48 protein-coding genes are annotated in these 44507 nt (G+C 71.0%); 17 read left to right on the forward strand and 31 right to left on the reverse strand.

Going from position 1 to position 44507, the window contains the following annotated elements:
• Window positions 1-193: 193 nt before the first annotated feature.
• Window positions 194-685 carry a hypothetical protein gene (locus tag ACIPXC_RS11350; protein WP_401615807.1) on the reverse strand — a complete coding sequence of 164 codons (492 nt, stop codon included), beginning with the start codon at window positions 683-685 and terminating at the stop codon, window positions 194-196.
• A gap of 112 nt (window positions 686-797) precedes the next feature.
• Between ACIPXC_RS11350 and ACIPXC_RS11355 the strand changes: the two genes are divergently transcribed.
• The 3 genes from ACIPXC_RS11355 (at window position 798) to ACIPXC_RS11365 (ending at window position 2747) form a co-directional block, all read left to right on the forward strand.
• Window positions 798-1133: a YnfA family protein gene (locus ACIPXC_RS11355; RefSeq protein ID WP_401615809.1), complete on the forward strand. Its 336-nt coding sequence runs from the start codon at window positions 798-800 to the stop codon at window positions 1131-1133.
• A gap of 62 nt (window positions 1134-1195) precedes the next feature.
• Window positions 1196-1960 carry an SDR family NAD(P)-dependent oxidoreductase gene (locus ACIPXC_RS11360; RefSeq protein ID WP_401615811.1) on the forward strand — a complete coding sequence of 255 codons (765 nt, stop codon included), beginning with the start codon at window positions 1196-1198 and terminating at the stop codon, window positions 1958-1960.
• A gap of 202 nt (window positions 1961-2162) precedes the next feature.
• Complete coding sequence (locus ACIPXC_RS11365; protein ID WP_401615812.1) at window positions 2163-2747, forward strand: Uma2 family endonuclease; 585 nt, start codon at window positions 2163-2165, stop codon at window positions 2745-2747.
• Window positions 2748-2819: 72 nt separating this feature from the next.
• Here the strand turns inward: ACIPXC_RS11365 and ACIPXC_RS11370 are convergent, their stop codons facing one another.
• Window positions 2820-4013, reverse strand: coding sequence for an RtcB family protein (locus ACIPXC_RS11370; RefSeq protein ID WP_401615814.1), 1194 nt, complete (start codon window positions 4011-4013; stop codon window positions 2820-2822).
• A 190-nt stretch (window positions 4014-4203) separates the two neighbouring features.
• On the opposite strand from ACIPXC_RS11370, the gene ACIPXC_RS11375 reads away from it, so the two are divergent.
• The 3 genes from ACIPXC_RS11375 (at window position 4204) to ACIPXC_RS11385 (ending at window position 7530) form a co-directional block, all read left to right on the forward strand.
• The gene (locus ACIPXC_RS11375) at window positions 4204-5106 is read left to right on the forward strand and encodes a DUF3558 domain-containing protein (RefSeq protein ID WP_401615816.1); all 903 of its coding nucleotides are present in this window, start codon (window positions 4204-4206) and stop codon (window positions 5104-5106) included.
• Window positions 5107-5218: 112 nt separating this feature from the next.
• A complete protein-coding gene (locus ACIPXC_RS11380) occupies window positions 5219-5980 on the forward strand; it encodes a DUF3558 family protein (RefSeq protein WP_401615818.1) in 762 nt (253 codons plus the stop codon).
• Window positions 5981-6141: 161 nt separating this feature from the next.
• Entirely contained in the window at window positions 6142-7530 is a 1389-nt protein-coding gene (locus ACIPXC_RS11385) for a DUF2637 domain-containing protein (RefSeq protein WP_401615820.1), read from the forward strand.
• A 106-nt stretch (window positions 7531-7636) separates the two neighbouring features.
• On the opposite strand, the gene lysS is transcribed toward ACIPXC_RS11385, so the two are convergent.
• A complete protein-coding gene (lysS, locus tag ACIPXC_RS11390; protein ID WP_401615821.1) occupies window positions 7637-9376 on the reverse strand; it encodes a lysine--tRNA ligase in 1740 nt (579 codons plus the stop codon).
• A 298-nt stretch (window positions 9377-9674) separates the two neighbouring features.
• On the opposite strand from lysS, the gene argS reads away from it, so the two are divergent.
• Window positions 9675-11453 (forward strand): arginine--tRNA ligase, encoded by a 1779-nt coding sequence (gene argS / locus ACIPXC_RS11395; RefSeq protein ID WP_401615823.1) that lies wholly within the window; start codon window positions 9675-9677, stop codon window positions 11451-11453.
• 51 nt (window positions 11454-11504) lie between these two features.
• Here the strand turns inward: argS and ACIPXC_RS11400 are convergent, their stop codons facing one another.
• Window positions 11505-11909, reverse strand: a complete 405-nt coding sequence (locus tag ACIPXC_RS11400; RefSeq protein ID WP_401615825.1) for a PIN domain nuclease — start codon at window positions 11907-11909, stop codon at window positions 11505-11507.
• On the reverse strand, window positions 11906-12148 hold the full coding sequence (locus ACIPXC_RS11405) for a type II toxin-antitoxin system VapB family antitoxin (protein WP_401615827.1): 243 nt from the start codon (window positions 12146-12148) through the stop codon (window positions 11906-11908). Before ACIPXC_RS11405 ends, ACIPXC_RS11400 begins: the two co-directional genes overlap by 4 nt.
• A 178-nt stretch (window positions 12149-12326) precedes the next feature.
• Between ACIPXC_RS11405 and ACIPXC_RS11410 the strand changes: the two genes are divergently transcribed.
• Entirely contained in the window at window positions 12327-13124 is a 798-nt protein-coding gene (locus ACIPXC_RS11410) for a VOC family protein (protein ID WP_401615892.1), read from the forward strand.
• A gap of 245 nt (window positions 13125-13369) precedes the next feature.
• Window positions 13370-15133: a stealth family protein gene (locus tag ACIPXC_RS11415; protein WP_401615829.1), complete on the forward strand. Its 1764-nt coding sequence runs from the start codon at window positions 13370-13372 to the stop codon at window positions 15131-15133.
• 246 nt (window positions 15134-15379) lie between these two features.
• Here the strand turns inward: ACIPXC_RS11415 and ACIPXC_RS11420 are convergent, their stop codons facing one another.
• The gene (locus ACIPXC_RS11420) at window positions 15380-16159 is read right to left on the reverse strand and encodes a TetR/AcrR family transcriptional regulator (RefSeq protein ID WP_401615830.1); all 780 of its coding nucleotides are present in this window, start codon (window positions 16157-16159) and stop codon (window positions 15380-15382) included.
• A 108-nt stretch (window positions 16160-16267) separates the two neighbouring features.
• On the opposite strand from ACIPXC_RS11420, the gene ACIPXC_RS11425 reads away from it, so the two are divergent.
• Together ACIPXC_RS11425 and ACIPXC_RS11430 are read left to right on the forward strand one after the other, a co-directional pair.
• The gene (locus tag ACIPXC_RS11425; protein ID WP_401615832.1) at window positions 16268-17203 is read left to right on the forward strand and encodes an ATP-binding cassette domain-containing protein; all 936 of its coding nucleotides are present in this window, start codon (window positions 16268-16270) and stop codon (window positions 17201-17203) included.
• A complete protein-coding gene (locus ACIPXC_RS11430) occupies window positions 17200-17955 on the forward strand; it encodes an ABC transporter permease (RefSeq protein ID WP_401615834.1) in 756 nt (251 codons plus the stop codon). The genes ACIPXC_RS11425 and ACIPXC_RS11430 overlap by 4 nt, the downstream gene beginning before the upstream one ends.
• A 47-nt stretch (window positions 17956-18002) precedes the next feature.
• Here the strand turns inward: ACIPXC_RS11430 and ACIPXC_RS11435 are convergent, their stop codons facing one another.
• The 9 genes from ACIPXC_RS11435 to ACIPXC_RS11475 form a co-directional block, all read right to left on the reverse strand.
• On the reverse strand, window positions 18003-18275 hold the full coding sequence (locus ACIPXC_RS11435) for a DUF1876 domain-containing protein (RefSeq protein WP_030851867.1): 273 nt from the start codon (window positions 18273-18275) through the stop codon (window positions 18003-18005).
• 177 nt (window positions 18276-18452) lie between these two features.
• The gene (locus tag ACIPXC_RS11440) at window positions 18453-19109 is read right to left on the reverse strand and encodes a contact-dependent growth inhibition system immunity protein (protein WP_401615836.1); all 657 of its coding nucleotides are present in this window, start codon (window positions 19107-19109) and stop codon (window positions 18453-18455) included.
• Between the two features lie 12 nt (window positions 19110-19121).
• On the reverse strand, window positions 19122-19421 hold the full coding sequence (locus ACIPXC_RS11445; protein ID WP_030851862.1) for an RNase A-like domain-containing protein: 300 nt from the start codon (window positions 19419-19421) through the stop codon (window positions 19122-19124).
• Window positions 19422-19433: 12 nt separating this feature from the next.
• Window positions 19434-20003, reverse strand: coding sequence for a hypothetical protein (locus ACIPXC_RS11450; protein ID WP_401615838.1), 570 nt, complete (start codon window positions 20001-20003; stop codon window positions 19434-19436).
• Complete coding sequence (locus tag ACIPXC_RS11455) at window positions 20003-21826, reverse strand: RNase A-like domain-containing protein (RefSeq protein WP_401615840.1); 1824 nt, start codon at window positions 21824-21826, stop codon at window positions 20003-20005. The genes ACIPXC_RS11450 and ACIPXC_RS11455 overlap by 1 nt, the downstream gene beginning before the upstream one ends.
• Window positions 21826-22131: a WXG100 family type VII secretion target gene (locus tag ACIPXC_RS11460; protein ID WP_037918679.1), complete on the reverse strand. Its 306-nt coding sequence runs from the start codon at window positions 22129-22131 to the stop codon at window positions 21826-21828. The genes ACIPXC_RS11455 and ACIPXC_RS11460 overlap by 1 nt, the downstream gene beginning before the upstream one ends.
• 23 nt (window positions 22132-22154) lie before the next feature.
• Window positions 22155-22544, reverse strand: a complete 390-nt coding sequence (locus ACIPXC_RS11465; protein WP_401615842.1) for a WXG100 family type VII secretion target — start codon at window positions 22542-22544, stop codon at window positions 22155-22157.
• A gap of 369 nt (window positions 22545-22913) precedes the next feature.
• Window positions 22914-23489, reverse strand: coding sequence for a hypothetical protein (locus tag ACIPXC_RS11470; protein ID WP_401615844.1), 576 nt, complete (start codon window positions 23487-23489; stop codon window positions 22914-22916).
• A gap of 16 nt (window positions 23490-23505) precedes the next feature.
• Window positions 23506-24111 (reverse strand): hypothetical protein, encoded by a 606-nt coding sequence (locus ACIPXC_RS11475; protein ID WP_401615846.1) that lies wholly within the window; start codon window positions 24109-24111, stop codon window positions 23506-23508.
• A gap of 44 nt (window positions 24112-24155) precedes the next feature.
• Between ACIPXC_RS11475 and ACIPXC_RS11480 the strand changes: the two genes are divergently transcribed.
• Window positions 24156-24653 carry a hypothetical protein gene (locus ACIPXC_RS11480; protein ID WP_401615847.1) on the forward strand — a complete coding sequence of 166 codons (498 nt, stop codon included), beginning with the start codon at window positions 24156-24158 and terminating at the stop codon, window positions 24651-24653.
• Here the strand turns inward: ACIPXC_RS11480 and hemB are convergent.
• Both hemB and ACIPXC_RS11490 read right to left on the reverse strand, forming a co-directional pair.
• Entirely contained in the window at window positions 24611-25609 is a 999-nt protein-coding gene (hemB, locus tag ACIPXC_RS11485) for a porphobilinogen synthase (protein WP_401615848.1), read from the reverse strand. The two genes, ACIPXC_RS11480 and hemB, sit on opposite strands and share 43 nt — an antisense overlap.
• Before the next feature lie 43 nt (window positions 25610-25652).
• Complete coding sequence (locus ACIPXC_RS11490; protein ID WP_401615850.1) at window positions 25653-26210, reverse strand: ATP-binding protein; 558 nt, start codon at window positions 26208-26210, stop codon at window positions 25653-25655.
• 25 nt (window positions 26211-26235) lie between these two features.
• Between ACIPXC_RS11490 and ACIPXC_RS11495 the strand changes: the two genes are divergently transcribed.
• Window positions 26236-27060: a helix-turn-helix transcriptional regulator gene (locus ACIPXC_RS11495; RefSeq protein ID WP_401615852.1), complete on the forward strand. Its 825-nt coding sequence runs from the start codon at window positions 26236-26238 to the stop codon at window positions 27058-27060.
• On the forward strand, window positions 27057-27254 hold the full coding sequence (locus ACIPXC_RS11500; protein WP_401615853.1) for a DUF397 domain-containing protein: 198 nt from the start codon (window positions 27057-27059) through the stop codon (window positions 27252-27254). Before ACIPXC_RS11495 ends, ACIPXC_RS11500 begins: the two co-directional genes overlap by 4 nt.
• Here ACIPXC_RS11500 and ACIPXC_RS11505 read toward each other — a convergent pair.
• The 6 genes from ACIPXC_RS11505 to ACIPXC_RS11530 all read right to left on the reverse strand — a co-directional run bounded on the left by ACIPXC_RS11505 (window position 27251) and on the right by ACIPXC_RS11530 (window position 33774).
• A complete protein-coding gene (locus ACIPXC_RS11505; RefSeq protein ID WP_401615855.1) occupies window positions 27251-27805 on the reverse strand; it encodes a DUF3592 domain-containing protein in 555 nt (184 codons plus the stop codon). The two genes, ACIPXC_RS11500 and ACIPXC_RS11505, sit on opposite strands and share 4 nt — an antisense overlap.
• Window positions 27806-28054: 249 nt before the next feature.
• On the reverse strand, window positions 28055-29722 hold the full coding sequence (locus tag ACIPXC_RS11510) for a uroporphyrinogen-III synthase (RefSeq protein ID WP_401615857.1): 1668 nt from the start codon (window positions 29720-29722) through the stop codon (window positions 28055-28057).
• Window positions 29719-30687: a hydroxymethylbilane synthase gene (gene hemC, locus ACIPXC_RS11515; protein WP_401615858.1), complete on the reverse strand. Its 969-nt coding sequence runs from the start codon at window positions 30685-30687 to the stop codon at window positions 29719-29721. Before hemC ends, ACIPXC_RS11510 begins: the two co-directional genes overlap by 4 nt.
• Window positions 30684-32417 (reverse strand): glutamyl-tRNA reductase, encoded by a 1734-nt coding sequence (locus tag ACIPXC_RS11520; protein WP_401615860.1) that lies wholly within the window; start codon window positions 32415-32417, stop codon window positions 30684-30686. The genes hemC and ACIPXC_RS11520 overlap by 4 nt, the downstream gene beginning before the upstream one ends.
• Window positions 32414-33223, reverse strand: coding sequence for a redox-sensing transcriptional repressor Rex (locus ACIPXC_RS11525; protein WP_401615862.1), 810 nt, complete (start codon window positions 33221-33223; stop codon window positions 32414-32416). Before ACIPXC_RS11525 ends, ACIPXC_RS11520 begins: the two co-directional genes overlap by 4 nt.
• Window positions 33224-33495: 272 nt before the next feature.
• Window positions 33496-33774, reverse strand: coding sequence for a glutaredoxin family protein (locus tag ACIPXC_RS11530; protein WP_401615864.1), 279 nt, complete (start codon window positions 33772-33774; stop codon window positions 33496-33498).
• Window positions 33775-33927: 153 nt separating this feature from the next.
• Here ACIPXC_RS11530 and ACIPXC_RS11535 point away from each other — a divergent pair, with 153 nt between their 5' ends.
• The 3 genes from ACIPXC_RS11535 to ACIPXC_RS11545 all read left to right on the forward strand — a co-directional run bounded on the left by ACIPXC_RS11535 (window position 33928) and on the right by ACIPXC_RS11545 (window position 37534).
• A complete protein-coding gene (locus ACIPXC_RS11535; RefSeq protein ID WP_401615866.1) occupies window positions 33928-34902 on the forward strand; it encodes an HAD family hydrolase in 975 nt (324 codons plus the stop codon).
• 371 nt (window positions 34903-35273) lie between these two features.
• Window positions 35274-36092 carry an ECF subfamily RNA polymerase sigma factor, BldN family gene (locus ACIPXC_RS11540; protein WP_030833467.1) on the forward strand — a complete coding sequence of 273 codons (819 nt, stop codon included), beginning with the start codon at window positions 35274-35276 and terminating at the stop codon, window positions 36090-36092.
• 236 nt (window positions 36093-36328) lie between these two features.
• A complete protein-coding gene (locus ACIPXC_RS11545; RefSeq protein ID WP_401615868.1) occupies window positions 36329-37534 on the forward strand; it encodes a DUF5667 domain-containing protein in 1206 nt (401 codons plus the stop codon).
• A 60-nt stretch (window positions 37535-37594) separates the two neighbouring features.
• Here ACIPXC_RS11545 and ACIPXC_RS11550 read toward each other — a convergent pair whose 3' ends face one another.
• The 8 genes from ACIPXC_RS11550 to ACIPXC_RS11585 all read right to left on the reverse strand — a co-directional run bounded on the left by ACIPXC_RS11550 (window position 37595) and on the right by ACIPXC_RS11585 (window position 44305).
• Window positions 37595-38584, reverse strand: coding sequence for a lysophospholipid acyltransferase family protein (locus ACIPXC_RS11550; RefSeq protein ID WP_401615870.1), 990 nt, complete (start codon window positions 38582-38584; stop codon window positions 37595-37597).
• On the reverse strand, window positions 38584-39660 hold the full coding sequence (locus ACIPXC_RS11555) for an NAD-dependent epimerase/dehydratase family protein (RefSeq protein WP_401615872.1): 1077 nt from the start codon (window positions 39658-39660) through the stop codon (window positions 38584-38586). The genes ACIPXC_RS11550 and ACIPXC_RS11555 overlap by 1 nt, the downstream gene beginning before the upstream one ends.
• 95 nt (window positions 39661-39755) lie before the next feature.
• Window positions 39756-39854, reverse strand: coding sequence for a 30S ribosomal protein bS22 (locus tag ACIPXC_RS11560; RefSeq protein WP_003948845.1), 99 nt, complete (start codon window positions 39852-39854; stop codon window positions 39756-39758).
• Window positions 39855-39996: 142 nt separating this feature from the next.
• A complete protein-coding gene (locus ACIPXC_RS11565) occupies window positions 39997-40206 on the reverse strand; it encodes a helix-turn-helix domain-containing protein (protein WP_008738568.1) in 210 nt (69 codons plus the stop codon).
• Window positions 40207-40320: 114 nt separating this feature from the next.
• Window positions 40321-41151 (reverse strand): phosphatase, encoded by an 831-nt coding sequence (locus ACIPXC_RS11570; protein WP_401615874.1) that lies wholly within the window; start codon window positions 41149-41151, stop codon window positions 40321-40323.
• Between the two features lie 95 nt (window positions 41152-41246).
• A complete protein-coding gene (locus ACIPXC_RS11575) occupies window positions 41247-42395 on the reverse strand; it encodes an acetoin utilization protein AcuC (RefSeq protein WP_401615894.1) in 1149 nt (382 codons plus the stop codon).
• Window positions 42367-43608 (reverse strand): MFS transporter, encoded by a 1242-nt coding sequence (locus tag ACIPXC_RS11580; protein ID WP_401615875.1) that lies wholly within the window; start codon window positions 43606-43608, stop codon window positions 42367-42369. The genes ACIPXC_RS11575 and ACIPXC_RS11580 overlap by 29 nt, the downstream gene beginning before the upstream one ends.
• A 43-nt stretch (window positions 43609-43651) precedes the next feature.
• Window positions 43652-44305, reverse strand: a complete 654-nt coding sequence (locus ACIPXC_RS11585) for an HAD family hydrolase (protein WP_401615876.1) — start codon at window positions 44303-44305, stop codon at window positions 43652-43654.
• Between the last annotated feature and the right edge of the window lie 202 nt (window positions 44306-44507).

The following is a 44507-nucleotide window of genomic DNA, read 5'->3' on the forward strand; positions in this document are numbered from 1 at the left end:
CGGGCCGAAACCCGGGCTCGGGCCGAAACCCGGGCTCGGGCCGAAACCCGGGCTCGGGCCGAAACCCGGGCTCGGGCCGAAACCCGGGCTCGGGCCGGAATCCAGGCCCTGGCCGGGCTCCGGGCAGACAGCCCGGACCCGGCCACGGCCCGACCCCGACCCCGACCCCGGCCACGGCCCGGTCAGGGACCGGCTAGAAGGCGTAGGCGTCCCCGGTGTCCAGGGCCAGCACCGCGTGATCGTCGTTCGCGTGGTTCCGGTCCGTCGCACCGCCGTTCCACCACGTGTCCACCCGCACCACCACCTCCGGCACCCGCTCCCGCAGCTCCAGCGCCAGCCCCAGGTGCCGGCCCCGCCCGCGCAGCGGCAACGGCCCCGTCTCACACACCACCTCGCGCAGCCCCGCCCGCGCACAGCCCTCCGGCAGCCGCTGCCGGTCCGCCAGGTCCGCCGACAGCCGCACCCGCAGCGTCGCGTTCGGCAGCGCGGCCGGCCCGTCGTTCTCCGGGACCAGCCAGACCCTCAACTGCGACCCCGACAGGGCCACCCGGCCGTGGTACGAGACGTCTGCCTCCGGCCCGGCCCACCCCGCACCCCATGCCTGAGCCGGCCCGGGCACACCCGCCCCGAACGCCAGCAACCCCGCCACCACCACACTCCGTACGGCGACACGGCGCACCGCCACCACCTCCTCCTCGCGTCTCGCGCGGAGGCTAGCCCCCACCGGCCCCGGCAAGTCGGACCATCACACGAATGAGGGCGCGCCCACCCCCATCCGCCCTGCGTACCTTTGAGCCATGCTGATCGCCCGCTCCGTCGCCCTCTTCGCCCTCGCCGCCCTCCTGGAGATCGGCGGCGCCTGGCTCGTCTGGCAGGGCGTACGCGAACACAAGGGCTGGGCCTGGATCGGCGCCGGCGTGATCGCCCTCGGCCTCTACGGCTTCGTCGCCACCCTCCAGCCCCAGGGCGACTTCGCCCGGGTCCTCGCCGCCTACGGCGGGGTCTTCGTCGCCGGCTCCCTCGCCTGGGGCGCCGTCGCCGACGGCTACCGCCCGGACCGCTGGGACGTCGTCGGCGCCCTCGTCTGCCTCGCCGGAATGGCCGTGATCATGTATGCCCCGCGCGGCCGCTGAGCCGCCCGGCCGCGCCTATGCTGGCGGGTAATCGCCCGTACGAACGACCGAGGAGCCCGCACATGAGCACGGCCGCCACCCGAACCGCCGTAGTCACCGGTGCGAGCAGCGGCATCGGCGCGGCCACCGCCCGCATGCTCGCCGCCGCCGGCTACCACGTCGTCCTCACCGCCCGCCGCAAGGACCGCATCGAAGCCCTCGCCGCGGAGCTCACCGAGGCCGGCCACTCCGCGACCGCCCACGCCCTCGACGTGACCGACCGCGGCGCCGTCGACGCCCTCGCCGCCTCCCTCGACCGCTGCGACGTCCTCGTCAACAACGCCGGCGGTGCCATCGGCGCCGAGCCCGTCGCCACCGGCGACCCCGCCGACTGGCGCACCATGTACGAGGTCAACGTCATCGGCACGCTCCACGTCACCCAGGCCCTGCTGCCCGCCCTCACCGCCTCCGGTGACGGCACGGTGGTGGTCCTCTCCTCCACCGCCGGCCACGCCACGTACGAGGGCGGCGCCGGCTACGTCGCCGCCAAGAACGGCGCCCGCGTCCTCGCCGAGACCCTCCGCCTGGAGATCGTCGGCCAACCCGTACGCGTCATCGAGATCGCCCCCGGCATGGTCCGGACGGAGGAGTTCGCGACAACCCGCTTCCGCGGTGACACGGAGAAGGCGGCCAAGGTCTACGCGGGCGTCGCCGAGCCCCTGACCGCCGACGACGTGGCCGACACCATCACCTGGGCCGTCACCCGCCCCAGCCACGTCAACATCGACCTCCTGGTCGTCCGCCCCCGCGCCCAGGCCTCGAACACCAAGGTCCACCGCGAGCTCTAGGCGCCTGCGGCCCTCCTCAGGCGCGACCGCACGGCCGCCGGCCTCGACCAGACCGGCGGCCCGCGCGCGGTCCGGTCAACCCTCCCGCACCAGACCGGAGTTGTCCTCTCGGCTCCGCCGAGGCCCGTACGGGTGAATGCGCGCGGTACGTCGGCGGGCGCGGCTACGATCCGAAAGCGTGGGCCCCCAGAGGGAGGAAGCTATGGCCGTGATGCAGCACGAGACCACGATCGCGCAAGCCGCCGATCGACTCTCCAAGGAGCTTCCCGGACACCGAGTGGAAATCCTCCAGGGGAGGCTCACCGTGACACCACCCGCCGACGGAGCGCACTCGGAGACGCTCACGTGGCTCATCGAGGAGTTCGCGGCAGCCGGAGCCAGAAAGGCCGGACTGAAGTACCTCCAGACCATCGGCATCGCGCTGCCGACCGGGCCGGACGACTTCGCCATCCCCGACTTCGCCCTGGTCGAGGCGGACTACAAACGCACCCGGACCGCCTACAACTGCTACTCCCCCGACGCCTTCCGCCTGATCGTCGAGGTCACCTCCTCGAACTGGTCGGACGACATCGGCATCAAGGTCGAGAGCTACGCCAGGGCCGGAGTTCCCGTCTACGTCATCGCCGACCGCCACCACGACGAGGTCGTCCTCCACACGGACCCCCGCAACGGCGCCTACCGCCTCCGCAAGGCCTTCAAGCGGGGTGCCTCCGTCCCGCTCCCCGAATCCCTCGGGGTCTCCGTGGAGCTCTCGGTGGACTTCCTCCTCGACGGCGACGAGGGCTGAACCACGCGGAGGGGCCCGGACCGGTCTGCACCGGTCCGGGCCCCTCCGCTCCCCCGACATTCGCGCCGGGCCTCAGCCCTTGACGCAGATGACCTGCTTGAGCTTGGCCACGACCTGGACGAGGTCGGTCTGCTGGTCGATGACCTGCTCGATCGACTTGTACGCGCCCGGGATCTCGTCCACGACGCCCGCGTCCTTGCGGCACTCGACGCCCTTCGTCTGCTCCGCCAGATCGCGCGCCGAGAACTGCTTCTTCGCCGCGGTCCGGCTCATCTTCCGGCCCGCGCCGTGCGAGGCCGAATTGAAGGACTTCTCGTTGCCGAGCCCCTTCACTATGTACGAGCCCGTGCCCATCGAGCCGGGGATGATCCCGTAGTCACCGCTGCCTGCGCGGATCGCGCCCTTGCGGGTGACCAGCAGGTCCATGCCGTCGTACCGCTCCTCCGCCACGTAGTTGTGGTGGCAGCTGATCTCGCGGTCGAAGGAGACCTTCGCCTTCCGGAACTCCTTCCGGACGACCTCCTTGAAGAGACTCATCATCGCCGCACGGTTGTACTTGGCGTACTCCTGAGCCCAGAAGAGGTCGTTGCGGTACGCCTCCATCTCGGGCGTCGCCGCAAGGAAGACCGCCAGGTCACGGTCGACCAGGTTCTGGTTGTGCGCGAGGCCCCGGGCCACGCCGATGTGGTGCGCCGCGAGCTCGTTGCCGATGTTCCGGGAGCCGGAATGCAGCATCAACCAGACCGAGCCTGACTCATCGAGACAGAACTCGATGAAGTGATTTCCGGATCCGAGCGTTCCGATCTGCTTCGTGGCACGTTCCTGACGGAATTTGACCGCGTCGGTGAGGTGGTCGAACCGCTTCCACAGGTCCTCGTACCCCTCCGCCGAGAAGCCGTAGAGCCGCGACGGGTCCACCGCCTCCTTGTGGAGGCCCATCCCCACCGGAATCGCCTGCTCGATCTTCGAGCGGAGCCTGGAGAGGTCGCCCGGGAGGTCGTTCGCCGTCAGGGAGGTCCTCACCGCGGACATGCCGCAGCCGATGTCCACGCCCACCGCCGCCGGGCAGACCGCGTCCTTCATGGCGATCACCGAGCCGACCGTGGCCCCCTTGCCGTAGTGGACGTCCGGCATGACGGCCAGGCCCTTGATCCACGGCAGGGTGGCGACGTTGTGGAGCTGCTGCATCGCGCCGGCCTCGACCGACGCCGGGTCGGTCCACATCCTGATCGGGACCTGGGCCCCCGGTACCTCTACGAACGACATAAGGAATCAATCCCCCGAAACCAACAGAAAGGTGAGAATGCGCAAAAGCCTCGCTTTTGATCCCAAATACGACAGGGGACCGGCGCCAGCACCAGCGTGTGCGATAGACATTGTGTCCAGCCGCACGCAAGTCGCGGCAACGCATTTTCCTGACCGGCGGGGGTCCGCGGGTCGAAGGGAGCCAGTGGACGTGCAGCGCACAGCGGTACGGCGAGTCCTGCCCGGCATCGCGATGCTCACCGCGCTCGCGGCCGGCGCGGCCGGCCTGACCGGATGCACCGGCGGGAGCACCGGGGGCAGCACCAGCGACGCGAAGGCGGGCGGCAGTTCCGCCGCGCCCGCACAGCCGGGCAAGTACCGCAGCCTGCCCTCACCCTGCAGGGCGGCCGCCGACAGCAAGAAGCTGAAGGCCATGCTCCCCGCGCCGGACAGCCTCACCCCCGAACAGCGCGACCAGTTGTACGCGGGCACCGCCGACACCTCGTACGACGGCGACCGGCACGTCGGCTGCCGCTGGACCGCGCAGACCCCGGAGGAGACCCGGCTGCTGTCGGTCGGCTTCGAGCGCGTCGTCTCCTACGACCGGGCCGCCGCCAGCGACGACGACAAGGCGAAGCAGGTCTACGTACGCCTGCTCACCGACGCGCACCTGCCCTTCCCGGGCCCGGCCACGCCCCCCAGCCCGGGCGCCACCAACCCCGCCAACCCCGCCCCCGGGAACCCCGTCCCCTCCACGCCCCCGACCGCCGCACCGCCCGCGAACGGCACACCGCCGACCGGAGCACCCGAGGCCGGAGCACCGGCCGCGGGGACAGCCGCCCCCGGCGCGAGTCCGTCCACCCAGCCCGAACTCGGATCCCGCATCCTGGAAGGGCTCGGCAACGAGGCGTTCCTGGACGACAAGCTGAGCCCGGCCGGAGCGACGGCCGCACAGTCGCGCACCGTCCGGATCGTCTTCCGTACCTCCAATGTCATCGTCAACGTCGAGTACAGCGTGCAGCCGACCCTGCCCGGCACCGTCCCGCCGAGCGGTGAAACCCAGGAAAAGGCAGTGCAGTTGGCGCAGGCTCTCGCCGAGCGGTTCAACGAGTGAGCCGGGTGCGCCACGCCCGGGCGTGACGGCGCGCACAGCAGTCGACCACCCGATCGGGCTACCGTTGACCGGGCCCCGCGTCCGAAGAAGACCCCGAAGCACTGAAGGAACCATGCACCGATCAGCCTCGCGCCTCACCCGCGTTCTCGCCTGCGCAGCCGTCCCGGTGATCCTCACCGTGGCCGGGTGTTCCTCCGACTCGGACAAGGAGTCGGCCCCCAAGGGCGACACGAAGTCCGGTTCGTCCGCTTCCGCGAAGCCCGGCGAGAAGAAGCCCAAGCCGGAGCTGGAGAAGGCGGCCTTCGCCACCCTCCCGGACCCCTGCAAGGCGATCCAGACGGGCACGATAGACACCCTCGTCCCGGAGGCGAAGGACAAGAACGGCACGGCGACCAAGTCGAACGACCTGGCCACCCGCGCCAGCTGCTCCTGGAACGGCCTGGACGAGGACGGCTTGAAGGGCTCGCAGTACCGCTGGCTCTCCCTCTCCTTCTTCCGCACCGACTCGCACGCCTCGCTCGGCAGCGCCAACAAGCGGGCCGAGGAGCAGTACGGCAAGCAGGTCGAGGGGGCGAAGGCCACCGAGGGCGCGCAGAACGTGAAGGCCGAGGCCGTGGAGGGCCTGGGCGACCAGGGCACGTCGATCGTCTACTCGGTCAAGAAGGACGTCGACTTCTTCAACACGACGATCGTGGCGCGCACCCAGAACGTGGTGATCACGCTCGACTACAACGGTGCCGCCTACGAGGGCGCCGGCGCCCCGGACCAGGCGAAGCTGCTGCAGGACGCGCTCACCGCGGCGAAGGAGGCCGTGGGCTCGGTGGCGGGTGCCGGCAAGCCGGCGGAGGAGCCGCAGTCCCCCCAGCCGCAGTAGCGGCGGCGGCAGGTCGGGGCCTCCTGGAACGCTGACTTCCAGTCACCCGTACGCTGTGCCTGCCGCAGCTTGTAAGGGCTCGGTAAGCGCTCGCCGCGCAGCGCGCTCGGCACTCGTCGCTCAGCGCTCGGTTTGTGCTCGACAAGGGGAGGGGATCGCGGGTGGCCGCGATGCAGCTGACTCGTACGCACCGAATACTCATCGGTGTCGTGGTCGCCGGAGCCGTCGTCATCGCGGGCATCGGCTTCGCGGGCTCGTACGCCGCCGTGCGCGAGCTGGCGGAGAAGAAGGGCTTCGGCAGCTTCTCCCTGGTGTTCCCGATAGGCATCGACGCCGGTATCTGTGTCCTCCTGGCACTGGACCTGCTGCTGACCTGGCTGCGGATCCCCTTCCCCCTGCTGCGTCAGACGGCGTGGCTGCTGACGGCGGCGACGATCGCGTTCAACGGCGCCGCGTCGTGGCCGGATCCGCTCGGTGTGGGCATGCACGCCGTGATCCCGATCCTGTTCGTGGTGACGGTGGAGGCCGCCCGGCACGCGGTGGGCCGGATCGCGGACATCACGGCGGACCGGCACATGGAGGGCGTGCGCATCACCCGGTGGCTGCTGTCGCCGCTGCCCACGTTCAAGCTGTGGCGCCGGATGAAGCTGTGGGAGCTGCGCTCCTACGAGCAGGCGATCGGCATGGAACAGGACCGGCTGATCTACCAGGCGCGGCTGCAGGCGCGGTACGGGCGTTTCTGGCGGCAGAAGGCGCCGGTGGAGGCTCTGATGCCGCTGAAGCTGGCCCGGATCGGTGTCCCGCTGTCGCAGACGGCGCCGGACGCGCTGGCGGCGACCGGGATCGACCCGGCGGTACTGCCGCCGCTGGAGCAGCAGGTCGCGGCTCCGGCTCCGGCCCTGGAGGCCCCGGCGACGGGCGGCCAGGAGTGGGACGGGCAGGGTGCGCAGGGTGCGCAGGCCCAGCAGCTCCCGCAGCCGCAGCAGCTTCAGCAGGCCCAACAGGCCGCGCAGGCCCAGCAGGCCGCGCAAGCTCAGCAGGTCGCCCAGGGCCAGCAGGTCGCGCAGGCGGCGGCCGCCCACATCCCGCCGGCGTTCGCGGTGGACCCGACGGCGATGCCCGCGGCCCACAACAGCGCCTGGTTCGCCGGGCCGAAGGCGCCGCAGGCCGCCTACGAGGGCGGCTACAACCCGCAGTACGTCGAGGGGCTGGAGCCGACTCCGGTCCTGCCCCCGATGGGCCCGGACGAGCAGCAGGCGCAGCAGCTCCCGGTTCCCGAGCCGCGTCACGAGGCGGCTGTGGACGGGTACCTTCCGGAGCAGGTGCCGGAGGCGGAGTCCCCGGACGAGGTCGAGTTCACGCAGATCGCGTACAAGGTGTTCTGTGCGCTGGCCGAGGAGACGCAGGACTATCCGAGCGCCGAGGCCCTCGACATAGTGCTGGCGGACCGTTATGGCGTGACGCACCCGCGCAGTGGTTCGCTCCTGCGGCGGATGATCCCGTCGTTCCGGCAGCAGCACCACAAGGACCGGGAGGCCGAGCCTGCGTAGCGGGCGGGCAGGTACGTGTACATGTACGTGTACGTGATGCGGAAGGGCACGCACCCCGAGGGGTGCGTGCCCTTCCGTGTGCCCGGGCACAGCCCGTGGCGGGATCTCAGGCGGCGAGCAGCTTGCGCACGCGCTCCGCACCCACCGCCAGCAGCAGCGTGGGCAGCCGCGGCCCGGTCTCCCGGGTCACGAGGAGCCGGTAGAGCAGGGCGAAGAAGGTGCGCTGCGCGACCTTGAGCTCGGGGGTGGGCTTGGCGTCGGGCTCCAGGCCGGCCATGACCTTCGGGACGCCGTAGACGAGGGTGGTGAGTCCGTCGAGCGACCAGTGCGAGTCGAGGCCTTCCAGGAGCAGGCGCAGGGACTCGCGGCCCTCGTCGTCCAGGGAGGACAGGAGCTCGGTGTCGGCGTCCTCGCGTACGAGGGTGCGCTGGTCGGCCGGGACCTGGGTGGTGATCCAGTTCTCGGCGCGGTCCAGGCGCGGCCGTACCTCGTCGAGGGAGGTGAGCGGCTTGTCCGGCTCCAGGTCGGAGAGGATGCGCAGGGTCTGCTCGTCGTGTCCGGCGGTGATGTCGACGACCGACGCGAGGGTGCGGTAGGGCATCGGGCGCGGGGTGCGCGGCAGCTCGTGGGAGGCGACGCGTACGGCGCGGGCGTGGGCGGCGGCGTCGGCGGGCAGCACGCTGCCGTCCGCGACCTTGCCCTCCAGCTTGTCCCACTCGTCGTAGAGGCGCTGGATCTCCTGGTCGAAGGCGATCTTGAAGGACTGGTTGGGCCTGCGGCGGGCGTAGAGCCAGCGCAGGAGCTGCGGCTCCATGATCTGCAGGGCGTCGCCGGGGGTGAAGACCCCGCCCTTGCTGGAGGACATCTTGGCCATGCCGCTGATGCCGACGAACGCGTACATCGGGCCGATGGGCTGCTCGCCGCCGAAGATGTGGACGATCTGGCCGCCGACCTGGAAGGAGGAGCCGGGCGAGGAGTGGTCGACGCCGGAGGGCTCGAAGATCACGCCCTCGAACGCCCAGCGCATCGGCCAGTCGACCTTCCAGACGAGCTTGCCGCGGTTGAACTCGCTGAGCTTGACCGTCTCGGTGAACTCGTCCTCGGTGCAGACGTAGGTCATCTCGGTGGTGTCGTCGTCGTACGAGGTGACCTTGGTGAAGTCCTTGCCGCACTGGCCGCAGTACGGCTTGTACGGGAAGTAGCCGCCCTCGCCGGCGCTGCCGTCGTCCTCGGCGGCGGCGCCGGAGCCCTCGGCGGCCTCCAGCTCGGCCGCGTCGACCTGCTTCTGCTGGGGCTTCTTGCCGCCGGGCTTGGCCTTGGTGCGGTACTGGGCGAGGACGGCGTCGATGTCGCCGCGGTGCTTCATCGCGTGCAGGATCTGCTCGCGGTAGACACCGGTGGTGTACTGCTCGGTCTGGCTGATCGGGTCGTACTCGACGCCGAGCTCGGCCAGGGACTCGGCCATGGCGGCCTTGAAGTGCTCGGCCCAGTTCGGGTAGGCGGAGCCCTCGGGGGCGGGGACGGCGGTCAGCGGGCGCCCGATGTGCTGGGCGTGCGACTCCTCGGTGACGCCGGGGATGCCCTTGGGGACCTTGCGGAAGCGGTCGTAGTCGTCCCAGGAGATGAGGTGACGGACCTCGTGGCCGCGGCGGCGGATCTCGTCGGCCACCAGGTGCGGGGTCATGACCTCGCGGAGGTTGCCCAGGTGGACCGGGCCGGAGGGGGACAGTCCGGACGCGACGACGACCGCTTTGCCCGGGGCTCGGCGCTCCGCCTCGGCGATGACCTCGTCCGCGAAACGGGAGACCCAGTCGGTCTCGGTGCTGCTCTGCGCGCTCTGAGCCACGACACGTCCTTCTATCTCGAATGCTGGCTTCGGCCATTCTCCCAGACGGAACGGGCCGATCCGGGGTTGCTTCCGCCCAGTGATATCCCGAGAAACGGATGGCGGCCGCGTGGGATACTCGGCACTTGTCGGAAGACCCAAGTCCGACGGAGCACGACCTCCAGCACCACCCTGCACCACCTGGCACGACCTCCAGCACCACCCTGCACCACCTGGCACGACCCCCAGCACCACCCTGCACCACCCGGCACCACCCCAGCACCACCCCCGGTACAGAACCTCACAGGAACGGCAGCTCATGGCCTCGGTCCCTTCGCTCGCTTCGTCCGTCAACCAGCGCGTCGCCGACGCCCTCGCCTCCGCGCTGCCGGAGGCCGGTGGCGCCGACCCGCTGCTGCGACGTAGCGACCGGGCCGACTTCCAGGCCAACGGCATCCTGGCGCTCGCGAAGAAGGCCAAGGCCAACCCGCGCGAGCTGGCCACGACCGTGGTCGAGGGCATCCCGACCGGTGACCTGATCAAGGAGATCGAGGTCTCGGGCCCCGGCTTCCTGAACATCACCGTCGCGGACACGGCGATCATCTCGACGCTGGCGGCGCGCGCGGCGGACGACCGGCTCGGCGTCCCGCTGAACGCGTCCGCCGGCACGACGGTGATCGACTACGCGCAGCCGAACGTCGCCAAGGAGATGCACGTCGGGCACCTGCGGTCCGCCGTGATCGGTGCGGCGATGGTGGAGATCCTGGAGTTCACGGGCGAGAAGGTGGTCCGGCGCCACCACATCGGCGACTGGGGCACCCAGTTCGGCATGCTCATCCAGTACCTGCTGGAGCACCCGCACGAGCTGGACCACAAGTCCGGCGACGGCGACGAGCAGGCCTCCGGCGAGGAGGCCATGTCCAACCTCAACCGCCTCTACAAGGCCTCGCGCGCCCTCTTCGACTCCGACGCGGAGTTCAAGACGCGGGCCCGGGCGCGGGTGGTGGACCTGCAGGCGGGCGAGCCGGAGACGCTGGCCCTGTGGCAGCGGTTCGTGGACGAGTCGAAGATCTACTTCTACTCCGTCTTCAACAAGCTGGACATGGACATCCAGGACCCGGACGTGGTCGGCGAGTCCGGTTACAACGACATGCTGGTCGAGACGTGCAAGCTGCTGGAGGAGTCGGGCGTCGCGGTCCGCTCCAACGGTGCGCTGTGCGTGTTCTTCGAGGACATCAAGGGCCCGGACGGCAACCCGACGCCGCTGATCGTGCAGAAGTCGGACGGCGGCTTCGGCTACGCGGCCACCGACCTGTCGGCGATCCGTGACCGCGTGACCAACCTCGGCGCCACCGAGCTGATCTACGTGGTCGACGCGCGGCAGTCGCTGCACTTCAAGATGGTCTTCGAGACGGCGCGCCGGGCGGGCTGGCTGAACGAGGACGTCAAGGCCGTACAGCTGGCCTTCGGCACCGTCCTCGGCAAGGACGGCAAGCCGTTCAAGACCCGTGAGGGCGAGACGGTCCGGCTGGTGGACCTGCTGGACGAGGCCGTGGACCGGGCGACGGCCGTGGTCCGGGAGAAGGCGGAGAAGGTCGGTCTGACGGAGGCGGAGATCGTCGAGAACGGCCAGTACGTCGGCATCGGCGCGGTGAAGTACGCCGACCTGTCGACCTCGGCCTCGCGCGACTACAAGTTCGACCTGGACCAGATGGTCTCGCTGAACGGCGACACGTCCGTGTACCTGCAGTACGCGTACGCCCGTATCCGGTCGATCCTGCGCCGGGCGGGTGACCGCAAGCCGGTCGCCCACCCGGAGCTGGAGCTGGCCCCGGCCGAGCGGGCGCTGGGCCTGCACCTCGACGGCTTCGGCGAGCTGATCGCGGAGGCGGCCGCGGAGCACGCCCCGCACAAGGTGGCGGCGTACCTCTACCAGCTGTCGTCGCTGTTCACGACGTTCTACACCGAGTGCCCGGTCGTGAAGCCGGAGCCGGAGCCCGTCGTGGGCGAGAACCGCCTGTTCCTGTGCGAGCTGACGGCCCGCACCCTCTCGAAGGGCATGTCCCTCCTGGGCATCCGCACCCCCGAGAAGCTCTGACCGACCTGACGGCGCTGCCCCCCGGCCTTCGGCCCGGGGGGCAGCGCCGTTTCAGCCGAGGATGCGCCGTACGGGCTGTCCCGTGATCCCGGCGATGGTCTCGAAGTCGGCGTCCTGGTGCAGGACGGTCAGCTTGTGCTGCTGCGCGACGACCGACACCAGCAGGTCCACAGGGCTCGCGCACTGGTGGGCACCGGCGTCCGCCAGCCGACGCTGGAGGGCTTCCGTCTCCGCCCATACGGAGTCCCGCGCGGTCCAGTACGGGAACACGGCCCGGAGCAGGTCGTCGGCCTCGTAGTACGCGGCCCGGCCGCCGACCGCACGCAGGAACTCCTGCCGGACCGGCTCGCACAACCCGACACGGCCGGACTCGACGAGCCGGTCCCATTCGGGTCCGACCTGACGTTGGTAGAAGCGCACCAGCGCGCTCGTGTCGATGAGGAAGTCATCGCTCACGCGGCCGACTGCCCCTTGCCGTCGGCCGGACCGTCGGCGTCGCCGTGCCCGATCGCAGCGAAGTCGATCTCGCCCTCGTCCACCATCTGCCGCATCCGCTCGATCGCCGCCGCCCGGCGTCTGCGGTCCGCGATCTCCCTGAGTGCGGCGTTGACGGTGTCCTTCTTCGTCGTGGTGCCGAGGAGCTGTGCGGCCTCTGCGAGCGCGTCGTCATCGAGGTCGATCACCGTTCTGGACATGGCCGCCTCCGGGTCGCCGTATATACGATTCCAAAAGAAGATATCAACGGCGCGGGTCCGGCACCACGTACGGACCACTGCCGATTTTCACCCGAATGGGTCGATTCGGGCCGTACGGGCCGGGTAGGGGACGGCGCGTCCTTCCCCCCATCCACCAGCGGAGGCATCCGTGCCCGACATGAACGGCCCCTACAAGCCCGGCACCCCGTGCTGGATCGACCTGATGGTCCCCGACCAGCAGGCGGCCCTCGACTTCTACTGCGACCTCTTCGGCTGGCAGGGCGAGGTCGGGCCGGCCGAGCAGGGCGGATACTCCGTCTGCCTCCTCAAGGGCAAGCCCGTCGCCGGCATCATGAAGGCATCCAACCCGGACGGGACCGTGCCCGACCCGATGCCGCCGACCGCGTGGACCACGTACCTGGCCACCGACTCCATCGACTCCACCCTCAAGTCGGTCACCGACGCGGGCGGTTCGGTCATGATGGGCGCGATGGACGTCATGGACCTCGGCCGGATGGCCGTGATCACCGACCCGACGGGTGCCGCCGTCGGCCTGTGGCAGGCCGGCACCTTCGACGGCGCGGGCATCGTCAACGAGCACGGCGCCCTGATCTGGAACGAGCTGAACACCGGCGACGTCCCCGCCGCGGCCGCCTTCTACACCGCGATCCTCCCCGTCACCACGGCCAGGTCCCAGATGCCCGACGCCGGCGAGTACACCGAGTTCAAGGTCGGCGACCGCGCCGTCGGCGGGATGATGGACCTCGCCAAGCTGCCGGACGGCGTGCCGCCGCACTGGATGCCGTACTTCCACGTCGACGACGTCGACGAGATCCAGGCCGCCGCGGTGCGCGCCGGAGGCAGCGTCATGGCCCCGGCCTTCGACATGGCGGCGGGCCGCATGGCCGTCCTCGCCGACCCCCAGGGCGGCGTCTTCTCCGTGATCAGGGCGACCGCACCGGAACAGCCCGCCTGACCGGCGGCCGGCGGCCGGTCACCCCGAGCACGAGCCCCCCGGCTGATCGCGGCGGTCGGGGGGGCGATCCGGCACCCGCTCCCCGAGGACTTTCGCGGCTGCCCGCCCGCGGGGCGGGGCACGAGATCTCCGTCGGGGCGTGTGACCAACACCATCGGGGCTTGCGCGAAAGGCAAACGGCGGGGAAAGTTCGGGTGAACCCGGCGGCAGGCCGGAACGACGCGGCCCGGAGAGGTGACAACAGGATGGGCGGCCTTCCCCGCATCCCGCTTCCGGCCGGCCTTCGCCGCGTCGCCCGCGCCGCCCTGCGCCACCCTTCGCTGGTGGGCCGGCAGCCCACCGCGGCGCAACGGGAACGTACCGCCGCGACGGGTCCCCGGGAGCCGTCCCGGTCCCGCGAGGACGAACTGCTGGAGGCTCTGCCCGGAGTGATCCGGTATCGCGGGCGGCTGGCCCACGTCCGTGACGACCTGCTGCCGCCCGACGTACGGGAGGCCAATCTGCGCATCGCGGCGGAGGCGCTGGAGGCGGGCGGCGTCGCGTACGGGCTCGTTCCCGACGGCGGCTCGGCCCACCGGGTCGCGATCGCCCCGGGCGACCGGGATGCCGCGCTCAAGGCCTGGGCCCACGCCTGCGCGGGCCTGCCGGTGTACGCGCAGTTGCTGGGCGACGGCCGGGAACTCGGCGAGGTGCTGGCCGAGTCGCTGCCGGACGCGGTCGCGGCCAAGGAGGCCGAACACCGGCAGAGCGGCGGTCCGGCCGACGGGAACCAGCACCGGCAGGTCAGGGGGGTCCGGCTGTTCATGCCCGCCGTGACCTCCGGCCGCACCCTCTACTACGGCCCCGACCACGGCTGCGACCTGGAGTTCTGGGATCCCTCCGACTCCGGTACCGGCGGTGTCGCGGCCCTGCGCGAGTGCCCCTACGGATGGTGGCTCCCCTCCCTGACGGCGACCGTCACGCGCAGGGTGGGCAGCCGCGACTATCCGGTGATCGACGCTCTCGACCGCCGGTTCCCGCACGACATCGACTTCCCCGTCGACGCGGTGATCACCTGGGTGGACGCCTCCGACCCCGCCTGGAGAAGCCGCCGGGACGCGGCGGCGGCCGACGCGGCCGGCACGGGCGACGCGGGCGGCACGGCCGGCACGGGCGACGGCGCGCGATCCGGTGTCGACCACGCCGAGCACCGCTACCGCGACCGCGGCGAACTCCGCTACTGCCTGCGCTCCATCGCCGCCTACGCGCCCTGGATCCGCCACATCTTCCTGATCACCGACCACCAGCTCCCGCCGTGGCTGGCCGTCGACCACCCCGGGATCACCGTCGTCGACCACGCTGCCCTCTTCACCGGGGTCGGCCACCGGCCGGTGTTCAATTCGCATGCCATCGAGAGCCGGCTGCACCGCGTACCCGGCCTGTCCGAGCACTTCCTCTACTTCAACGACGACATCTTCCTCGGGCGCCCGCAGCAGCCCCAGAACTACTTCCTGCCCTCCGGCCTGCCCAAGGTGTTCCACGACTCGCGGGCCGTGCCGCCGGGTCCGCCGGACGGCACGGACGACGTGTTCACCGCCTCGCAGAAGACCACCCGGCAGGCCGTCGAGGAGGCCGTCGGCCGCACGTACCCGCGCATCCTGGCCCACACGCCCTACCCGCTCAGCCGGTCCCTCTTCGCCCACGTCGAGGACACGCTGCCCGGTCTGCTCTCGGCCACCAGCCGCTCGGTCTTCCGCAGCGCCACCGACATCGCCCCGGTCACCCTCGCGTCCCACCTGGGCCTCGCGGACGGCCGGGCCGTCACGGGCGAACTCTCCCACGCGTACGTCTCCACCGGCCGCGCCGACGAGATCGAGCGACTGCCCGACCTGGTCCGGGACCGATGGCCGGACGCGTTCTGCCTGGCCGACGACGAGAGCGCCACCGTCACGGCTCTCGAACAGCAGCGGGTCGTCACGGCCTTCCTGGAGGCGTACTTCCCGGTTCCCTCACCGTACGAGAGGACCTGACCGGGCCGACACGAGCCCGGCCGACACAGGCGCGGGCCCGGCCGACACAGGCGCGGGCCCGGCCGACACAGGCGCGGGCCCGACCGACGCGGACGCGAGCCCGACCGACACAGGCGCAGCCGACGCGGGCCCGTACGGCCGCTGACGTACACCGTCGACGGGAGCGACCCGCTACCGCCCTACCGCCCTGCCGCCCTGCCGACCCGCCGACCCGCCGCGCGGCGGTCCGAGACACCGCCCCGCCTCTCAGTCCCCGCCCGGCGCCCGCTCCGCCACCAGCGCCGCCAGTCCGTCCAGGATCCGGCCCAGGCCGAAGCCGAACTGGAAGTCCGGCTCGTCCGAGCCCGCGAACGCGTCCGACTCCAGCAGCCGCGTCACCGCCGGGTGGGTGTCCGGGCCGGTCATCAGCCGCAGCGTGCGTACGTACTGGCCCATGACCCGGTCCGGTGAGACACCCGACTTCACGATGGCGTCCATCATGTCGGCCGCCATCGTCGCCTCGTTGCGGACCAGACCGCCGATCAGGATGATCGTCGAGATCTTCTCGCCCTCGGTCAGGGCCGTGCCGGCCAGCGCCGCGAGCCCGCGCTCCATCCAGGCCAGCTGGTTCGGGCTGACCGGTGCCCCGGTGATCGGGATGCGCAGGATCCAGGGGTTGGCCATCAGCACGGCCCGCTGCGCGTACGCCCACTCGGTCACCAGCTCGCGCCAGCCCCACCCCTCCGCCTCCGGCGGCAGCGCCGGCGGGGCGCCGACGCCCGCGTCCGACATGAGGATGTGGAGCTCCTCCTTCGCCGTGACGTACCGGTAGAGGGACATCGTCGAGACGCCCAGCTCCTTGGCCACCCGGCCCATGGAGACGGCGTCCATCCCTTCACCCGCGGCCAGCGCCACGGCCTTCTCCACGATGCGCGGCAGCGTGAGCGTGGGGCGCGGCCCCTTTCCGGGCCGCTCGCGCAGGCCCCAGGCCATTTCCAGGCTCGCCGGAAGCCCGGTACCGGTGCCTTCGTCGTCCTCGTCCGCCATGACCGCCCACTCCTCGATTGACCCCCATCCTAGTTCTGTGTATTACTTACACAGAAGAGCGTAAGCCATACGCAGAAGACAGCGACGGGAAGGGAGCACCGCCCCCTCATGACCACGCACGCCACCGGCGCCCTCGGAATCCACGCCACCGGCCTGACCAAGGCCTACGGCGACCTCCGCGTCCTCGACGGCATCGACCTGGCCGTCCCCCGCGGCAGCGTCCTCGCCCTCCTCGGCCCCAACGGCGCCGGAAAGACCACCACCGTCCGGATCCTCGCCACCCTCACCAGCCCCGACGCGGGCACCGCCCGCGTCGCCGGCCACCACACCGTCACCGAGCGGGCCCTCGTCCGCGAACGCATCAGCCTCACCGGCCAGTTCGCCGCCGTCGACGAACTCCAGACCGGCGCCGAAACCCTCCGCATGATGGGCCGGCTCTGCGGCCTCTCCCCGCGCGCCGCCCGCGCCCGCGCCGACGAGCTCCTCGCCCGGTTCGGGCTCACGGACGCCGCCGCGCGCACTGCCAGGACGTACTCGGGTGGCATGCGGCGCCGCCTCGACCTCGCCGCGAGCCTCGTCTCCCGGCCCGAGGTCATCTTCCTCGACGAGCCGACCACCGGACTCGACCCGCGCAGCCGCCAGGACCTGTGGGAACTCGTACGGGAACTGCGCGCCGACGGCACGACCGTGCTGCTCACCACCCAGTACCTGGAGGAGGCCGACCGGCTCGCCGACCGCGTCGCCGTCCTCGCCGACGGACGGATCGCCGCCGAGGGCACGCCCGCCGAGCTCAAGGCGCGCGTCGCGGGCCACCGGCTGGACCTCACCCTCACCACGCAGGCCGCCTACGAGGCCCTGGCCCCACGCGCCGTCCACCTCGCCCCGGACGACCTCACCCTCGGCGTCGCCACCGACGGGACCGCCGCCCACGTCCGCGCCCTGCTCGACGAACTCGATCCGGAGCGCACCGCCGTGGACCGCTTCGCCGTCCGCACCGCCAGCCTCGACGACGTGTTCCTCACCCTGACGGGAGCCGACCGATGACCGCCACGCCCGTGAGCGCCCTCACCCTGGCCGGCCGCAGCCTGCGCATCAGCAGCCGGCAGCCCGACGCGCTGATCACCGCGCTGATGCTGCCCGTGATGCTGATGCTGATCTTCGTCTACTTCTTCGGCGGGGCCATCGACACCGGGACGGAGTACGTGACGTACGTGGTCCCGGGCGCCATGCTGCTCTGCGCCGGCTTCGGCGCCGCCTCCACCGCGGTCAGCGTCGCCGACGACATGCGCACCGGCGTCATCGACCGTTTCCGCACCCTCGACATCGGCGGCATCCCCGTCCTGGCCGGACACGTCACCGCCTCGGTCCTGCGCAACCTGCTCTCCACCACCCTGGTCCTCGCCGTCTCCCTCGCCATCGGCTTCCGGCCCCAGGCCGGACCGGCCGCCTTCCTCGCCGCGGCCGGCCTGCTGCTGACGTACATCACGGCGATCTCATGGCTGGCCGCCGCACTCGGACTGCTCGCGAAGACGCCGGAGGCGGCGGGCGGCTTCACCTTCCTGATGATGTTCCTGCCCTACCCCTCCAGCGCCTTCGTCCCCATCGAGACCATGCCCGGCTGGCTGCACGGCTTCGCCGAGCACCAGCCGCTCACCCCGGTGATCGAATCCCTGCGCGCCCTGCTCCTCGCGCAGCCCGCCGGAAGCGCCCCCTGGACGGCCCTGGCCTGGTGCGCGGGCATCACGGCCGCGGCCGTGGCCCTCGCGGCCGTCCTGTTCCGCAGCAGGACCCGCTGAGCGGCTCCGGAAGGAGCCCCTCAGCGGGCCGGTGGTCCGCCCGCCGCTCAGCGGTTGAGCGGGTAGGAATGACGGCCCGTCGCCTCGTCGATCTCCGAGTGGGCCTTCTGCAACAGCTGCTGCGAGAGATCCATGAGCGCACGAGCACCCGCGATCTCTTCCCCGACCCTCATCTGCTCCGGGTCGGAGGGGTGACGCAGGGCATAGCCCCGCGCCCTGATCTCGGAGCCGTCCCCGAGCCGTACCAGGGCCGCCGCACTGGTGCGGTGGCCCTCCTCGGTGAATTCGAGCTCCACATGCCACCCGACGAGCGTGGCCATGGTGCATCACCTCCAGGGGTCACCTATCCCTCCAGAGTGCGCCCACGCCGAGGCGGGCGCGAGCGGAGCCAAAGCCCGGCCCCACCCCCAGGCGCGTCAGGGTCACAACCGGCGGCAGCCGACAGGGCGGGGGGCGCGAGGAGAGGCAGGGGCGTGGGGAAGCGCGTATGGGGCGGGTCAGCCGCCGGCCAGGCTGGTCGCCACCGCCTGGAACCACGCCCCGTAAGAGAACGGCTCGGGCGGGTTGACCTCCATGCCGAGTTCCGCTGCGGCCAGGGCGTATTCGCCCTCGTCCATCGGGAGGGCGATCAGCTCGTGGAGCTCGCCGACAAGCCGGGCCACGAGCTGCGGATCGGTGGTGGCGGCGTAGTCCGCGACCGCAGCCTTGTGGTCGGGGAACTCGTCGACGATGTCCTGCGAGAACCAGCCGCCCAGCAGCTGGGCGGTCTCCGGGAACCTCGCGTGCCACTCCCAGTGCGTCTGCGGGGTCATCGGCGGTGGCACCTCGCCGTCCTCGACGCTCTGCTTGAGGTGGTCGGCGAGCACGAGCAGCCAGTCGCCGATCGCGGCCTGCGGAATCCCGACGTCGGGGACTGCGTAGAACTCACCGAGGTCGATCCGCAGGCGCCCCGGAGGATTGCGGCTGTACTCACGCAGCTGGCGTTCCGCCTCCGCGATCGCCCAGGGGCGGGTGTGCCAGGTGTGGCGCAGATAGGCGTCCAACGCAGGGCTGCGACGCTCGGCCGTGTCCTCCCCCTGCCGGCCGAGGTAGGAGCGCATGACCTGATCGAGCTCGCCGTAGCGCCGGTCGTGTTCGAGGGGCTTCATGGGCACGGTCGGTTGCCTCTACAGGTAGAACGGGACGGTGGTCTGGACGACGAACCCGTACGGGCTGTCCGCCTCGCGGCGCAGGACGACGCGGGCGGCGCGGACGTCGACGGGCCCCTGCCCGGCGAGGAGCATCGCCTCCAACTGCACCCGGCCGACGGGCTCCTCGCGCGACGGCCAAGCGGCCTCGATGGTGAGCCGGGCCCGCGTTCCCTGGGCGAGCCAGCGGTGGATGACCTGCTCGTTGGCAGTCACCACCTGCTGGGTGGCCCACTGCGCGGTCTCCCGGTCGGGGTAGGTGGCGGATCGGGTCAGCATCGGATCATTGTCTCAATTCGCGTTGAACGACCAGAAGACACCGACCTCGTCCGCGGACACCGCGACCAGGCCGAGGTCCATCATGTAGCCGGTGAAGGGGTGGCCGCCTTCGAGCTCCCGTGCCAGGAAGTCGGGCGCGTCGCAGGTACGGGCCAGATCTGAAGACGTCCAGAACGCCGCATCCGGGCCGAAGCGGTCCAGCACGGTCCGGGCGTCCGCCAGCACCATGTCCCGGTCCTCCCGGAGGCAAACCGGGTTGCTCTCGAAAAACCACTCCTGCGCAAGCGAGGCGAGCAGCTCGACGGCGGAGCCGGCCGTGATCGGCCGAAGCCCGGCCCGCAATTCCTCGGCGGTGAGCGCATGGAACGGATAAAAGGGATAGCCGCTCTCCCGTCCCACCTTGTGCGTGTGCGTTTCCAGGACGGCCCACCCCCGTGGGTCGGCGACCGACCGCTCCATGACGGCGCAGACGTCCTCGGCCCAGTCCTCGTGCAACCGAGGCCCGCTCCAAGCGAAGGTGTAAACCTCCTCCAGGAGCCGTATCAGCGCTGCTTCCCAGGTGGTGCTGTCGCGGAGGTTCATCAGGGTCCCTGGGTAGGTCGAGGCGCGGGCATCGACGTGTAGATGATGTACGGGGGAACGAGGCTGGAATCGTACCTAAGGATGGTCTTGACCCATGTGACATCGACCGCCGGCGCATTGAGTCCGTGGTCCTTGTAACCCGTCCCGGGGATCTTGCCCGGAGTCCCGTCCTGGTTGTCCATGGGCTGCTTGGAAACGTACTTGCCGCTGACCTCACCGTTGGGCGTCTGGCTCACGAAGGCCTTGTTCGCGCGGTCAGGCGGGTTGGAGGCGAGCCAGGCGTCGATCTCGGACTGCTTCAGCCGGAGGTTCTGCTCGGTGAACCGCTGCGCGTCCGCGATCGTCTTGAAGGTTGACGAACCGCCGATGGTGGGCCTACTGCCCTCGGGCCACGAGTTGTGCGGGTTGGCCTGGTCACGCAGGCGCTGCGCGAGCTGCTCGTCGGTCTTGCCCACGTGCTTGTCCAGGGTATGACCGCCGCCGAGGTACTCGTTGGCCGCCAGGTCGAAAGCCACGTTGCCGTTCGAGCCTGGAACGGTCCACTGCTGCTCGTGCTTGAAGTCGTTGAGCGACCGGGAGCCGAAGCCGTGGGCGCGGGCGACACCGGCTTGGAAGGTCGGGGCACTCCGGTGCGCCTCGTTGAGTACGGTCTCCAGCGCTTCCATGCGTGTGGTGAGGCCGTCCACGATGCCGGTGTACTTGTCCACGATCCGGTTGAGCTTGGCCTTGTCCAGGTTCAGGACCGTGTTGACGTCAAACTTCAGCAGGAGCCCAATGGCGCCACCGGCCCCGCCGACCACGCTGGTGACCGCGCCCGCGATGGTCTTGAGACTGGGCTTCTCCTTGGCCTTCTCCAAGTCGTCGAGGATGCTCATGGCGGCCTTCTTCATGGCTCGCTTGAGCTCTTCGAAGACGTCGTGGTCAAGCTCGACAGCGGCTTCCGCGTACTCGCGCAGACAGTCGCTGATCTTGATCGCCACATCGGCCAGGACGGCCATCACCGGCTGACTGCCCGTGGCCACCCGTGCCCCGTGCGAGCCGGTGGTGTGCGCCCACTGGTAGCCGTGCCGGGAGGGCCCGGACTGACCCCAGTCCGTCGCACCCCACAGCGCACTGCAGAACGTCCGCATGGCGGCTTCCCAGTCGGCCCGGCCGTGGTTGGTGATGGTGCCGATGATGTTCGTCAGCTCGGCCGCCGTGTTGCCCGGGACGGTCGAGGCGTTCATCCAGCTGTGGCAGTGCGAGTTGAGGTAGTGCTGCTGCGGGTAGGGGTAGACGTCCGCCACTTTGCCGACACGGAAGATGTTCTTCGCGGCGGGCTGCAAGACATCCCGGACGATCTCCGGTATGCCCTCCATCGCACTGCGGATCAGGTCGTCTCCGCCGTCGTTGTCACCCCACTTGATGTCGGGGACGCTGGCGAATTTGGGGTCCTTGTCGATGACCGTGGGCAGCGGGCGCTGCTCTGCAGCCTTCCCGGGCTTGGGATGGGACGCCGCATCGGCCTTGGTGTAGGCGTTGGCGGTCTCCGTGAAGCCGACGGCGACACCGCCGATGCTGACCACGCTCTTGCCCAGCACCTCCAGCCAGCGGTTTCCTATCTTCTTGTAGGCCTGCGCGAACTTCTCGGCGCTGGTGCCCGCCCCACCGGCGTCCGGGTATTTCTGCAGCTCCTGCACGAGTGTGTTCCCACCTCGCATCATGGGGTCCTGCTGTCCGGCGACCCGGCCGGAGGCGGTCCACAGGCTCGACGGCTTGACGTCGATGTTGCCGCCTCCGGCAGGCGGCTGCGCCGGGCCGGGGCCCGGGGTGGGGCCGGCCATCAGGCTCCGCCTCCCCAGCCCTGGAGCACGGATTTGTTCGCCGCGGCGTAGTTGAGGTGTCCCGTGACCACGACCTCGTGGAGCCAGGCCTGCGCGGCTTTGAGGTCCTGGGCCGAGCGATCCCATTTGTCGAGCTCGTCGATGAAGGCCTGCCGGGCCTCGCCGTCCCAGCTCAGAACGGCCTTCTTGGTGCGCTCGTAAAGCAGGTCGAGCTTCTCGTTGAGGTTCTTGAGGATCTCCTCCAGGTCGCCGGAAAGGCGCTGCAGGGTGGCGAAATCGACGGTTATACGGTCGTCGTCCGACATGGTGGGACTGTTCCTCGCTGCTCTCAGATGTCCTGCAGACGGCTCTGCGGAGCCGCTGGAGCCTGGTCGGGCACGGTCAATTCCTCGGCAGACGCCGCCACGTCCTCCTGGCTCTGTACACGCTTGAACGCGGCCAAGATCTCCAGTTCCTGGGCTGTGAAGCCGTCACGAGCGGCCCGGGTGGCCTCTTCGAGGAGGGCGAGCACCTGCCGGATCCGCACGGCGTCCTCGGCCGCTCCCCGATGCAAGGAGCGGTAGGCCGTAGCGGTGGGACCCTGCCAGCCGGCCGCGATGCTGTCGACCACCCGGTCCATGTCGCGGATCTGCCGTTCCAGATGTCCTTGCATCTGGTCCAGGTCGTCAGCGAGCCGGGTGAGGCCGTTCTCCGAGACCCTGAGATCGCTGTCCTGCACGTCCACCCCTCGCCAGCACTGCCGTGCCGAATTCGTATGTACTGCCTATGAGGTTCGCATATTGTCGAACTGCACGCCTGAGTGCGCGTACCCAGGCGTGTCGGCCAGAGACGGCGTGAACCTCACAGGCCCACATGCGTACTTGACACGTCAAGGCCCGCAGGGTTCTTGCTGCAAGCCGGGGAGCTGCGTATGGCCGACCCGGTCTCACGGGACGCTGCGCTACTCAGGCTTCCGGCCGGCTCGCCCGCGCCTTCCGAACCGGCCGATGAATCAGCCTTCCGCCCGCCCGGTCTGCCCATGTCAGCTCAGATGAGAGGCAGACGCGGTCGTCGAGGAGCGCGTAGCGGCCGATTCACCGCCCCGCGCTCACAGCGCGTTGAACGACCAGAAGACACCGACCTCGTCCGCGGACACCACGATCAGGCCGAGGTCCATCATGTAGCCGGTGAAGGGGTGGCCGCTTCTGAGGTCCTGTGCCAGGAAGTCGGGCGCGTCGCTAGTACGGGCGAGGCGGGAAGAGGTCCAGAACGTCGCGTCCGGGCCGAAGCGGTCCAGCACGGTCCGGGCGTCCGCCAGCACCATGTCCCGGTCCTCCCGGAGGCAAACCGGGTTGCTCTCGAAAAACCACTCCTGCGCAAGCGAGGCGAGCAGCTCGACGGCGGAGCCGGCCGTGATCGGCCGAAGCCCGGCCCGCAATTCCTCGGCGGTGAGCGCATGGAACGGATAAAAGGGATAGCCGCTCTCCCGTCCCACCTTGTGCGTGTGCGTTTCCAGGACGGCCCACCCCCGTGGGTCGGCGACCGACCGCTCCATGACGGCGCAGACGTCCTCGGCCCAGTCCTCGTGCAACCGAGGCCCGCTCCAAGCGAAGGTGTAAACCTCCTCCAGGAGCCTCAGCAGGGCTGCTGCCCAGGTGGCGGCACCGGTGGATCGGGGGTACATGGATTCTCCTCTCGGCTCAGCAGTCGAAGGTCCAGAACAACCCGACCTCTGTGTCGGAGACGATGACCAAGCCGGCGTCCTCCCAACAAGAGGTCATCGGGGTGTAGCCCCAGTGGGACGCCCCGAAGTCCAGCGTGCGGCCCCTGCCTGCACCGACAGTGACGTTGGTGTGGCACGTGAACGTGTCCCCGTAGCGGGCAAGGACGGTGCGGGCCATGTTCTGCAGCTCGTCGAAGCTCTCGGTGAACCGTTCGAGGTTCCGCAGGGTGCAGCCGCCGTCGGTGAGCGCGAGGAGGAGGTTCTCGGCACTCGCACGGTCGATCTCGTGCAACCGTTCCCCGATGTCGGCCGGGGTGAGCGGGCGGGACGGCTCGTCCCCGACGAACGGACGGCAGAACGGGAAGTCCGGGTGCTCCTGAGAGCGCTCGCTCGCGGTGTCGTCGAGCCCCGCCCAGCCACGCGGGTCGGGAACGGCGCGCGCCATGACGGCGAGCACGTCCGCCCGCCAGTCCTCGTGCGCGCGCGGGCCGGTGGCAATGAACGAGTACGCGTCCTCGTACAGGTGCCGGATCGCCCCTTCCCAGGGCGCCTGGTCGGCAACGGACAGGTGTTCAGCCTGCATGTAGAACCTCTCGGTATCGACGTGCCAAGTGCGCACGTATGCCTATGAGGTTCACAGACCGCACAGCCGCGCACCTGAGTACGCGCACTCATGTTCAGTGTCCCGTCGCGGAGTTCACTGGAGCCACGGCCCCGACCCCGGGCGCCGGCGCCGACCGGCATCCGCGTGCGTTCGTCGCGCCGCTCGTCTCCACCCTGCTGACGCTGCCGATGGCAGCCGTCGCGTTCTTCTTCGTCGGGCTGGCTCCGGTGGCCTGCGACTCCTGCGGGGGTGCGGTGAGCGACCGGTTCGACGACTCCTACCACCTCGCCTTCCCCGTCTTCGGGATCGGCATGGCGGTGGTCCTGGTCCTGCTGCTCTGCGCGCGGGCGCTGCCCTGGCGGCGGGGCAATGCCGCCGCCAGGGTGTGGCCGGCCGTGATCGCCCCGGCCGCCGTCGTCCTCGACTTCATCGTCTTCCACGGCCTCGTTGACTGGCCGTGGGACGGATCAGGCCCCGATCAGGCGTTGCGCAGCCAGCCCGCGACCTCGGTCGCCCAGTAGGTGAGGATCGTGTCCGCGCCCGCGCGCTTGATGCCGAGCAGGGTCTCCAGGATGGCCCGGTCCCGCTCGATCCAGCCCTTCTCCGCGGCCGCCTCGATCATCGCGAACTCGCCGCTGATCTGGTACGCCGCGACCGGTACGTCCACGGCCTCCGCGACCCGGTACAGGATGTCGAGGTAGGGGCCGGCCGGCTTGACCATGACCATGTCCGCGCCCTCCTCCAGGTCGAGCGCGAGCTCCCGCAGGGACTCGCGGGCGTTGGCCGGGTCCTGCTGGTACGTCTTGCGGTCGCCCTGGAGGGAGGAGGCGACGGCCTCGCGGAACGGGCCGTAGAAGGCGGAGGAGTACTTCGCCGTGTAGGCGAGGATCGAGACGTCCTCGTGCCCGGTCTCGTCGAGGGCGTCGCGGATGACCCCGACCTGCCCGTCCATCATGCCGCTGGGGCCGACCACGTGGACGCCCGCGTCCGCCTGGACCTGCGCCATCTCGGCGTAGCGTTCCAGCGTCGCGTCGTTGTCGACGCGGCCGTGCTCGTCCAGGACGCCGCAGTGCCCGTGGTCGGTGTACTCGTCCAGGCACAGGTCCGACATGATCACCAGGTCGTCGCCGACCTCGGCCTTCACGTCGCGGATGGCGACCTGCAGGATGCCGTCCGGCTCGGTGCCGGCCGTGCCGAGGGCGTCCTTGTTCTCGTCGGCCGGAACGCCGAAAAGCATGATGCCCGCGACCCCCGCCTCGACCGCTTCCACGGCCGCCTTCCGCAGGGTGTCCCGGGTGTGCTGGACCACGCCCGGCATGGCGGAGATGGCGAGCGGCTCGCTGATGCCCTCGCGCACGAACGCCGGGAGGATCAGGTCAGAGGGGTGCAGCCGGTTCTCCGCGACCATCCGCCGCATCGCCGGGGTGGTGCGCAGCCGACGGGGCCGTGCGCCGGGGAAGGATCCGTACGTGCTCATGTTCCAGTCGCCTCTTCGAGCATCGACAGCAGTCGCAACAAGCCTAGAGCCCGTGCGGCGGCCCTCCCGCCCCGACCGCCCTGCCCTCACCTTCCTCCCCGCCCGCGCCGCCCTCCCCGACCGCGAACTCGCACCACACCACCTTGCCGGGCACCCGCGGCAGGGTCCCCCACCGGTCCGCGACCGCCGCCACCAGCAGCAGTCCGCGCCCGCCCTCGGCCCCTGGGTCCCGGTCCGCTACGCGCGGCCGGCCGCCGCCGCTGTCGTGCACCTCGACCCGTACGGTCCCCTCGTACCGCACCATCCGCAGCCGGTAGCCGCGGCCGGGCGGGACGCCGTGCAGCAGGGCGTTGGTCGCCAGCTCGCTCACGCAGAGCAACACGTCGTCGTGGCGGCATGTGACACCCCACGCGTGCAATGTTTCTGCCGCGAACTCCCTGGCCGGACGCACGGTTTGGCGACTGCGGGGATAGAACCGCTCGCGCAGCAGGGCCGGTTGGATTTCCACGTTCACGCGCCGATCGTCGCCGTGTGTGACTAGCGTGAGCAAGACGAGTAACCCGTACTCCTTGATGAGTACGGGTTGGTAGCTGCATCCCACTGGTGCTTATGGGGAGATCACCGGTATGCCACCACGTAAGAAATCCCGGCTGAACCAGTCAGTGCTGAAGATGGTCGGCGCGCAGGTCGCCGCCGCCCGAGCCGCCGTGGGGATGACCCAACGTGCCCTCGCCGAAGCTGTGCACATCGACGTGGAGACCGTGGCCTCCATCGAGCAGGGCCGACGCGCCTTGATGCCGAACGTTGCCGAGAGGATGGACCGGATCCTCGGCCTGCCGGGCCTGCTGACGGTAGCTGCGAACGAGATGCCGGTGGTCGATGTGATTCCCCCATGGGCAGAGGAGTACTTCGCCAACGAAGCCGAGGCGATCGCTCTGTCCTGGTACGACGCCATACTCGTGCCCGGGCTGCTCCAAACTGAGGAATACGCCCGCGCGGTGTTCCGCTGCCGCGTCCCCTATATGGGCGACGAGAAGATCGAACTCCAGACGGCGCGCCGCATCAAGCGTCAGGACATCCTGCACCGTGAAATCCCGCCCACTCTCGGTTTCATCGTCGCGGAATCAGCGCTGCGCGATCGTCTCGGCGGTGACGACGTCCGACGGGAGCAGCTGCGCCACCTGCGCGATTGCGCCCAACGTCCAGCGATCTCCCTCCAAGTCCTCCCCCTTGGACTCACCGCTCACGCAGGTCTCACAGGTTCGTTCATCCTGTTGGAGACGCCCGATCACCATCGTCTCGCGTATTCCGAAAACCAGCGCGTCAGCATCGCCGTACACAGCCCCAGTGAGGTGAGCATCCTGGCCCAGAAGTACGCAATGCTGCGATCCCAGGCCCTCAATGTCGCGGACACACAAACCCTGTTGGACCAGCTACTGGGAGAGTCATGAGCAGCTCGTCAAAGTGGTTCAAGTCCAGTTACAGCACTGATGAAGGCGACGCCTGCGTCGAAGTCGCCACCTGCACCTGCACCTGCGCCGCCGCACAGGTGCACGTCCGGGACTCCAAGGTCACCGACGGGCCCGTCCTCACCCTCGCCCCCGCCGCCTGGGCGGGTCTCACCCGCTGGGTCACCGGCTCCTAGGGCTCCAGCGAGGGGAAACCGTCCTGGTCCAGCTCCGGGGCGCCACCCCGGGGGACCGACGGGAAGGGGGCCGGCTCCTGGTGCTTCGACGGGGAGCCGGTCCGGGTCGGCTCGCGGAGCTGCGTCTCGTACACCACCATGAACACGGCGCACGCCGCGGCGATCAGGCCGAGGAAGGCAAGGACGCAGCCCGCCTCCACGCGGCCTCGCGTGTGGCTCGGCGGAAGTGCGGTGGCCCGGTCGGGGTGGCCGGCGGGGTGGCGGACGGTCACGGTGTCGCCAGGCACGACCGTCGGGGAACCGCCCGTCTCCTCGAACCGTACGAGGCGGCCATCGGGGCCGGGGAACTCGTACACGTGGCGTCGTGACGTGTGGCTGCCCGCCCCCTGGCGCCGACGGGTGACGACGTACGCCCCCACGCAGCGCCCGGGGACGGTGATCCCGGCGTTCCAGGCGGCCTGGAGGCGGCGCAGCCGGATCACGGTCCCGGCCCCCGCGGCGAGGCAGAAGAGGATGATCAGTGCGGGTATGAGAAGCGGCAGTCGGTCCATGGGCCCCCCGAGCGTGCGTAGGTGTGTGTGTACGTTCCACGAAGATCACCATTCAAGCGGCCGGGGCAGGTACGGACCAGCGAATATGCCGTGCCGCCCGTCGCAGGGCAGGCGCCGGTGCGGTGAGCGCCGGCCCCTCCCCCCTCCCCGCGATGCGGCAGGAACGGACGAAGGGGCCCGGGCGCGGCAATCCTCCGCACCCGGGCCCCTCACCCGTTCCGTCAGGCCGTCTCCGGCCGGCTAAGCCGCTCACGTCGTACGACGCCTGCGCGCTCCCGGGCGGCGTTCGCTCGGCCGGAACACCGCCTCGCCGGCCTCCTTGGCCGCCTCGCGGCGTGCCGCACCGTACTCGGCGAGGGCCTCCGCGAGCTTCGACACCGACGGCTCCGGGGAGAGCACGTCGACCCGCAGGCCGTGCTCCTCCGCGGTCTTGGCCGTCGCCGGGCCGATACAGGCGATGACGGTCACGTTGTGCGGCTTGCCCGCGATCCCGACGAGGTTGCGGACGGTCGAGGAGGACGTGAAGAGAACGGCGTCGAAGCCGCCGCCCTTGATCGCCTCGCGGGTGTCCGCCGGCGGCGGCGACGCGCGCACGGTCCGGTAGGCGGTGACGTCGTCGACCTCCCACCCGAGCTCGATCAGTCCGGCGACCAGCGTCTCCGTGGCGATGTCGGCGCGCGGCAGGAAGACGCGGTCGATCGGGTCGAAGACCGGGTCGTACGGCGGCCAGTCCTCCAGCAGCCCGGCCGCGGACTGCTCCCCGCTCGGCACGAGGTCCGGCTTCACGCCGAACTCCACCAGCGAGGCCGCGGTCTGCTCGCCCACCGCGGCGACCTTGATGCCCGCGAAGGCGCGCGCGTCGAGCCCGTACTCCTCGAACTTCTCGCGGACGGCCTTGACGGCGTTGACCGAGGTGAAGGCGATCCACTCGTAGCGGCCCGTCACCAGGCCCTTGACCGCGCGCTCCATCTGCTGCGGGGTGCGCGGCGGCTCCACCGCGATCGTCGGCACCTCGTGCGGCACCGCGCCGTAGGAACGCAGCTGGTCGGAGAGCGAGGCGGCCTGTTCCTTCGTCCGCGGTACGAGGACCCGCCAGCCGAACAGCGGCTTCGACTCGAACCAGGACAGGTCCTCGCGGCGCGCGGCGGCGCCGTGCTCGCCCACCACGCATATGACGGGGCGGGAGCCCTCGGGCGAGGGCAGGACCTTGCCCTGCTTGAACACCTGGGCGATCGTGCCCAGGGTCGCCGACCAGGTCCGCTGACGCGTGGTCGTGCCGGACACCGTCACGGTCAGCGGGGTGTCGGGCTTGCGCCCGGCGCTCACCAGCTCGGCGGCGGCGGCCGAGGCCGTCTCCAGCGTCGCGGAGACGACGAGGATCCCGTCGCTCGTCCCGGCCTCGCTCCAGCAGCGCGCCGACGCGGTCTTCGCGTCGACGAACCGCACGTCCGCGCCCTGCTTGTCGCGCAGCGGGACACCGGCGTACGCGGGCACGCCGACGGCGGTCGCGACGCCGGGCACCACCTCGAAGGGGATCCCCTCGGTCGCGCACGCGAGCATCTCGTCGGCGGCGTTGCCGTCGAGTCCGGGGTCGCCCGTGACGGCACGCACGACCCGCCTGCCGGAGCGCGCGGCCTCCATGACAAGATTGGCGGCGTCCCGGATCACCGGGACCCCGGCGGCTGCTGACACCTCGTCAGCTACGGTCAGCTGCGGCGTGTCTACACCCGCGCGCGCATGCGTCCGTACGACTTCGAGCACCTCGGGTTCCGCGATCAGTACGTCGGCGGCGGCGAGCGCCTCGACGGCGCGCAGCGTGAGCAGACCCGGGTCACCCGGGCCGGCGCCGAGGAAGGTGACGCGTCCGTGGGCGGCGACGGCCGGATACGCGGAGGTGGTCGGAATTGAGGGGTTCAAAGGGATCGCTCCCCCATCAGACCGGCCGCGCCCTTGGCCAGCATCTCGTCCGCGAGTTCGCGGCCGAGCGCCATGGCCTCGTCGTACGACTGGGGCACGGGACCGGTGGTGGACAGCTGCACCAGCGTCGAGCCGTCGAGGGTTCCGACGACGCCGCGCAGGCGCATTTCATTGACAATCCGTCCGTCGGCCAGCAGGTCGGCGAACGCGCCCACGGGTGCGCTGCAGCCGGCCTCCAGGGCGGCGAGCAGAGAACGCTCCGCGGTCACGGCGGCCCGGGTGTGCGGGTCGTCGAGCCTGCCGAGCGCGGCGATGAGGTCCGTGGAGGACGCGGGGCACTCCACGGCCAGGGCTCCCTGGCCGGGGGCGGGGAGGATGCTGTCGACGGACAGCAGTTCGGTGGCCTCGTCGCCGCGGCCGATCCGGTTCAGGCCGGCGGCCGCGAGGACGACGGCGTCGAGCTCGCCGTCGCGCACGAAGCCGATGCGGGTGTCGACGTTGCCGCGGATGGGCACCGTCTCGATCCGCTTGCCGAGCGAGCGCGCGAGGTGGTTGAGCTGGGCGGTGCGGCGGGGCGAGCCGGTGCCGATGCGGGCGCCGTCGGGCAGCTGCTCGAAGGTCAGGCCGTCGCGGGCGACGAGCGCGTCGCGGGCGTCCTCGCGCCGCGGCATGGCCGCGATGACGAGGTCGTCGGGCTGCGTGGTCGGCAGGTCCTTCAGCGAGTGCACCGCGAAGTCGACCTCGCCGCGCAGCAGTGCGTCACGCAGGGCGGTGACGAACACGCCGGTCCCGCCGATCTGGGCGAGGTGCTCGCGCGAGACGTCGCCGTACGTCGTGATCTCCACGAGTTCGACGGGCCGGCCGGTGAGCGCCCGGACCGCGTCGGCGACGTGCCCCGACTGGGACATGGCCAGCTTGCTCCGCCGCGTACCGAGCCGCAGCGGCTGGTCGGGACGTGTGTTCATGATGCCCGTCCTGGGTCGTCGTCGTTCTTCGGATCGGCCGCGTCCGCCCGGCTGACGGAAGCAACCGTCTGAGGGTCGAGGTCGAAGAGTTCACGCAGTGCGTCGGCGTACCCGGCGCCGCCGGGCTCGCTCGCGAGCTGCTTGACGCGCACGGTCGGCGCGTGGAGGAGCTTGTCCACGACGCGGCGCACGGTCTGGGTGACTTCGGCGCGCTGTCGCTCGTCGAGGTCGGGGAGCCGCCCGTCGAGGCGGGCCACTTCCATGGCCACGACCTCGGCCGCCATGGCCCGCAGGGCCACGACGGTGGGCGTGATGTGGGCGGCCCGCTGGGCCGCGCCGAAGGCGGCGACCTCCTGGGCGACGATCCCGCGTACGGCGTCGACGTCGGCCGCCATCGGGGCGTCGGCAGACGCCTCGGCGAGCGATTCGATGTCCACGAGCCGGACGCCGGGGATCCGGTGCACGGCCGCGTCGATGTCCCTGGGCATGGCCAGGTCGAGCAGCGCGAGCCGGACGTCGGTGGCATGGGCCTGCGGACGGGCGCTGCGGCGGGGCTGCCGCTGTGCGGCGGCCTCGCCCTGGTCGGCCCAGGTCCCGTGCAGTTCGAGGGAGCCGGCGTCGACGCCGGTCAGCGCGGAGCGTCCGTCGAGCCCGACGGGGCAGCCGTCGGCCTCGGTGTCCGCGGGCGCGCTGATGGTCCGCGCGGCTCCGGCGTCGGCGAGCCGGGCGCCGGCCTCCGCGGCGGCGACCAGCCGGGCGAGCACACGGCCGTCCGGCCCGGCCACGTCCAGCCCCGCCTGCTGTTGGGGCGCGGGGATCCGGGGGCGGAGCCCCTGGTGGGCCTGGGGCGCAGCCCCGGTCGCTCCCTGCTCCGCCGGGGCGAGCCCAGCGGCGCCGAAGGACACGGCGGCCAGCACGTCGTCGGCGGTCAGTACGAGCCCGGTGGCGCCGGTGCAGGACACGACCACGTCGACTCGTGTCAGCTCGTCGGCGACCTCGGCCATCGGGATGGCCGAGGCCCGCACTCCCGTGCCTGAGGCAACCAGAATCTCCGCCAGTCGCTCCGCCCGCTCGGCGGTACGGTTCGCCACGGCGATCTCGGCGATGCCGACCCGGGCGAGGGTGGCCGCGGCCAGCGAGGACATCGATCCGGCGCCGATCACCAGGGCCCGCTTGCCGGACGCCCACTCGGCGACCGGCGTGCACACCGCGAGCTGCTCCAGCCCGAAGGTCACCAGCGACTGGCCGGCGCGGTCGATCCCGGTCTCCGAGTGCGCGCGCTTGCCGACCCGCAGCGCCTGCTGGAACAGGTCGTTGAGCAGTCGGCCGGCGGAGTGCTGCTCCTGGCCCAGCGCGAGGGCGTCCTTGATCTGGCCGAGGATCTGCCCCTCGCCGACGACCATGGAGTCCAGTCCGCACGCCACCGAGAACAGGTGGTGCACCGCCCGGTCCTCGTAGTGCACGTACAGGTACGGGGTGAGCTCCTCCAGCGCGACTCCGCTGTGCTGGGCGAGCAGCGTGGACAGCTCGGCGACGCCGGCGTGGAACTTGTCCACGTCCGCGTACAGCTCGATGCGGTTGCACGTGGCGAGCACGGCCGCCTCCGTCGCCGGTTCGGCGGCGAGGGTGTCGTGCAGCAGCTTGGTCTTGGCGTCGGCCGACAGCGAGGCGCGCTCCAGCACGCTCACGGGTGCGCTGCGGTGGCTCAGCCCGACGACGAGCAGGCTCATGCCGGCATCACCGCCGGGACGTCGCCCTCGGGGCCGCCCTTGCGCGCTTCGGCGGTGGTGCGTCCGGCCGGCGGCACGACGGCCGCGGCGGGTGCGGCGCCGCCCACGGCGGAGCCGGGCTCGGCGGCGGACGCGGCGGCCTCCTCGCCGGCCTTGCGCTGCTCGTGGAAGGCGAGGATCTGGAGCTCGATGGAGAGGTCGACCTTGCGCACGTCCACGCCGTCGGGCACGGACAGCACGGTCGGCGCGAAGTTCAGGATGGAGGTGACCCCGGCCGCGATCAGCCGCTCGCTGACCTGCTGGGCGGCGCCGGCGGGCGTCGCGATGACGCCGATCGAGACGCCGTTCTCCTCGATGATCTTTTCGAGGTCGTCGGTGTGCTGGACGGCCATGCCGGCGACCGGCTTGCCGGCCATCGCCGGGTCGGCGTCGATCAGCGCGGCCACGCGGAACCCGCGCGCGGAGAATCCGCCGTAGTTGGCGAGTGCGGCGCCGAGGTTACCGATGCCGACGATCACTACCGGCCAGTCCTGGGTCAGGCCGAGCTCACGGGAGATCTGGTAGACGAGGTACTCGACGTCGTAGCCGACGCCGCGGGTGCCGTAGGAACCCAGGTAGGAGAAGTCCTTGCGCAGCTTGGCGGAGTTGACTCCGGCGGCGGCCGCGAGCTCCTCGGAGGACACCGTGGGGACCGATCGCTCGGAGAGCGCGGTCAGGGCACGCAAGTACAGCGGAAGCCGGGCGACAGTGGCCTCGGGAATACCTCGGCTGCGGGTCGCCGGTCGGTGAGTTCGGCCAGTTGCCACGATGCTCCTGCGGGATGAGCGGGGCTGCAGGCGGCCTCGTGTCCCAGGACCGCCCCGTCGACAGCAGGCTATGCCTTTGTGAACGCGTGCACAAAGATTGTGTCCGCTTTGTCCGACCAAAGTGACCGGGGTCACGCGACATCGGCACGCAATCCCGGAACCGACGGCACGCCGAACCCGTTCAAATACCAAAGGGGGCAAAACCGTGCACACTCCTCACAGATACGCCCCCAGACCCCACAAATCGCCCATGATGGTAACCGGGAAGAGGGTCAGGCCCCCAACGCCCGCCGGAGCCGGTCCGGGTTCACCCTCCAGAAGGTGTGCTGTTCGCCGTCAACCAGGACCACCGGAATCTGCTCCCAGTGCAGCCGGTAGAGCTCCGCATCCTGTGAAATGTCCCTCTTCTCCCATTGCGCCCCGGTTTCGGCGCAGACCTTCGCGACGACCTGCTCGGCTTCGTCACACAGGTGGCACCCCGGCTTCCCGATGAGCGTCACCAGGCGCTCGCCGGGACTCTTCTTCTCTTTACGGCGCAACAAAGGGCTCATGCCCTCATTCTCCCGCGCCCCCGCCGCCCGCCCGTTCCGCCCGCCCCTTCCGCCCGTCCGCCCGTCCGCCCGCCCGCCCGCCGACGCGAAGAGTTAACGCCTCCGTTTCCCATCGGTTCGGGAACTCCCGAACACAGTGGCTATGCTCGCGTCATGGCCGCTCCCGGATGGCTCACCCCTCGCAGGCGCTCCGCCACCGCACGTAGCGTGCTGGCCGGGGAGGCCTCGGCCGAAGCCGCCCGCAAGACCGCACTGACCGGGCCCGAAGAGGCCGAGACCGACGAAGCCGACGCCGAGCTCCTCGAAGCCGCGGAACCGGTCGGAGGTCCCGCGGAGCCGGTCTTCCCGGTCGCCGGCGACGACCTCGCCGCCGCCTTCTTCGACCTCGACAACACCGTCATGCAGGGCGCCGCGATCTTCCACTTCGGCCGCGGCCTCTACAAGCGCGAGTTCTTCCGGCGCCGCGAACTCGCCCGCTTCGCCTGGCAGCAGGCCTGGTTCCGGCTCGCCGGCGTCGAGGACCCCGAGCACATGCAGGACGCCCGCGACAGCGCCCTGTCCATCGTCAAGGGCCACAAGGTCTCCGAACTCATGACCATCGGCGAGGAGATCTACGACGAGTACATGGCCGAGCGGATCTGGCCGGGCACCCGCGCCCTGGCCCAGGCCCACCTCGACGCCGGACAGAAGGTGTGGCTGGTCACCGCTGCACCCGTGGAGACCGCCACCATCATCGCCCGCAGGCTGGGCCTCACCGGCGCCCTGGGCACCGTCGCCGAATCCGTCGACGGCGTCTACACCGGCCGCCTGGTCGGCGAGCCGCTGCACGGCCCCGCCAAGGCCGAGGCGGTGCGCGCCCTGGCCGCCGCCGAGGGCCTCGAACTCGAACGCTGCGCCGCCTACAGCGATTCGCACAACGACATCCCGATGCTGTCGCTGGTCGGACATCCGTACGCGATCAATCCCGACACAAAACTGCGCAAGCATGCCCGGATCAACGACTGGCGGCTGCGCGACTATCGGACCGGCCGCAAGGCTGTGAAGGTGGGCGTCCCGGCAGCCGCCGGAGTCGGCGCGATCGCGGGCGGCGCGGCCGCCGCCATCGCCCTGCACCGGCGCCGCAAGTAGCGGCTCCGGACCCAGGCCCAGGCCACACCGCGCCCGCGACCGCCCTCGCCACCGTCCGCCCCGGCCACGGACATTCGCTCACCCCTACCCGCGCCCCGGGCGCGGCACTCCGTACTGCCCGACTCGGTCGCGCACCCCCTTGGAAGCGTCCATTCCGCGCACCCAAGCGATCAAGAAACGATCATCAACTGCGACCGAATATGCCCTCGACACGCAACAGAAGTGTCGGAACCGGTGATTTGCGCAACTGGGTGTAGCGCTGCCTGTACGAAGCGTTATTCTCCTCAGACGCATGCCACCGGTCACCTGTCGCCACGACGGGTGAACGGCCCCGCACTGCACGTGATGGAAGCTCTGCCTCTGGGAGTCCCGTGTACCCACCTGTCGGGGTTGACGCCTCGGGCCTGGCTCAGCTGCGCGCGACGGTCCTCGACCACCTGCGCGGCTTCGTCCCCACCGCGTACACCGCCCCCGCCTTCGCCGCCGCGGTTCCTGCCGGCCTCGGCCCGGCCGGTCCCTGCTACGCCCTGACCGACGGCGGGGCGACCGTGGGCAGACGAGGCCGCTCGGCCGCCGGGGGCTCGAACGGCGCGGCCGGCACGAGCACCCAGGCCGCCCCCCGCCGCCCCCTGGCGGACAGCGACCAGGCCCGCATGATGGACCTGGTCGAGCGCGCCCAGGCCGGAGAGGCCGAGGCCTTCGGCCGCCTGTACGACCAGTACAGCGACACGGTCTACCGCTACATCTACTACCGCGTCGGCGGCAAGGCGACCGCGGAGGATCTCACCAGCGAGACCTTCCTGCGCGCCCTGCGCCGCATCTCCACCTTCACCTGGCAGGGCCGCGACTTCGGCGCCTGGCTCGTGACGATCGCCCGCAACCTGGTGGCGGACCACTTCAAGTCCAGCCGCTTCAGGCTGGAGGTCACCACCGGGGAGATGCTCGACGCCAACGAGGTGGAGCGCAGCCCCGAGGACTCCGTCCTGGAGTCCCTTTCCAACGCGGCCCTGCTGGAGGCCGTACGGAAACTGAATCCGCAGCAGCAGGAGTGCGTGACCCTGCGCTTCCTGCAGGGCCTCTCGGTCGCCGAGACGGCCCGGGTGATGGGGAAGAACGAGGGCGCCATCAAGACGCTCCAGTACCGGGCGGTCCGCACCCTGGCCCGCCTCCTCCCCGAAGACGCCCGCTGACGGACTCGTCCAGACAACCTCCCCGACCTCACATTCGGTGACCCCTCGATGACGCTGTGGTCCGATCATCCTTCGTCCGTAACCCAACTGCCGCGACGCTCGTTGTGCGGAATGCAGGCTCCCTGTGGACACGCCCTGCCCGAAGCCGCTCACTCGAAAGTGTGGACGTGCTCAAGGAAGGCAACCTTCCGGACACCTTGGGGAGTCGATCGTCATGACGAGAGGAGGTGCCGCCAGTGATCGCGAACGTGACCCCGCACCGGCGGGCGAACGCCTTCGCCCAGGCCCTGGAGGATCGGAGCCCATCCGACCTTTCGGAACCGGACCCGGCGGCCGAGCAGTCCGAGGCACCTGCCGAATCTGCTGACCACGACCGGTTGTTGGCCCTGGCGAGCGTGCTCGGCGAACGGATGCCGCGCCCAGCGCTGGACCCCGAGGTCAAAGTGGTGCAGCGAGCCCAGCTCGTTGCCGCCATGGAGGCCATGGTGCTGGAGGAGAGGGCCGGGGGCGGTGCCGCCTCGGACCCTCAGGTGCCCGAGCAGCGGACCGGCCGCGGCGCCCACCGGGCGACCTCGCTCCGGAAATTGCGGCCCCGCTCCCGCTGGTCCAAGGGCATCGCAGCGGGCGGCCTCACCGTGGGTGTGGCCGCAGGGGCCTTCAGCGGAGTGGCCGCTGCCAGTTCCGACGCCCTGCCCGGTGACCACCTCTACCCCGTGAAGCGGGGCATGGAGGACCTCAAGCTGGGCATGGCCGACGACGACGCGGAGCGCGGCGAGCTCTACCTCGACCGGGCCTCCAACCGTCTGTCGGAAGCCCGTCGGCTCATGGAGCGCGGCCGGACCGGCACCCTGGACCACGAGTCCCTGGGCGCGATCCGCCGGGCGCTCTCCGGCGTCAAGCACGACGCGGAGGAGGGCCACCGCCTGCTCCAGGCCGCGTACGACCGGGACGGATCCCTCGGCCCGATCCAGACGCTGTCGTCGTTCTCCCGCTCCCACCGCGACACCTGGGGCAAGCTGCGCGAGAAGCTCCCCGTGCAGCTCACCGACGTCGGCGGCGAAGTGGACTCGGTCTTCCAGGCCATAGACGAAGACGTGGCGCCGCTCCAGAGCCTGCTCCCCAAGCCACCCGAGCAGACCCGCGGCAGCGGCTCGTCGGGCTCCCCCGCCAAGCCGGACGCGTCCAGCGGCGCCAAGCACTCCGCCCCCGCCGACGGCACGCCGTCCGGCAGCAGCCCCGCGCCGTCCCCCTCGGGCAGCACCCGGCCGCCGGCCGACGGCGGCCTCCTCGGCGGCACGGGCGATCTGCTCAACCCGCCCACGGGCCAGTCGGCGCAGCCCCCGGCGGGCACCTCGGGGAGCCCGAAGCCGGAGATCACCCTCCCGCCCCTGCTCCCCGGTCTCCTCCCGGGCCTGGGCCTCAGCGCAGAGGACGCGGAATAACAGAAGGCGCAAGCGGTGGTGGGCCGGGAGGTGCTCCGGCCCACCACCGTCGAAGCGCGTTCAGAAGAAGACGGATCTCCGCTGCACCAGCAGCTTGTAGAGCGTGTGCTGGATCTGCTCCCGTACCTGGTCCGTCAGGTTGAACATCAGCATGGGGTCCTCCGCCGCCTCCGCGGCGTACCCGTCGGTCGGGATCGGCTCACCGAACTGGATCGTCCACTTCGTCGGGAGCGGCACCGCCCCCAGCGGCCCCAGCCACGGGAACGTGGGTGTGATCGGGAAGTACGGGACACCCAGCAGCCGCGCCAGCGTCTTCGCGTTCCCGACCATGGGGTAGATCTCCTCCGCCCCGACGATCGAGCAGGGCACGATCGGCGTGCCCGCCCTCAGCGCCGTCGACACGAACCCGCCCCGCCCGAAACGCTGGAGCTTGTACCGGTCCCCGAACGGCTTCCCTATCCCCTTGAAGCCCTCCGGCATGACACCGACCAGTTCCCCGGCCTCCAGCAGCCGCTGCGCGTCCTCCGCGCACGCCAGCGTGTGCCCCGCCTTGCGGGCGAGTTCGTTCACCACCGGCAGCATGAAGACCAGGTCCGCCGCCAGCAGCCGCAGGTGACGCTCCGCCGGGTGGTGGTCGTGCACGGCCACCTGCAGCATCAGCCCGTCCAGCGGCAGCGTCCCGGAGTGGTTCGCCACGATCAGCGCACCGCCCTGCGCGGGGATGTTCTCGATGCCCTTGACCTCGACCCGGAAGTACTTGTCGTACAGCGGCCGCATCAGGGACATCAGGACCTGGTCCGTCAGCTCCTTGTCGTAGCCGAAGTCGTCGACCTCGTACTCCCCGGTGATCCGCCGGCGCAGGAACGCCAGCCCCCCGGCGATCCGCCGGTCCCAGCCGTCGCCGCGCCCCGCGGGCGCGTCCGCCGGCTCGGGCGCAGGAGCGGCCTGCTCCGGCTCCACAGGCTCGGGCGCCGGCACGGCCCGCACCCGGCGGGGCATCCGCCGGCGCGACCGGTCCTCGTCGAACGGGATGACCTTGGCGTCCGCCACTATCGCTGCGCTCCTTCAACCGTGTCGACGGCGTCCCGCAGGCCGTCCGCGTCCAGCATGGCCGCCACCCGGTCCACGGCCCGTCCGACCCGCTCGGGCGGCAGCAGTCCGCTGCCGCGGCTCCGCGCGAAGTCCGCGAAGGTCTCGGTGGTCGTGTAGAGCGGCTCAAAACCGAGGACCTCGCGCATCTGCGTGGTCTCCACGACCCGGCCGTGCGTGAGCAGCCTCATCTGCTCGGGCGAGAAGTCGGTGGCCCCGACCGCCCGCAGCGCGGACCCCGCCCAGGTGAGCGCGGGCAGCAGCAGCGGCAGCGTGGGCCGTCCCAGCCGCCGCGAGCACTGCGACAGCAGCAGTACGCCGTCACCCGCGATGTTGAAGGTCCCGCTGTTCAGCGTCCCGCGCCGGGGTTCCTGCGCGGCCAGCCGCAGCACCTCCAGCACGTCGTCCTCGTGCACGAACTGCAGCCGCGGGTCGTAGCCCAGGACGGTCGGCATGACCGGCATCGAGAAGTACTCGGCCAGCGCCGAGTCGGCGAAGGGCCCCAGGATGTTCGCGAACCGCAGCACGCACACCGCGACGTCCGGCCGCCGACGCGCGAAGCCCCGTACGTAGCCCTCGACCTCCGCGGCGTCCTTGGCGAAGCCGCCCGACGGCAGCGACTTCGGCGGCGTGGTCTCCGTGAAGACGGCCGGATCCCGCGGCGTGCCCCCGTACACGCTGGTACTGGACTTCACCACGAGCCGACGCACCGTCGGGGACTTCTGGCAGGCCCCGAGGAGCTGCATCGTCCCGATGACGTTGGTCTCCTTGACGGCGCTGTACGCGCCGCCCCCGACGGGCCGGCCTCCCGTGACCGCCAGATGGACCACCGTGTCCACGGCGTGCTCGGCCAGGACCCTGGCGATCGACGACTGCCTGATGTCCGTACGGACGAACTCCGCCGACCCCAGCCGGTGCGGCGGCGTCGCGGCGTCCACCGCGATCACCCGCTCGACCTCCGGGTCGCGCTGGATCCGGCGCACGAAGCGGCCGCCCAGCTGCCGGGCAGCCCCGGTGACGAGCACGACCTTCCCCACGAGCTCAGCGCCTCCCTCGAAGAAGTACCCGGCTGCACCGCAGCCCCTCCACCAAGGATGGTGGAGGGGCTGCGGAGAACACGTACAGCTGCCGTTTACTTCTTGTTACGGCGCTGGACGCGGGTGCGCTTGAGCAGCTTGCGGTGCTTCTTCTTGGCCATCCGCTTGCGCCGCTTCTTGATAACAGAGCCCACGACTACCCTCGCTCACTTCTCTTCACTGGTGCGGGGCGTCTGGGCCCACACGACCTACGTCGGCCTAGCCTACCCGCCCGAGCTCCGAGCCCGTAATCCGAGTGCTTCCCAGGGGTCACGAAGGAGTCAGGGTCCGTCCGTCTCAGGCCGACTCCACCCCCACATAGGACTCTCGGAGGTACTCGTGAACCGCGTTCTCGGGGACCCGGAAGGACCGGCCCACCCGGATCGCGGGCAGATGACCGTTGTGCACCAGCCGGTACACGGTCATCTTCGACACTCGCATCACCGAGGCGACCTCCGCCACGGTCAGGAACTGAACCTCACTGAGAGGCCTCTCGCCAGCAGCCATGACACACCTTGACCTTCCGCGCATGACGGGCACCGGCTTCCCCTCCGGTTACTCCTCGTCGTCGCACGCTCACTCCCCAGAGTAGGGGCGCGTGATACGAGTGGGGAAGAGGAGCTACGGCCACTCCTGTCGCCCCGTCAGACTCGCCCGGCCCAGCACGTACCGAGCAAGCGGATGGTAGTAGTCCGATCGCACCGCGTCATCAAGCGGAACGGCCACCGACACCCGCCCCTCCGCCTCCCCCACGAACAGCGCCGGATCATCGGTGTCAGCCAGTCCGATCGCCTCCACGCCGAGCTGACCTGCACCGCAGACCCATCCGTGGTCCCCCACCACCAGGTCCGGCAGCGGCCCGCCGGCCTCCGCCAGGGCCGCCAGAGCCACCCGAACCGGCAGGGGTGAATGACTGTGCACGCCGGTCGCACTCCCCGGCGCCCGCACGCCGGGCTCCCGCACCAGTGCGACCCCCCGTACGTAGGCGATGCAGTGCGTGCGTACGCCGAACCGGGTCGCCATGTCGACACATGCCCCCTGCGCCGGGGTGAGGACAACACATCCCGCCGCCGACATCGCCTCGGCCAAACCGGCGTAGAAGCCCAGGAGCCGGTGCGGATGCCCCGTCCCGAACAGCACGTGCGACCCCGCCCTCGCCGCCTCGCCGAGCCGGCCCGCGAACGCCTCCAACGCGGCCACCGTCCGCTCCGGATCGATCACGTCCGGCCCGCTGACGTGCGAAGGGTCCGCCGAGACACCGCACTTGTCCGCCATCAGCCTCAGCAGGTCACCCTCGCCCCAGCCCCACTCGGGATCCAGCCCCAGCAGCACCCGCGGATCCCGCGCCGCGAACAGCCGGTAGCTGCGCAGGCTCTCCTCCCGGGAAGTGGCGACGGGCCCGGCCAACCGGGCGGCCAGCAGATGCGCACGTAACGCGCCGGTGCTCAACACCCTCCGATGCTCCCCCCACCCCACCTGTCGGGTCATCAATTCCGGCGAACAGCCCCACAGTTGGCGTAACGATGCATCAACGTCCGCACCGGCACTCAGGTCAGCATGCCGCGCAACGGGAAGACCGCCCTCCGGGTGGCGAGAACGGCCTGATCCGTCCGGTCCGCCGGGTCGTAGCCCGCCTCCCAGTCCCGCCACGACGGGCTCCGCCCGTCCGTCATCCGCCCCGGCGCCAACTGCCGCGTCCGCGCGTACACCTCGTCGCGCCACGAAGCCGGGACCGCCGTCTGCGGATCCACCGGCCGGTGCGCGGCGATCGCCACCAGATGCGTCCACGACCGCGGCACGACGTCCACCACCGCGTACCCGCCGCCGCCCAGCGCCAGCCACCGCCCGTCCGCGTGCTCGTGCGCCAGCTCGTGACAGGCCTCCTGCACGGCCCGCTGGGCGTCCAGGGACACCGCCAGGTGCGCGAGGGGGTCCTCGAAATGCGTGTCGGCCCCGTGCTGGGTCACCAGCACCTGCGGCCGGAAGTCCGCCAGCAGCTCCGGTACCGTCGCGTGGAACGCCCGCAGCCACCCCTCGTCCCCGGTGCCGGCCGGCAGCGCCACGTTCACCGCCGACCCCTCCGCCGCCGGGCCCCCGGTCTCCTCCGGCCAGCCGGTCTGCGGGAACAGCGTCCGCGGATGCTCGTGCAGCGAGATCGTCAGCACCCGCGGGTCGTCCCAGAAGGCGGCCTGCACACCGTCCCCGTGGTGGACGTCCACGTCCACGTACGCGACCCGTTCCGCACCCAGCTCCAGCAGCCGGGCGATGGCCAGCGACGCGTCGTTGTACACGCAGAAACCGGCCGCGCCGCCCGGCATGGCGTGGTGCAGCCCCCCGGCGAAGTTCACGGCGTGCCCGGCCTCCCCGCGCCAGACCGCCTCCGCACCCGCCACGGACTGCCCGGCGATCAGCGCGGACGCCTCGTGCATCCCGCGGAAGGCCGGATCGTCCACCGTGCCCAGCCCGTACGACCCGTCGGCGGCACCCGGGTCGGCCGACACCCGGCGCACCGCGGCGACGTAGTCCTCCCGGTGGACGAGCCTCAGCGTCGAGTCCCCGGCCGGCCGGGCCGCCCGCACCTCCATCTCCCGGTCCAGCCCGAAGGCGCGCACCAGGCCCATGGTCAACGCCAGGCGCACCGGGTCCATCGGATGGCCCGGTCCGAAGTCATACCCCGCTACCGCCTCGTCCCACATCAACAGCCCGGTCACCGGCTCGCCGCTCATGGTCGACACCGTATCGGGCCTCCCGCGGCCCGAACGAGCGGGCATGGAACAGCGTGATCAGGACCAGGAGCATCGGCACCAGCATCGCGCCCCGGTAGGTCCAGGCGTCGCCGATCGCGCCGACGAGCGGCGCCCCGATGAGGAATCCCACGTAGTTGAAGATGTTCAGCCGCGCCACCGCCGTGTCGGACGCCCCGGGGAACAGCCGCCCCGCAGCCGCGAAGGTCTGCGGCACGATCACGCACAGCCCGACCCCCAGCAGCGTGAAGCCGAGCATCCCCGCCCCCACCCCCGGCGCGGCCGCCACCACGGCGAACCCCGCCGCGGCGAGCAGGGTCCCGCAGCGCACCACGGCCACGGCCCCGAACCGCCTCACCCCCAGGTCCCCCACAGCCCGCCCCACGAGGGTCGTCACCATGTAGACGTTGTAGGGGACGGTAGCCGTCTGCTCCGAGCTCCCCAGCACGTCCTGGAGGTACTTGGCACTCCAGTTCGCGACGGTCGAGTCCCCGATGTACGCGCACGCCATCACCAGGCAGAGCGGCAGCAGCAGCCGGAACCCACCGGCCCCCAGCCCCTTCTCCGGCGCACCCGCCGGCCCCTTGCGGTCCGCCCCGTCCGTCCGGTCGACGTAGTACCGGCTGCCGAGCAGCACGAGCGGCGCCAGCACGGCCACGGCCGGCAGGTAGCTGACGAACAGCCCCAGGCGCGCGTGCGCCCCGTACCAGGCCGCCGACGCCCCCAGGATCCCGCCCAGGCTGTACGCGGCGTGGAAGCCCAGCATGATGCTGCGCCCGTACGCCCGCTGCAGGCTGACCCCGAGCATGTTCATCGAGGCGTCCAGCGCACCCACCGACAGCCCGAACGCCCCCAGGGCCACCGCCACGTGCCACAGCTTCTCCCCGGCGCCCACCCCCAGCAGGGACAGCAGGACCAGCGGCTGGGCCCACCGCAGGACGACGCCGGGCGCGACCCGCTTGACCAGGTGCTCGGTACCGACACTGGCCACACCCGCGAGGACCGGGACCGCGGCGAGGAAGACGGGCAGCAGTCCGTCGGATATCCCGTACCGGTCCTGGATGGCCGGGATCCGGGTGACGAGCAGGGCGAAGGTGACGCCCTGCACGAAGAAGCTGAACCCCAGGGCGCCGCGGCCGCGCCGCAGCCGCACATCATCCGTCATGGCGGGTCAGCGTAGGCCCCGGAGCTACCCGTGGGTAGAGAGATCACACGGGCAGTTGCAGGATCAGCGGGAGCTGCATCATGTCGCCGAAGTAGCCGGTGGCTCCGGGGAGCCGGTCCGCGGGCAGCAGCGCGGTGTATCCGTACACGTCCATCCCGGCGGCCGCGGCGGCCTCGATCCCGCGGGGGCTGTCCTCGATGACGACGCACCGCGCCGGCTCGACGCCCATCTGCCGTGCGGCGTGCAGGTAGAGGTCGGGTGCCGGCTTGCCCTGGCCCACGTCCTCCGCGCTGAAGATCCACTCCTCTTCGAACCACCCGTCGAGGCCGGCCACCCGGTGCGCCACGCGGATCCGCTCGTGACTGCCGGAGGAGGCCAGGCAGTAGCCGATCCCGTGGGCGGTCAGCGCCCCGAGGACCGCCTCCACTCCGGGAACGGGCTTCAGCTCCTGCTCGAACGCGGCGCAGGTCCGCGCGTGCAGCGTCTCGTCGAAGTCGGCGGGCAGCCGCTCCCCGGTCCGCTCCTGGACCAGGTCGTGCACCCGGTGCACGGCGGCGCCCATGTAGTCGCGGACCGACTCCTCGTAGGTGGTCGGATGCCCCAGCTCGGTCAGGTACGCGGCGAGGACGCTGTTGGCGAGCGGCTCGCTGTCCACCAGCACACCGTCGTTGTCGAAGATGACAAGGTCGTAGCCCATACCTCCACATTACGGAGGAATCGGATGCCGGACGGGTTCCGCCGTGCCCACCCCGGCGCAGGGTCACCCGACCGGCCCGTGAACGCAGAAAAGCCCCGCACCATGACGGTGCGGGGCTTTCCCACAATGATTGTTCGGCGGCGTCCTACTCTCCCACAGGGTCCCCCCTGCAGTACCATCGGCGCTGAAAGGCTTAGCTTCC

Source organism: Streptomyces sp. NPDC090021 (assembly GCF_044748225.1).
Lineage (GTDB): Bacteria > Actinomycetota > Actinomycetes > Streptomycetales > Streptomycetaceae > Streptomyces.

Bases quoted from the DNA above. Each gene is read 5' to 3' on its own strand.
- ACIPXC_RS11355 (WP_401615809.1), top strand. From the start codon at position 798: ATGCTGATCGCCCGCTCCGTCGCCCTCTTCGCCCTCGCCGCCCTCCTG.
- ACIPXC_RS11420 (WP_401615830.1), bottom strand. From the start codon at position 16,159: ATGGCGGACGAGGACGACGAAGGCACCGGTACCGGGCTTCCGGCGAGC.
- ACIPXC_RS11480 (WP_401615847.1), top strand. From the start codon at position 24,156: ATGAGGTTCACAGACCGCACAGCCGCGCACCTGAGTACGCGCACTCAT.
- ACIPXC_RS11365 (WP_401615812.1), top strand. From the start codon at position 2,163: ATGGCCGTGATGCAGCACGAGACCACGATCGCGCAAGCCGCCGATCGA.
- ACIPXC_RS11585 (WP_401615876.1), bottom strand. From the start codon at position 44,305: ATGGGCTACGACCTTGTCATCTTCGACAACGACGGTGTGCTGGTGGAC.
- ACIPXC_RS11460 (WP_037918679.1), bottom strand. From the start codon at position 22,131: ATGTCGGACGACGACCGTATAACCGTCGATTTCGCCACCCTGCAGCGC.
- ACIPXC_RS11435 (WP_030851867.1), bottom strand. From the start codon at position 18,275: ATGGCCACGCTCGTCGGGTGGCATGTGGAGCTCGAATTCACCGAGGAG.
- ACIPXC_RS11500 (WP_401615853.1), top strand. From the start codon at position 27,057: ATGAGCAGCTCGTCAAAGTGGTTCAAGTCCAGTTACAGCACTGATGAA.
- ACIPXC_RS11535 (WP_401615866.1), top strand. From the start codon at position 33,928: ATGGCCGCTCCCGGATGGCTCACCCCTCGCAGGCGCTCCGCCACCGCA.
- ACIPXC_RS11530 (WP_401615864.1), bottom strand. From the start codon at position 33,774: ATGAGCCCTTTGTTGCGCCGTAAAGAGAAGAAGAGTCCCGGCGAGCGC.
- ACIPXC_RS11505 (WP_401615855.1), bottom strand. From the start codon at position 27,805: ATGGACCGACTGCCGCTTCTCATACCCGCACTGATCATCCTCTTCTGC.
- ACIPXC_RS11475 (WP_401615846.1), bottom strand. From the start codon at position 24,111: ATGCAGGCTGAACACCTGTCCGTTGCCGACCAGGCGCCCTGGGAAGGG.
- hemC (WP_401615858.1), bottom strand. From the start codon at position 30,687: ATGAACACACGTCCCGACCAGCCGCTGCGGCTCGGTACGCGGCGGAGC.
- ACIPXC_RS11430 (WP_401615834.1), top strand. From the start codon at position 17,200: ATGACCGCCACGCCCGTGAGCGCCCTCACCCTGGCCGGCCGCAGCCTG.
- argS (WP_401615823.1), top strand. From the start codon at position 9,675: ATGGCCTCGGTCCCTTCGCTCGCTTCGTCCGTCAACCAGCGCGTCGCC.
- ACIPXC_RS11380 (WP_401615818.1), top strand. From the start codon at position 5,219: ATGCACCGATCAGCCTCGCGCCTCACCCGCGTTCTCGCCTGCGCAGCC.
- ACIPXC_RS11455 (WP_401615840.1), bottom strand. From the start codon at position 21,826: ATGGCCGGCCCCACCCCGGGCCCCGGCCCGGCGCAGCCGCCTGCCGGA.
- ACIPXC_RS11405 (WP_401615827.1), bottom strand. From the start codon at position 12,148: ATGTCCAGAACGGTGATCGACCTCGATGACGACGCGCTCGCAGAGGCC.
- ACIPXC_RS11360 (WP_401615811.1), top strand. From the start codon at position 1,196: ATGAGCACGGCCGCCACCCGAACCGCCGTAGTCACCGGTGCGAGCAGC.
- ACIPXC_RS11370 (WP_401615814.1), bottom strand. From the start codon at position 4,013: ATGTCGTTCGTAGAGGTACCGGGGGCCCAGGTCCCGATCAGGATGTGG.
- ACIPXC_RS11445 (WP_030851862.1), bottom strand. From the start codon at position 19,421: ATGCTGACCCGATCCGCCACCTACCCCGACCGGGAGACCGCGCAGTGG.
- ACIPXC_RS11520 (WP_401615860.1), bottom strand. From the start codon at position 32,417: ATGAGCCTGCTCGTCGTCGGGCTGAGCCACCGCAGCGCACCCGTGAGC.
- ACIPXC_RS11410 (WP_401615892.1), top strand. From the start codon at position 12,327: ATGAACGGCCCCTACAAGCCCGGCACCCCGTGCTGGATCGACCTGATG.
- ACIPXC_RS11565 (WP_008738568.1), bottom strand. From the start codon at position 40,206: ATGGCTGCTGGCGAGAGGCCTCTCAGTGAGGTTCAGTTCCTGACCGTG.
- ACIPXC_RS11415 (WP_401615829.1), top strand. From the start codon at position 13,370: ATGGGCGGCCTTCCCCGCATCCCGCTTCCGGCCGGCCTTCGCCGCGTC.
- ACIPXC_RS11470 (WP_401615844.1), bottom strand. From the start codon at position 23,489: ATGTACCCCCGATCCACCGGTGCCGCCACCTGGGCAGCAGCCCTGCTG.
- ACIPXC_RS11580 (WP_401615875.1), bottom strand. From the start codon at position 43,608: ATGACGGATGATGTGCGGCTGCGGCGCGGCCGCGGCGCCCTGGGGTTC.
- ACIPXC_RS11450 (WP_401615838.1), bottom strand. From the start codon at position 20,003: ATGAACCTCCGCGACAGCACCACCTGGGAAGCAGCGCTGATACGGCTC.
- ACIPXC_RS11495 (WP_401615852.1), top strand. From the start codon at position 26,236: ATGCCACCACGTAAGAAATCCCGGCTGAACCAGTCAGTGCTGAAGATG.
- hemB (WP_401615848.1), bottom strand. From the start codon at position 25,609: ATGAGCACGTACGGATCCTTCCCCGGCGCACGGCCCCGTCGGCTGCGC.
- ACIPXC_RS11575 (WP_401615894.1), bottom strand. From the start codon at position 42,395: ATGTGGGACGAGGCGGTAGCGGGGTATGACTTCGGACCGGGCCATCCG.
- ACIPXC_RS11425 (WP_401615832.1), top strand. From the start codon at position 16,268: ATGACCACGCACGCCACCGGCGCCCTCGGAATCCACGCCACCGGCCTG.